37 protein-coding genes, 2 pseudogenes and 1 riboswitch are annotated in these 52,918 nt (G+C 54.8%); of the genes and pseudogenes, 4 read left to right on the top strand and 35 right to left on the bottom strand.

Translation table 11 applies throughout. The features are described from left to right. Window positions 1-18 precede the first annotated feature (18 nt). The 9 genes from PEH01S_RS21970 to PEH01S_RS21930 all read right to left on the bottom strand — a co-directional run bounded on the left by PEH01S_RS21970 (window position 19) and on the right by PEH01S_RS21930 (window position 8,273). Window positions 19-867, bottom strand: coding sequence for a M56 family metallopeptidase (locus tag PEH01S_RS21970; protein ID WP_025849162.1), 849 nt, complete (start codon window positions 865-867; stop codon window positions 19-21). A gap of 3 nt (window positions 868-870) precedes the next feature. Next, window positions 871-1,284, bottom strand: a complete 414-nt coding sequence (locus tag PEH01S_RS21965; RefSeq protein ID WP_025849161.1) for a BlaI/MecI/CopY family transcriptional regulator — start codon at window positions 1,282-1,284, stop codon at window positions 871-873. A 123-nt stretch (window positions 1,285-1,407) separates the two neighbouring features. After that, window positions 1,408-3,144: a phosphoenolpyruvate--protein phosphotransferase gene (ptsP, locus tag PEH01S_RS21960; RefSeq protein WP_127488024.1), complete on the bottom strand. Its 1,737-nt coding sequence runs from the start codon at window positions 3,142-3,144 to the stop codon at window positions 1,408-1,410. Between the two features lie 2 nt (window positions 3,145-3,146). Further along, window positions 3,147-3,428 carry an HPr family phosphocarrier protein gene (locus PEH01S_RS21955; protein ID WP_127488022.1) on the bottom strand — a complete coding sequence of 94 codons (282 nt, stop codon included), beginning with the start codon at window positions 3,426-3,428 and terminating at the stop codon, window positions 3,147-3,149. 73 nt (window positions 3,429-3,501) lie between these two features. Beyond that, complete coding sequence (locus PEH01S_RS21950) at window positions 3,502-4,962, bottom strand: PTS transporter subunit EIIC (RefSeq protein WP_127488020.1); 1,461 nt, start codon at window positions 4,960-4,962, stop codon at window positions 3,502-3,504. A 29-nt stretch (window positions 4,963-4,991) separates the two neighbouring features. Continuing rightward, window positions 4,992-5,492, bottom strand: a complete 501-nt coding sequence (locus PEH01S_RS21945) for a PTS sugar transporter subunit IIA (RefSeq protein WP_127488018.1) — start codon at window positions 5,490-5,492, stop codon at window positions 4,992-4,994. Window positions 5,493-5,507: 15 nt separating this feature from the next. Beyond that, window positions 5,508-6,380 (bottom strand): PRD domain-containing protein, encoded by an 873-nt coding sequence (locus PEH01S_RS21940; RefSeq protein ID WP_127488016.1) that lies wholly within the window; start codon window positions 6,378-6,380, stop codon window positions 5,508-5,510. A 218-nt stretch (window positions 6,381-6,598) separates the two neighbouring features. Then, a complete protein-coding gene (locus PEH01S_RS21935) occupies window positions 6,599-6,874 on the bottom strand; it encodes a hypothetical protein (protein ID WP_025849155.1) in 276 nt (91 codons plus the stop codon). A gap of 76 nt (window positions 6,875-6,950) precedes the next feature. Next, the gene (locus tag PEH01S_RS21930; protein WP_025849154.1) at window positions 6,951-8,273 is read right to left on the bottom strand and encodes a globin-coupled sensor protein; all 1,323 of its coding nucleotides are present in this window, start codon (window positions 8,271-8,273) and stop codon (window positions 6,951-6,953) included. 108 nt (window positions 8,274-8,381) lie between these two features. Further along, window positions 8,382-8,473: riboswitch (cyclic di-GMP riboswitch) on the bottom strand. Window positions 8,474-8,627: 154 nt separating this feature from the next. On the opposite strand from PEH01S_RS21930, the gene PEH01S_RS21925 reads away from it, so the two are divergent. Further along, complete coding sequence (locus PEH01S_RS21925) at window positions 8,628-10,223, top strand: copper amine oxidase N-terminal domain-containing protein (RefSeq protein ID WP_127488014.1); 1,596 nt, start codon at window positions 8,628-8,630, stop codon at window positions 10,221-10,223. Between the two features lie 87 nt (window positions 10,224-10,310). Here PEH01S_RS21925 and PEH01S_RS21920 read toward each other — a convergent pair whose 3' ends face one another. The 9 genes and pseudogenes from PEH01S_RS21920 to PEH01S_RS21880 all read right to left on the bottom strand — a co-directional run bounded on the left by PEH01S_RS21920 (window position 10,311) and on the right by PEH01S_RS21880 (window position 23,927). Beyond that, the gene (locus PEH01S_RS21920) at window positions 10,311-11,186 is read right to left on the bottom strand and encodes a carbohydrate ABC transporter permease (protein ID WP_025849152.1); all 876 of its coding nucleotides are present in this window, start codon (window positions 11,184-11,186) and stop codon (window positions 10,311-10,313) included. Between the two features lie 18 nt (window positions 11,187-11,204). After that, window positions 11,205-12,113, bottom strand: a complete 909-nt coding sequence (locus tag PEH01S_RS21915; RefSeq protein WP_025849151.1) for a carbohydrate ABC transporter permease — start codon at window positions 12,111-12,113, stop codon at window positions 11,205-11,207. A 111-nt stretch (window positions 12,114-12,224) separates the two neighbouring features. After that, window positions 12,225-13,607, bottom strand: a complete 1,383-nt coding sequence (locus tag PEH01S_RS21910; protein ID WP_164827977.1) for an ABC transporter substrate-binding protein — start codon at window positions 13,605-13,607, stop codon at window positions 12,225-12,227. Window positions 13,608-13,727: 120 nt separating this feature from the next. Then, on the bottom strand, window positions 13,728-15,362 hold the full coding sequence (locus tag PEH01S_RS21905; RefSeq protein WP_164827975.1) for a response regulator: 1,635 nt from the start codon (window positions 15,360-15,362) through the stop codon (window positions 13,728-13,730). After that, window positions 15,337-17,187, bottom strand: a complete 1,851-nt coding sequence (locus PEH01S_RS21900) for a cache domain-containing sensor histidine kinase (RefSeq protein ID WP_025849148.1) — start codon at window positions 17,185-17,187, stop codon at window positions 15,337-15,339. The genes PEH01S_RS21905 and PEH01S_RS21900 overlap by 26 nt, the downstream gene beginning before the upstream one ends. 160 nt (window positions 17,188-17,347) lie before the next feature. Continuing rightward, window positions 17,348-18,073 carry a response regulator transcription factor gene (locus PEH01S_RS21895; protein ID WP_025849147.1) on the bottom strand — a complete coding sequence of 242 codons (726 nt, stop codon included), beginning with the start codon at window positions 18,071-18,073 and terminating at the stop codon, window positions 17,348-17,350. 69 nt (window positions 18,074-18,142) lie between these two features. After that, complete coding sequence (locus tag PEH01S_RS21890) at window positions 18,143-20,257, bottom strand: ATP-binding protein (RefSeq protein WP_127488008.1); 2,115 nt, start codon at window positions 20,255-20,257, stop codon at window positions 18,143-18,145. 173 nt (window positions 20,258-20,430) lie between these two features. Continuing rightward, window positions 20,431-21,797 (bottom strand): annotated as a pseudogene (locus PEH01S_RS21885) (MATE family efflux transporter). A gap of 228 nt (window positions 21,798-22,025) precedes the next feature. Next, window positions 22,026-23,927: a DUF2334 domain-containing protein gene (locus PEH01S_RS21880; RefSeq protein WP_164827973.1), complete on the bottom strand. Its 1,902-nt coding sequence runs from the start codon at window positions 23,925-23,927 to the stop codon at window positions 22,026-22,028. 220 nt (window positions 23,928-24,147) lie between these two features. Here PEH01S_RS21880 and PEH01S_RS21875 point away from each other — a divergent pair, with 220 nt between their 5' ends. Together PEH01S_RS21875 and PEH01S_RS21870 are read left to right on the top strand one after the other, a co-directional pair. Further along, entirely contained in the window at window positions 24,148-24,339 is a 192-nt protein-coding gene (locus PEH01S_RS21875; protein ID WP_127488004.1) for a hypothetical protein, read from the top strand. Between the two features lie 365 nt (window positions 24,340-24,704). Further along, complete coding sequence (locus PEH01S_RS21870; RefSeq protein WP_025849142.1) at window positions 24,705-26,249, top strand: ATP-binding protein; 1,545 nt, start codon at window positions 24,705-24,707, stop codon at window positions 26,247-26,249. A gap of 86 nt (window positions 26,250-26,335) precedes the next feature. Here PEH01S_RS21870 and PEH01S_RS21865 read toward each other — a convergent pair whose 3' ends face one another. From PEH01S_RS21865 to PEH01S_RS21825, 9 genes are all read right to left on the bottom strand, one after another. Next, window positions 26,336-28,297: a hypothetical protein gene (locus PEH01S_RS21865; RefSeq protein WP_127488002.1), complete on the bottom strand. Its 1,962-nt coding sequence runs from the start codon at window positions 28,295-28,297 to the stop codon at window positions 26,336-26,338. 27 nt (window positions 28,298-28,324) lie between these two features. Further along, on the bottom strand, window positions 28,325-29,641 hold the full coding sequence (locus PEH01S_RS21860) for an efflux RND transporter periplasmic adaptor subunit (protein ID WP_127487999.1): 1,317 nt from the start codon (window positions 29,639-29,641) through the stop codon (window positions 28,325-28,327). Window positions 29,642-29,662: 21 nt separating this feature from the next. Beyond that, the gene (locus PEH01S_RS21855) at window positions 29,663-32,773 is read right to left on the bottom strand and encodes an efflux RND transporter permease subunit (RefSeq protein WP_127487997.1); all 3,111 of its coding nucleotides are present in this window, start codon (window positions 32,771-32,773) and stop codon (window positions 29,663-29,665) included. A 124-nt stretch (window positions 32,774-32,897) separates the two neighbouring features. After that, window positions 32,898-34,283, bottom strand: a complete 1,386-nt coding sequence (locus PEH01S_RS21850) for a HAMP domain-containing sensor histidine kinase (protein ID WP_025849138.1) — start codon at window positions 34,281-34,283, stop codon at window positions 32,898-32,900. Further along, a complete protein-coding gene (locus PEH01S_RS21845; RefSeq protein ID WP_025849137.1) occupies window positions 34,280-34,957 on the bottom strand; it encodes a response regulator transcription factor in 678 nt (225 codons plus the stop codon). The genes PEH01S_RS21850 and PEH01S_RS21845 overlap by 4 nt, the downstream gene beginning before the upstream one ends. 176 nt (window positions 34,958-35,133) lie before the next feature. Beyond that, a complete protein-coding gene (locus tag PEH01S_RS21840) occupies window positions 35,134-37,029 on the bottom strand; it encodes a PrkA family serine protein kinase (RefSeq protein ID WP_025849136.1) in 1,896 nt (631 codons plus the stop codon). 347 nt (window positions 37,030-37,376) lie between these two features. Further along, window positions 37,377-37,940 carry an RNA polymerase sigma factor gene (locus PEH01S_RS21835; RefSeq protein WP_127487995.1) on the bottom strand — a complete coding sequence of 188 codons (564 nt, stop codon included), beginning with the start codon at window positions 37,938-37,940 and terminating at the stop codon, window positions 37,377-37,379. A 177-nt stretch (window positions 37,941-38,117) separates the two neighbouring features. After that, on the bottom strand, window positions 38,118-39,224 hold the full coding sequence (locus tag PEH01S_RS21830) for a sensor histidine kinase (protein ID WP_025849134.1): 1,107 nt from the start codon (window positions 39,222-39,224) through the stop codon (window positions 38,118-38,120). Further along, window positions 39,214-39,909, bottom strand: coding sequence for a response regulator transcription factor (locus PEH01S_RS21825; protein ID WP_025849133.1), 696 nt, complete (start codon window positions 39,907-39,909; stop codon window positions 39,214-39,216). Before PEH01S_RS21825 ends, PEH01S_RS21830 begins: the two co-directional genes overlap by 11 nt. A 314-nt stretch (window positions 39,910-40,223) precedes the next feature. On the opposite strand from PEH01S_RS21825, the gene PEH01S_RS21820 reads away from it, so the two are divergent. Further along, window positions 40,224-40,871: a HutD/Ves family protein gene (locus PEH01S_RS21820; protein WP_127487993.1), complete on the top strand. Its 648-nt coding sequence runs from the start codon at window positions 40,224-40,226 to the stop codon at window positions 40,869-40,871. Window positions 40,872-40,912: 41 nt separating this feature from the next. Here the strand turns inward: PEH01S_RS21820 and PEH01S_RS21815 are convergent, their stop codons facing one another. The 8 genes and pseudogenes from PEH01S_RS21815 to PEH01S_RS34710 all read right to left on the bottom strand — a co-directional run. Next, on the bottom strand, window positions 40,913-41,992 hold the full coding sequence (locus PEH01S_RS21815) for a lactonase family protein (protein ID WP_025849131.1): 1,080 nt from the start codon (window positions 41,990-41,992) through the stop codon (window positions 40,913-40,915). 408 nt (window positions 41,993-42,400) lie between these two features. Next, the gene (gene deoC / locus PEH01S_RS21810; protein WP_127487991.1) at window positions 42,401-43,078 is read right to left on the bottom strand and encodes a deoxyribose-phosphate aldolase; all 678 of its coding nucleotides are present in this window, start codon (window positions 43,076-43,078) and stop codon (window positions 42,401-42,403) included. Window positions 43,079-43,122: 44 nt separating this feature from the next. Beyond that, window positions 43,123-44,424, bottom strand: coding sequence for a pyrimidine-nucleoside phosphorylase (locus PEH01S_RS21805; protein ID WP_025849128.1), 1,302 nt, complete (start codon window positions 44,422-44,424; stop codon window positions 43,123-43,125). Between the two features lie 39 nt (window positions 44,425-44,463). Further along, a complete protein-coding gene (locus tag PEH01S_RS21800; RefSeq protein ID WP_025849127.1) occupies window positions 44,464-45,657 on the bottom strand; it encodes a NupC/NupG family nucleoside CNT transporter in 1,194 nt (397 codons plus the stop codon). A 477-nt stretch (window positions 45,658-46,134) separates the two neighbouring features. Further along, window positions 46,135-47,079, bottom strand: coding sequence for a sugar-binding transcriptional regulator (locus tag PEH01S_RS21795; protein WP_025849125.1), 945 nt, complete (start codon window positions 47,077-47,079; stop codon window positions 46,135-46,137). 149 nt (window positions 47,080-47,228) lie between these two features. Further along, window positions 47,229-50,942 (bottom strand): carboxypeptidase regulatory-like domain-containing protein, encoded by a 3,714-nt coding sequence (locus PEH01S_RS21790; protein ID WP_127487989.1) that lies wholly within the window; start codon window positions 50,940-50,942, stop codon window positions 47,229-47,231. Then, window positions 50,917-52,365: a glycosyltransferase gene (locus PEH01S_RS21785; protein WP_025849123.1), complete on the bottom strand. Its 1,449-nt coding sequence runs from the start codon at window positions 52,363-52,365 to the stop codon at window positions 50,917-50,919. The genes PEH01S_RS21790 and PEH01S_RS21785 overlap by 26 nt, the downstream gene beginning before the upstream one ends. A gap of 72 nt (window positions 52,366-52,437) precedes the next feature. Beyond that, window positions 52,438-52,918: pseudogene (locus tag PEH01S_RS34710) on the bottom strand (hypothetical protein); the annotation flags it as partial.

The following is a 52,918-nucleotide window of genomic DNA, read 5'->3' as shown; positions in this document are numbered from 1 at the left end:
CCGTCCTTGATTGCCCGATTAGAGGGTCGCGAAGAAAAACATCGCGCCAAGCAGCAGCACCGCATGGAAAGAAATCATGGTTAGCTTCAGCGGCAATTTGAACGGAATCTCGGATTGCGGGTCCAAAATTAACTGAATGCGGCAGTTGATCGAGTTGTCTGCGAACGAGACGTAGGAAAACACCATCGTTTCTGTCTTTCTGTGCTTCAGAAGCTTCAGCAAGGCGCTGCCGATCTCTACGGACGAACCCAACTGTTCGATGGCATAATTATCCGCGAGCACCTCGCGAACGGTCCGGTATTTCTGGTGCACCCACCGGAGCAGCGGGACGTACCCCATGACCGACGAGCAGAGGGACAGCACGAACGTTTTGAGCGGATCGCCATGCTTCCGGTGATACATTTCATGATGGATGACCGCCTCCAGCTCCCTCTCGTCCAGCAGCCGGATCAAGCCCGTCGATAAAACAACCTTCGGGTTCAGCAGGTTCATCGTAAACGCCCGCGGCTCATCGCACGCGACGACCAGAATCGGCTCGCCGCCGCTGCCGTACAGCCCGTTCAATTCCGCCGTCATCCGTTCGTCCCGTTTGCTTTGCAATCGCCGGAACGTGCGCCACGACGCCCATTGCTGCTGGACGATAAGTCCGACGGTCAGCAGCAGTGTATAGAACACGACGATGTCGAACGCGTATACCACGCCGTCCAAGCCGTAAATGCTCGCCGTACTGGCGCAAAATTGGATCAGGTTATGCTTGATTTCCAAGCCCAGCAGCAAATGCAGCGCGTATGCGACAATTTGGGACATGATCAGGGCCGACAACCCAAGGCCCGTAAGGAACAGGGTCCTGGAACGTTTTTCCCACATAGGCTATCTTTCCTTTTTCAGAGCTTGAATTTTTTGCTCCAGCTGCTCGAGAAGCGCCGGGTCCGCTTCTTCCAAGGCGTCCAGCATATGGTTCACGACAAGCGGTCCGAATTCTTCGAGCAAATCGTTCGTCAGCTCTTTGGATTGGGTTTCGAGAAACTGCTCCAGCGATTGGGTTGGCTGGAATAAGGAGACGCGCCCTTCCGCTCTTTTGCGCAGCACGCCTTTGTCGACCAGCCGGTTCATCACCGTCATCACCGTGTTGAAATTGATCGCCTGCTCCTTGGCCAGCCTCGCCTGTACGTCTTTGATCGCCATCTCCGGACCGTTCCACAGGATATGCATGATTTTCGCTTCCAGAGGTCCGAAAAAGCGGTTTAATCCGCTTTCGTTCGTTTTAAATGAATGTATTTTCATGAAAGCACCTCACACTACCTATTGTAATGTTCGCAAAAGGCATCGTCAAGCTTACAGTTCATTCCATAAAAAAGCACGGCAAGGGGCGCAAACGCCTCTGTACCGTGCTTTTTCCCTTACATGCTACAAATACTCGCGCAGCCAAGGAAGCTGCGATTCGACCGCGCTTCGCACCTCGTCCGGATCGTCCAGCTCAAGCACCGCTTCCGCCAGCCTGCCCATCCCGCTCCGGTCAAGCTTTGCGATCAGCGCCCGCGTACGCGCCACGTAGACGCCGCTCATGCTGAATTCGTGCAGCCCCATGCCGAGCAGAATCGGCACCGCATGCGGCTGCCCCGCCATTTCTCCGCACATGCCGACCCATTTGCCTTCCCGCGCCGCCGCGCGGATGACCTGATCGATCAAACGCAGCACCGCAGGCTGCAGCGGATCGTTCAATTGCGCCAGCTTCGGATTCATCCGGTCGGCCGCCATCGTATACTGCACGAGATCGTTCGTCCCGATGCTGAAGAAATCGACTTCCTTGGCCAACCGGTCGGCCATCAGCGCCGCTCCCGGCACTTCGATCATGACGCCCGTCTCCAGATCGTCCCGGAACGCCCGGCCTTCGGCACGCAGCTCCGTCTTAGCTTCCTCCAGAATGGCCTTGGCCCGTCTCCATTCGCGGAGCGAAGCGATCATCGGGAACATGATCTTGACGTTGGCCTCCGCGCTGGCCCGCAAAATGGCGCGCAGCTGCGTTTTGAACAGCTCCGGCCGGTCCAGGCAAATGCGGATCGCCCGGTAGCCGAGGAACGGGTTCTCTTCCTTCGGCAGCTCCAGCAGCGGCAGCTCCTTGTCCCCGCCGATATCCATCGTGCGGATCACGATCGGCGCCTCCGGTCCGAAGGCCCGGGCCGCCGCCGCATACGCTTCGTACTGCTCGTCCTCCGTCGGCAGCGAGTCGCGCCCCATGTATAGAAACTCCGTGCGGAACAGCCCTACGCCTTCGGCTCCGCCGCGCGCCGCCGCCTCCGCATCGGCCGGCGAGCCGATGTTGGCGGCGAGCTCGACGCTTGCGCCGTCCAGCGTCACGGACGGGCGGTCTATAAACGCACGGTACCGCTCGGCCAACGCCTGCTGCTCGCTTGCCTTTTGGCGGTAAGCGGCAAGCTGCTCCTCGGCCGGATTGACCAGCACGACGCCTTCGCGGCCGTCGACGACGAGCCGCTGGCCGTCCTGCACTTGGAACAGGCTCTCGCCCAAGCCGACCACCGCCGGAATGCCGAGCGAGCGGGCCAAGATGGCGGAATGCGACGTCTTGCCGCCGGAAGCGGTGACGAAGCCCGCCGTCGCTTTCGGGTCAAGCTGGGCCGTCTGCGATGGCGTCAGTTCATCCGCGATCAGAATGAAGGGCTCATCCGTCAAGCGCGCATCCAAGGGCTCCTCGGCACGGAGCAGCTTGCGGATCACACGGCGTGTCACATCGCGGATATCCGCCGCTCTCTCCCGCAAATACTCGTCGTCTAAGCTTTCCAGCAGCGAGACGGTCTCCTGCATCGCTTCGTCCAGCGCCGCTTCCGCCCGGATCTGTTCCTCACGGATGGTCGTCTGAGCCTTGCCGATCAGTTCCTCATCCTGGAGAAACAACCGGTGGCCCTCGAAAATTTCCGCTTCCTGCTCGCGGCCCCGGTCCGTCAAGTCCCGGCCGATCTCCTGCAGCTCCTCGTCCGCCCGGCGGATCGCCTCGGCCAGCCGCTCAAGCTCGGCTACCGTCTCTTCCGCTCGGATCGGAAGCCGTTCCGGCCGCTGCTCCTCCCGCATCACCTTCGCGACGCCGACCGCAATCCCCGGCGCCGCGGCAACTCCCTGAAGCCGCACGGTTACCCCTCCTTCCGGGCCGGCGCTTCGGAATATTCGGCCAGAATGCGGCCGATCTCCTCCTGCGCCGCTTCTTCCTGCTCCCCCTCGGTAATGAGTGTGACCGTGTCTCCGTGCTTGGCGCCGATGGTGAGCACGTTTACCAGACTTTTCGCGCTGACGCGTTTACCCGATTTTTCCAAAAAGATGCTGCATTCCTTGTAACGTCCGGCCGCCTCCACAATTTTTTTGGCGGGACGTACGTGAAGACCCAACAGGTTTTGAACAATATAGTTGTTTTGCATCGCTCTGCACTCCTTGTTCCGTATGGTTTTATTTCTCTGTCTAAACGGTCTGAACGTTTGCCCGAAGGCAGATCTACATGAGCTTCTTTATCTCGTCTTTCAACTGCTCGGATTGCGGTCCGAAAATGACCTGCACCGCGCCTTGACCGAGCCGCATGACGCCGGAGGCGCCCAGGCCCTTCAGCGCTTTGTCGTCAACCGCCGCTTCGTCCTTCACGACCAGCCGCAGCCGGGTAATGCACGCGTCCAGTCCTACGATGTTGTCGGCGCCGCCGATGGAAGCCAAGACTTGACCTGCCTTTTGAGCGACCGGCGTTTTGCCCGCAGGCGCCGATTCCACAGCGGCAGCCTCGACGATGTCGTCGTCCTCCCGGCCGGGCGTCTTCAGATTCAGCTTCACGATCAAGATGCGGAACATGAAGTAATAGACGACCGCGAAGGCAAGACCGATCGGGATAATCAAGAGCGGCTTTGTTGCCAGCGGATAGTTCAGCGCATAGTCGATGAAGCCCGCAGAGAACCCGAAGCCGTGCTTCACGCCAAGCACGTACGTGATGTAACCGGCTGCCCCGGCCAGCACCGCGTGTACGGCGTACAACGCCGGAGCCAGGAACATAAAGGCAAATTCCAGCGGCTCCGTAATCCCCGTCAGGAACGAGGCGAATGCCGTCCCGAACAGCATGGACCCGACGATTTTGCGTTTTTCCGGCTTCGCCGTATGCACCATCGCGAGCGCAGCCGCCGGGAGCGCGAACATCATCATCGGGAAGAACCCGGTCATAAACATCCCGGCCGACTTGTCGCCCTTAAAGAAGCGGTACAGGTCGCCGTGAATCACCTGGCCGGTCGCATCCGTAAAGTCGCCGATCTGGAACCAGGCGATCGAGTTCAATACGTGATGCAGGCCGAACGGCAGAAGCAGCCGGTTGCCGATCATGAATCCCGCGGCACCGTAGCCGCCCAAGCCCACGACAAATCGGCCGAGTTCGTCCAGCGCATGCTGAATCGGACCCCAGATAATCCCGAAGACGATCCCGATCAGCACCATCGCAAGCGAGGTAATGATCGGCACGAACCGCTTCCCGCTGAAAAAGCCCAACCAATCGGGCAGCTTGATATTATGGTATTTTTTATAAAAGTACGATGCCAGCGCTCCGGCGAGAATGCCGCCGAGCACCCCCATGTTCAGCTTCACGTCTTTATCGACAAGGGCCGGGAAAGCCGCGGGAATTTTGGCCAATACGTTGGTCAGTACCAAGTAAGCGATTACAGCAGCCAACGACGCGACGGCGTCTCCGATGAAAGCGATCGCGATGCCGACCGCGAAAATCAGCGGCAGGTTGTCGAATATGGCGGAGCCGCCGGCGTTCAGGAACGGCGCGATATATTGGTTCATAAACCCGCCGGCGCTTTCCCCCATATGAAAGTCTTTGACGTAATCGATATTCCCGAACCGCAGCAGAATGGCGGCCGCCGGAAGGACGGCGACGGGGAGCATCAGGGCTTTTCCGACTTTTTGCAAAGAAGCGAGCATGAGCACTCAACCCTTTCAAAATAGATATGTTATTTTTTTAAAACCGCGCTCAGCAGTCCGGCGTCCCCAGCACGAACCGGCCCCAATCGGTATTCCACGGCCGATACGCTTTCTTCGCCGTTGGCGATGATGACCGGAGTAATCAGCGGATAGCCCGCTTCCTGTATACGCTCGATATCGAATTCGATCAGCGTCTGGCCGGCCGTCACCCTGTCACCCGTAGATACATGGGACGTAAACCCTTCGCCGCGCAGCGCTACCGTATTGATCCCGATATGAACCAAGAGCTGAACGCCCGATTCGTGCTCCAGAATCAGCGCGTGATTCGTATCGATCCGATGCGCGACCGTGCCGTCGAACGGAGCGATCAGCTTGCCTTCCGTCGGCTCGATGGCAACCCCTTCGCCCATGTGCTTGCCAGCGAACGCTTCGTCGGGAACCTGTTCGAGCTCTACGGCCTTGCCCGTTATCGGAGCCGCGATTTCCAGCCGATTCGTCTTTGTCTTGTTGGATAGCCATTTTGAGAACATTCGTTCATTCCTCCCTTATTGTGTTGATCGCTCTCCCGGATACGTTTGAAGCAGCCTGTACAAATGCATGACCATATAGCCGATCTCATCTTCGGGAACGTCCGTTTCCAGCCGCTGCCCGATCAACGAGCCAAGCTTGGAGGCCAGCCGGTATTCCTCGGGGTATTGGGTTTTGAATTCGTTCATAAACGGATTGCGAACGACTTTGCCATGGGCAACCCGCTCGATCGCATGCCGCAAATGCGTGATAAGCCGCACATAATCCATGCTGTCGCGCGGAATGGAGGCGCCAAGCTCGCTTTCAACCAGCACGACCGCTTCGTTGACCAGGTTCGAAAACTTCACCAGCTCTCCGACCGGAACGCTGGACACCGCCGAGTGAACGTGAAAGGTCAAAAAGCCGATTTCGTCCTCGGGGACTTCGATGTCGAACGCCTCGCTGATCATCGCCGCTGCGCTTCGCGCGATTTCGTACTCCTTGGGAAACCACAGCAGCGTTTCCTGCAGGAACGGATTGACGATGTCCATTCCGTTCTTGAGCCGGTATACCGCGAACTGAATATGGCTTGGCAGCGCAAAGTACACCTTGTTGTTCAGCGGTTCGGAAAATTGCCCGTTAATGCTGTCGATGATCCGCTCGGAGATTCGGATCACCTCGGGGTCGATTCCTTCCAGCAGCGTGTGATACTCGCTCATCTGATCGCGGTCGTCCAGCCGAAATCGTTTTTCGATACGGGGGTCTGAGGCCTCGATCGTCCCGCTTCCTTTGGAGGAAAATCCGATGCCCTTGCCCAGCAGCACGTACTCCTTCCCGGATTCCGAATCCAACACCATAAGCACATTATTGCTGATGACCCGCTCGATTCGAAGCAGACGATTCGCTTGCATAGCCTAACCCACCACCTTTCTTTACGTCCCGAACGACGGCAAACAAAAAAGAGCCAAAAAAAGACCTTTGTTCCTAGTCTTTTCCTGGCTCATGCCCTTTTATCGGTAACACGCCAATTTGTATTCGGTTACAGTCACATCATACCGATTTGTAAACGTTTCGTCAATAGGATTTGCGTGGAATTTAAATGGCGAATTATTGAACAAATGACCAACGTCTATCCTTCTTGACGGGGCAAGCTTTGCAGCGCCGCGTTCACAAGCAGGTCGTAGAAATCGTCGTCTTCTTCCAGCCTTTCTTCGACCGCGAGAATGTCTTCCTCCGATCCCGATTCTTTGGAAAAAATCAGGCTGTAGCTCCAATCCTTCGCATTTTTGCTGTGCAGCGTAATTTCATACGGCGCTTCATGCCCTTCATATTGAAACTCGACATGACCCACATAGCCGTTCTCTTTGGTGTGCGTCATCCGGCTTCCGATGATGTTCACGTTCATTCGTCAGCTCATCCCTTTCTGTTTGTCTATTGACATTATCGCCTTTTTTGGCCCGTTATGCACCAGCCTTTTTTATTTATGCTTTGTCCCGCAGCGTTTCCGCCGTCGCCGCCACCCGGTTTACCGCACTGCCTATTTCTCCGATCGTGTGTGCCAGCCGGTCCATCTCGCTGCCGACCTCTTCGGTACGATCGATGTTCGTCTGCATCGAGTGCACGATTTCGCTGAACACCCTCCGCGCTTCCAGCGCTTCCGCACGGCTTGTTTCAACCACCTGACGTACCTCGTGAATGGATCGTACGACCCGGTCGTTGCACTTATCCGATTCGGTGACGATATCTGCGATGCGCGTCAGCGTCTTCTTCGTATCGTCGGACAATTTGCGCACCTCGCCGGCAACGATCGAGAACCCTCTTCCGTGTTCGCCGGCCCGTGCCGCTTCGATGGCCGCATTCAGCGAAAGCAAATTGGTCTGCGCCGCAATGTCTTGTACGATTGTGACGATATCCTTGATCTGCGACGACAGCTCGTTCAACTGCGCGGCAGACTGCTGCATATGATCGGTGCGCTCGTGAATGACGACGATTTTCGATTCCAGCGCCTGAATCTGCTCCTGCCCTGTGCCGGCCATCTCCTGGCTCGATCTCGACTGCTCCGCCATCGAGGCAAAGGCTTCTTTCACGTCGCTGCTCGTCGCGATTAACGTATCGACCGCCGCGTTATTTTCTTGCGTCAGCGCGGCGAGCTCCTCGCTTAACATGCGCAGATCGTTCCGGTATTTTTCATGCTGCAGCTCCCGCTGGCGCAAATTTTCTTTTTCGTACGCCTCCAGCACGAGCTGCTGCTCGAAGTTGAACAGCTTGGTCAACACCCGGTTAATCGCCACCATGTCGTCTTTGTGCTGAACTTGGCTGACGACAGCGTCGATAAATCCGTTCTGCAGATTTTGGAAAGCGCTTAAATACCACTTTGGCTCCAAGCCGATCCGCTCGTGAATCAGGGCGATTTTTGTCCTCTTTTCTATAAATGCCCGGTCCATTTTGCCTTCAAGCAGCTCGGTCAAATGCGTCTTCATCGTCCGGGTGAGCCGCTCGACGGTCGTATTGTCCCGTATAATCCGGTCCAGCTTGTCCACTTGCAGCACGTCTTCGTAAAACGAATCGACAATCTCTTCGACCCGCTCCTCGATCATGGGCTTAAATACGGCGAGTATGCGCAAATCCTCCTCGGACAAAGCGATCATCTTGAGCTGTGCCTCCAGCTCGGCATCGTTCACCCTGCAGGTGACCTCAACCGCGTTCAGCTTATCCTGCTGCAATAACGAAACATGTCCCTCCGGCGCAGTTCCGCCGCTTTTCCCAAACCAACGGGCAATGGTGTGAAACGGGCACTTGCTCATAAAACGGACCCCCTCCTGTTTATCTGTGTCGGTCCCGAACGCACGAAAAAACCGCAGCGTCGCGCGCGGCTTCAATGGGTTGGCGTTGAAGTGGCTGAATGTCACAACAGTGGCAACCTGGCGATCGTTCTTCCCGTTCGGGAAGGGAAGACCCATAGCTTTGCGTCCCTGCTTTTCAGACAGGTATGCCTTTTTCCTTGAATAGGTAAATACTCGATTTATTCTACTACAGTTTGTCAGCGTTTTCTAGCACGATTTATTTTTCTTTACCGAAGCGGCTTGAATTTTTTTCGACACATTCTGCGGAATATTGTAAAATGGAAAAGAATAGGACGCTTAGGAGGGAAATTCGGTATGAACAAATGGTACGCCATGCTGCCGGCCTGTATGCTTTGGACGGCGCTTGCGGCACCGGGATTTGCAGACGCAGCCGACCCGCAGGTGCGTGTGTACATGGACGGCAAGCCCGTCAAATTCGAGGTTCAGCCCATTTTGGAGGACGGGACGACGTTGGTTCAATTCCGGCCTATTTTTGAAAAAATGGGGCTCGCGATCGGCTGGGACGAGGCGACGCAAACCGTGACCGGCACGAAGGACGACCTCTCCATTAAGCTGGTCATCGACGATACGGACGCTTATATCAACGACCGGCTGAACGAGCTTGAGCTTGCGCCCCGGCTGGTCGAGGGCAATACGTTCGTCCCGCTGCGGTTCGTTAGCGAAGCAAGCGGCAAAGAAGTGACATGGGACGGCGACAGCATGTCGGTACATATAAAAAGTCCGGCAGATTCGACGGGGCCCGGGAATTCCGGCGGAACAACCGGCGGCGGCTCCAGACCCGGCGGCGGAGACTCGGGGACCAAACCGGGAGGCGGCACGGACGCCACGAAGCCCGAAAGAGGAGATTACACTTATCCGAACGGGGACAAGTATACCGGCCAATTGGTGAACGGGACTCCGGAGGGACGGGGCAAGCTCTACAACCTGAGCGGCAAGCTGTTGTTCGACGGCACGATGACGAACGGGCTTCCGGGAGACGGCCGCATCAAGAGCTACTATGAGAACGGCCAGCTGGAATTTGACGGGAATTTGAGAAACGGGGTGCGCAGCGGCTCCGGAAAGCAGTATTCTTCCACAGGCGCACTGCTCTTCGACGGTACCTTCTCGGTCGGCGAGCGGGAAAAAGGGACGCTTTACTACGATAACGGCGACAAATATACCGGTCCTTTCGATAACGACAAACCGAGCGGAGCCGGCAAGCTCGTCTACAAGAACGGCGACGTGTACGAGGGCGATTTCTTCGACGGACGGCGCGAAGGCAAAGGAACCTATACGACGACCAAGGGCGAGAAGCTGGTCGGGGATTTCAAGAACAACATGATGAACGGAATCATCTCTCATTATGACAAAAAAGGCACCTTGCTGTCCGTCAGCGAATTTTCCAACGACGTCCTAATCCGCAAAGTCGATATGGGCAGCGGCAGCACGACATTGCCGAATACGAATCCTTCGGCGCAGCCGGACCGAGTCAAGCTTGAAAACGACCGTCACGAGAAGCTCGTAAATTCGATCCGGGAGAATTACAATCAGAACAAAAAGCAACTGGAGGACCAAATCGCCCAAATCCGCAAGGATAACCCGGGAACCTACTCCAGCCAGACGGAATATAACAAAGCGCTGAAGGAAGCCGAGACGAAGCAGACGGAAATTTCGAATAGGCTGAATTCGTTGGCAGGGGATTATTCCAAGGCGGCGGAAGCGGCCAAGGCCGAGCTGAATAAGCAGCTGACGAACGTCCAGACGCTGATCACGCAAATCCATGCGAAAGGCTCGGCCCAGCAGCGGATCGAGGCGCTAAGGGATCAGCTGAGCTTCCTCAGAGACAATTACAACAACGAGTTGAAAAAAGCGAACGACCAGCACTTGGAAATCATCAAACAGCTCAAGTAGGGATGATCCGTTGTTCGTTATAACTGACAAACGAGCAAAAAGCCTGTATCAAAAACGATGCAGGCTTCTTTGCGCACGCCCTCGTGCTTACCCCTTGACGGAGCCGCTGGTCATGCCGGCGATGAACGACTTGTTCATCAGGAAGTAGACGACCAGAATCGGGAGCATCGATACCATCGAGCCGGACAGCATCAGGTGCCATTCCGCGGCAGCATTGGCGGAATATTTCAGCGAGATGACGCCGACGGTCAGCGGCCGCAGGTCGGGATTCGTCATCGTAAAAATAAGCGGCAGCACGTACTGGTTCCACGACTCGCGGAACGTAAACAGCCCCACGACGCCGAGGCCCGGCGTAAGCAGCGGCAAAATAATACGCCAGTAGATGCCGAAAAATCCGCAGCCGTCGATCGTCGCCGCCTCATCCAAGTCTTTCGGGATGGAGCGTACGAACCGCTCAAGCAGAAAAATATTAAAGGACAGGTGCGTCCCGACGAAGATCAGCACGATGCTCCACAGCGACTTGTGCAAATGCACCTCGCGCATCATGTCGTAGAGCGGACGGTACGTAATGGCCCCAATCGTAATGAACATCGTGACCGCAAGGACGCCCATGATGAGGCCGCGTCCCGGAAACATCCGCCGGCCGAGCGCATACGCGCCCATCGAGCAGACGATGATATTGATGACCGTGGACGCGATGGAGATAAACAAGCTGTTCCACGTATATTTCGCGAAGTTGGCGCGTTCCCAGGCCTCGGCGTAATTTTTCCAATGCCATTCCTTCGGCAAGATGCTCGTGCTGTTCAGCAGCTCGAAATTCGACTTAAACGAGCCGAACAACGTAAAGACGACCGGATACAAAATGGCGATGACGATGCTCAGCAGAAAGATCCAGACGACCGTCCAGGCCAGCAGCGGGCCGACGCGTACGGAAGCGCCCTTTTTGGCGGCGATTGTGCTCATGATACAGTTCCTCCTCCCTTAATGCGCCTGACTGGATTTGCGCGAAATGTATAAGTAAGCCGACGTAAGCAGACCGACAATCAGCGCAGAGACGAAGCCTACGGCAGCGCCATAGCCATACTGCTGCACGACCGCATCGCCCTCGGATACCGGGAAGAACAGCTTGTAGATGTACAAGTACATGACTTCCGTTTTCCCGCCGGGGCCTCCGGCCGTTAAGACCATGATGCTTTCGTAACTCTTCAGCGTATTGACAATCGCCAGCATGACAATGATCTGCATGACCGGCCCGAGCAGCGGAATCGTGACGTACCAGAACTGCTGAACCTTATTGGCGCCATCGATAGCCGCGCTTTCGTACAAATCGTTGGAGATGCCCTGCAGGCCTGCCAGAAACAGCACCATGTAGTTCCCGACCGCGCCCCAGATCGCGACGAGAATGGCGGTAAGCATCGAGTACTTAATGCCCAGCCATTCGATCGGTTGATCGATCAATCCAATCGACAAAAGCATTTTGTTAATAATCCCGTTGTACGAATTGAACATCAGGTAAAAGACGAGTGAGATGACGGCCGTACTGATAATCGTCGGCATGAAAATGATGGCGCGCATCGTATTTTTGCCGAACAGCTTGTTGTTCAGGATGAAAGCCAAAATCAGGGAGAGCGGCAAAGTAATGACGAGCTTCCCGGCCGTAAACACCAGCGTGTTCCACACCGAATGCCAGTACTGCGTATCGCGCGTGAACAACCGGACAAAGTTATCGAGCCCGACGAAGGTCGCATCCGAAAAGCCGTCATAGTCGTAGAACATATATTTGAAAGCCCATGCCAGAGGATAGATGGCAAACAGCAGCAGGAGAACGACCGTTGGCAGGACCATAACGTAAGGTCCCGTATATTCCTTTAATCTTTTTTTGAGCGGCACGTCAATCAGCTCCTTCCAGAGGCGGTTTTTGGCAAAAAGAGAGCAGGCGACTCCCGGATATCCATATAGGAGAGCCACCTGCTGCCCGGTCGTTTATGCAAACGATAAGTTTTATTTTTTAATTTGGCTGCGCGGGTCGAAATTCGGCTCGACGATCCGCTTCACGTTGCCGGCCTTTTCTTCGTTGTTCAAGCCGTCGTTGTACCGCTTGTTCAGATCTTCGATCGCTTTGTCAAGCGGCGTCAGGCCGAGAATCGTCTCGGAGATGACGTTCTGCCACGGCTTGCCCTCGAGTTTGTGCACGGGATATGCCGGCCACATGACATCGTCCTTCGGCGCGAATTCCTTGAAGTTTTTGAGCGTCGGCTCTTTCGCTTTGGCCAGGACGCTGGGCACAACGCTAATGCCCTTGCCCTGCTCGTAGTAAGGAACGAGCACGTCGTCGCTGTAGAGGAAGTTCAGCAGCTCCCAGGCTTCCTTTTTGTGCTTGCTTTTCCCGGACATATACAGCCAGGATGCGCCGCCGTTGATATAGTTTGCGCCCTTCGGCGTTCCGCCTTCGAGCGTCGGCACCTGCGCTACGCCCCAGTTGATTTTGGTCGGGAATTGGGTATCGTAGACGCCCGGCTCGGCGGACAGCGAGAAGTACATACCGATCTTGCCTGCCGCAAACTGGTTGCGCAGCGGATCGATGTCCAGCGATTCGTAGCCCGGCAGAATGCTTTTGTTATCGACGATTTGTTTCAGCGCTTGGACATAAGGCTTCAGCACCTCGAAATCATACTTCCCGGATTTCCAGTCGTAATAGTCTTTGCCGTCCAGACGGACCATCGGCAGAAGACCGCGCTCGAAGGCTGCTGTAGGCGTTTTCATGTTTAACGCGAAGCCGTATACGTTGTCCGCTTTACCGGCTTCGGTAATTTTCTTCGCGTAGTCCACAAGCTCCGCCATCGATTTAGGCGGCTCGCTCAAGCCGGCTTTTGCGAACAAATCTTTGTTATAGATCAGCCGCCAGGTTGTGCCGTAGTTCGGAAGGCTGTACGTTTTGCCGTCCAGCCAGTTTTGCCGGTCGACCTTCAGCAGGTTATCGCCAAAGCGGGATTTCACTTCCGGCGTCAAGTACGCGTCCAGCGGCTCAATCGCTTTCATTTTCACCAAATCTTCCAGCTTAAGCTTCATTTTCGCATTGAAAATGTCCGGCGCCTCGTCCGCTTGAATCGCCGTTTGCAGCGCTTGCTCGTAGTTTTCCGTCATGATCTGGGATTCGACTTCGATCTTGCCTTTAAACTTCTGATTGAACTCCTCGAGCTTCGTTTTCATCAAGTCGGCGTCATGCCGCGCGTTGGTCCAAAATTTCAGCTTGACCGGTTGAGCGCTTGCCCCGCCGCCGCTTTCGGAGCCGGATTTCGTTTGCTCGCCGCCGCCGCATCCTGCCAGCGCCGATGAAGCCAGTGCCATCGCCAATCCGAGCTTTACATAGCCTTTTGTATTCACGGACTTCGTCCTCCCCTGCAAGTTTCTCTGCATGTACGTGAGTTTATCTTCCTATTTCCAAGTATAGCGAACCGTGTCGAATTTCCTAGGGAGGGAATTTTCATGAGAGAGGGGGAGGATTTACTCCTCCCCCGTCGAGGTGCCGAGCCGCTGCTCGCGGTATTCGGACGGCGTGATGCCGTTCTTTTTCTTGAAAATTTCGCGGAAATACTTGCGGTCGTGGTACCCGAGCCGCTCGGCAATCTCATAGATGGGAATGGCGGCGTCCTCCAGCCAGTCTTTGGCCTGGGCCAGCTTCAGGTCGGTGACGTATTCCACAAAGGAGATTCCCGTCTCCCGTTTAAACAAGCCGCTGAAGTAATTCGGACTGACGCCGACATAATCCGCTACCGCCGACAAGCCGATCGGTTGAAGCAGGTTCTGCTCGATGAACGTCTTCGCTTCGCCGATAATCGACTTGGAGCCCGCTTGGACAAACTGCTTGACCTGCAGCGCCGCATGATGGAACCAGACCGGAATGTGCTCCTTCAGCTCGCCCAGCTTCGCGCGGTTGCACAGCTCAAACCATGTCTCGGGCAGCGGGCGGCCTTCCCCTTCCGCCATTCCCAGATCGTGCAGAAGCCGGTTCAGCGCAGTGACGAGCTGAATACAGGAGAAGCGGAAGTCAGCCGGCCGGCCTTCCTCCCCTTCGAGCGCACGGAAGAAGGAGGCCGCCGCTTCCTGGGCCGACTCCGCCTGGCCCCGCCTGACCAGCGTCAGCAGCTCCTGCTCCTGAAGAACCGGGTAACCGGTCCGCTTCATCCGGAACGGGATCAGGTCCTCCACGTGAACCACTTGGTTGTTCCCGAAAAAATACACATGCTCGATCGCCTCGCACGCTTCCCGGTACGCGCCGGGCAGCTCGCGCAGCTCCGGACATAACGAGCTGATGCCGATCGTTACCGTGAGGCCCGAATGCTTCTCCACCGAAGTGCGGCACCAGTCCGCAAATTTCAGCAGCTTTTCCTTGACTTCCTTGGCCGGCTCGGCCGGGTCGTAATTGACGAGCATCGCCAACAGGCCCCACTCGGCATAGAAAGCGATGCCTGTCCCCCACGACGACAAGCAATCGCCAATAATGTTCTCGACGATAAACCGGCTGAGCTCGACTTCCTCTACTGGCTTATGCGAAATTTCATCGAACCGGTCGATCGCGACTGCCAGCAGCGCGAAGCTTGATGGCTTGAGCGGGATTTCGGCGAAATCCCATTTGTCCCGCAAGCGTACCTGACGCTCGTCCCGAAACCGGATCATCTCGTTCAAATATTGCTGCCGCAGGGCCGGCAGGCTGCGCCGGATCATTTGCTGAAACCTCAGACGCTGCGCGTCCCGTTCCTGCTCCTTGCGCAGCTCGCTGAGCAGCTTGGCGATAATCCCGGTCATTTCTTTAATGTCGACCGGCTTCAGCACGTAGTCCGAAGCGCCGAGCGCGAGCGCCTGCTTGGCATACTCGAACTCCTCGTAGCCGCTTAGCACGACGAAACGGACGGCCCGGTCGAAGCGCGCCCTGATGTGCTCCATCAGCTCGATGCCGTTCATATTCGGCATCTTGATATCCGTCACGATGAGATCCGCCGGATCGTTTGTATAGCGGAGCAGCGCCTCCTTGCCGTCCAGGGCGATATCGACCTGCGACACGCCGAGCGTCTCCCAAGGAATATGCTTGCGGATCCCCAGCACGACGCTCTCCTTATCGTCCACCAACAGTACTTTCATGCGGCACCTCCTCCATTGCATCGCAGATGCGGATCTCGAATCGCGAGCCTTCTCCAACCCGGCTTTCGGCCCGGAACGATGCGCGTTCCCCGAAAAAGTAACGAAGCCGTTCCTTGATATTCATAATCGCGTAGCCCTCTCCGCTCCGGGAAGCTACGCCCGGCGCCGCCTCCGCGGCATGCAGCGGCGCGTTGAAGAGCGCGATCAGCTCCGGGTCGATCCCCGAGCCGTTGTCTTCCACGGTCAACACCGTCGTATCCGTTCCTTCCCGGAAGCTTTTCACCCGGATCCGGTTATTTTGGTACTCGTTGTCTTGGAATGCGTGCAGCACCGCATTTTCCGCCAGCGGCTGCAGGATGATTTTCGGTACGACGATTTCCTTCGTCCGCTCATCCACCGCCACCTCGAACGCAAACTGCCGTTTGTATTGATAATTGACGAGCTTCAAATATTGCTCGACGTGCTCCATTTCTTTCCCCACGGTCGTCGCTTCCTCGCCGCGGTTCAAACTGAGCCGGAAAAAGCGGGACAGCGACAAAATAATCTCGCTGGCCGACGAATCGTTGAATTCGAGCGACTTCCAATAAATTTCGTCGAGCGTATTGTATAGAAAATGCGGATTGATCTGCGCTTGGAGCGCGCGCATCTCCGCTCTCCGCTTCGCGAGGCTCTCCTCCACCACCTGCTTCAGAAGCCGCTGAATCTGATCCAGCAGCTCGTCGAACCGCCGCCCCAGTTCTCCGATCTCGTCCCGGCTCTCGGAAGCGAAGCGCACGTCGAGATCGCCTTTTTTGGCTTGGGACATGAGCCGCTGCAGCCTGCGCACCGGAAGCGTAACCCAGCTTGCGATAGATTTGTTCATAAAGAAAGAGAACGCCAGCAGCGCTACCGTCAGCAAAACGGTAAAATATTGGATGTAGGCGATCTTGACAAGCAGCTGCTTTTTCGGCTGAATGACCAGCGCCTGCCAACCGGCAATCGGAATCGGCCGATGATTGACCAGATACGTCTGATCTCCCAGCTTCACTTCGAAAAACGACGGTTTGCCCGAGAAATCCGGCACCTGCGCTTGCTCCAGAAACTGTTCTGTCGCCTCGTTCCGGGAAGACAGCAGAATCGGCCGGCCGTTCTCGTCCAAAATCATCGCGAACCCGTCGGGCACCAGCTGGATGCTCTGCAGGTTGCGCTCGAAATAGTCTGCCCGCAGCGTGATCACCAAATAATTGTCCAGCTCCAACGCCCCGGTGGCCGTGGCCGGCCGGCTGACCAGACCGATCACCGCCCCTTCCTCGACAAAGAGCGGATTTTGCCCGCTGTAGACCCAGCGGTTCGTCGAAGACGGCTTGATCGCCTCATAATAAACCGTTTCCTTGAAATCGGTTTCCTTTCTTGCCGCCGGAACCCCTTCGAAAAATTCTCCCTTGGGCGTATATAAATAAATCCCGCGAATCGTGGGAGAAGACAGACTCGCTTTGGAAAACAGCGAAAATACGTTATTGAAAATGACGGAATACGCTTCATCCGACCGGTTCTGGCTCCATTCGATCGCCCTTGTCAGCTCGTCGCTGGAATTGATCCAGTACAGCTTGTCGCTGACGTTCTTCAGCTCGTTGCCGACATTGGCGCTAAGCTGGCTGACCGTCCGGTCTGCGGCGTTATAGGCGTACTCTTCGATATACCGGGCCGCCTGATTGAACGAGAATGCTCCCGTCAGCGGCACGGCGATCAGAATGACGATGGACGTCATCAGAAACACCTTCCATTCGAGCCCCCAATCGCGGAAACGCTCCGCCGCCCGGCGCATGCGGACTCCGAACCACGGCATAGCCACCACCTCTTTCTAGTCTGTTGTAGCATAAAACCCCGCGTGCCGAAAAGGGATAAAAATTACAGGCTGCCCGCTTCGAGCGTAAATATACCGCCGCTCCTTTCCCGTCACCGGGACAAAAAAATAAACCGCGCCTTGAATGGCTCAAGGTTGCGGTTTACAGTTTCAGTGCATGGCTTGCGCCCCCGGCGATGAATTTATAGCCTACGCCATGGACGTTGATTATGTATTTCGGATTCGACGGATCCGGCTCGATTTTCTTTCGAAGGTTGCTGACATGGACGATAATCGTCCTCGTATCGTTGAAGCTTTCCTGCCCCCAGATTTCGCGGAACAGCTGCTCATGGCTGAAGGTCTGCTCCGGACGCGAGGCGAGAAAGCTCAGCAGGTCGAATTCCTTACGGGACAACGTTACTTCTTGCCCGTTCACTCTCACCACACGGCTTAACCGGTCGATCCGTAAATGGCCGACGACCAGCTTGTCGGGCTGTCCTCCCGCATGCCCCGACGCAGCCAAATGCGGCCTGCGCAGATGCGCGCGCACCCGGGCCATCAGCTCGTTCGGGCTGAAAGGCTTCGTAATATAATCGTCGCCGCCCAGATTCAAGCCGGCGATTTTGTCCGCTTCGTCTTTTTTGCAGCTCAAAAATAAGATCGGCACGGGCGAAACCGCCCGAAGCTCGCGGCATACTTCAAAGCCGCTTCGCCCCGGCAGGAGCACGTCCAGTATCGCCAGATCCGGCCGCTCCGCCTCCGCGATCTTAAGCGCTTCTTCACCGCTGGTTGCGAGCAGGACACGGTATTTGTTTTTTTCCAAGTAAAGACGGATCACTTCCCGAATCTCGGGATCATCTTCCACAACTAATACTGTTTGCTCCGTCATCCGTTTCACCACCGCATCGATGTAGTTCCCTGGTCCTAAGAAGAGAATAAACAATTGGACTGTTGCCGGTCAAGCTTTTTTTGGAGGGTTGGCGACGGGTATCGTGAAGCAGATCACGGTGCCCCGCCCCGGTTCGGTGTGTTCGACCCAGATGCGTCCCTCATGGTACTCTATGATTTCCCTGGATATGGAAAGCCCGAGCCCTTTGCCGCCTGCCGCGGAATTGCGCGACCTGTTGCTGGTATAGAACCGGTCGAACACGTACGGCAAGTCCCGTTCGTTAATGCCGCCACCCGTATCGCTGACCCGGCACAGGAGCCGCTCTCCGTCGTCGACCATTTCTACCTGAATGGAGCCGCCTTCCGGCGTGAACTTGATCGCATTGAAGATCAAGTTGCTGAACACTTGGTGCAGCCGCTCCAGATCGACCTCCACCGCGGAAAATTCACGCGCTTGATCGTCCCCCTCGGTCCGGAGCGTCAACGTATAATGAATGCCCGCATTGCGCGTATCCAGCTCGTAGCGGCTGAACAGCAGCTCGATTAGGCGGTCGGTGCGCATGAGCTGCTTTTTGAAGGTCACCTGCCTTGCTTCAAGCTGGGAGAGCTGGAACAGGTCCTCGATCAATCGGTCCATGCTGACGACTTTGCTGTGAATGAGCCGCAAATAACGCTCCTTCTGTTCCTCCGTATCCACGATGCCGTCCAGCACAGCCTCCAAGTAGCACTGGATCGTCGTCAGCGGCGTGCCCAAATCGTGCGATATGTTGCTGAGCAGCCGGCTCCGGGACTTCTCCATCCGCGACAGCTCGTCGTTTTTCCGCTGCAGCTCCAGATTGGCCTGCTCGAGATCGGCCGTCCGTTCCTTGATTTTGTCGTGCAATCCGCTGTTCAGCTGCGTCAAAGCGGCCGAAAGCTTCTCCTCGCTCCCGTATCCCCGCGACAGCTTGACCGACAGCAGCACCGACTGGGAGAAAATAAAGATCAGCAAACCAAAAGCCGACATCTTGTCCGTTGTCTGCACCAGCTCGTGAGCGTACAGCATGTCGTTGACGATCGTCGCCGCAAAGATCAAGCTGGCGAGCAGCAGCAGTCCCCCACCCTCTCTTCTGCGCAAAAAAGCGAGCACGATGATGCTTAAAATGTAGCAAACGCCCGCTCCCACAATCAGCTGCAGGAAGACAAGCCATTTCGTAAACAGCTCGGTCGGCAGCAGCGGAATGACAACGGCGTACGCCAGCGTTATCGCGCAGAAGAACGTCGTTATTTTCCGCGAGCTTTCCCTCGGATACATGCTGGAGAAAAACAAGACGAACAGCGGCATGCTCAAATCCGCCGTCATATATTCCAAAACCAACGCCAGCGTCCAATCAAAGCGGGGAAACGCCTGGGTTACGACCATTTCCCCGATCAGCGCCATGCGCAGGCAGAATACAAGGCAAAATAAACCGAAATAAAGCATGGCCAGCTCTTTGGTCCGTACGACGAACAGACCGAGATGGTAGAGCCCCATGATCAGCAGGCTGCCGATCAGCAGCGTATCGAAGCCGACCGACAGCTGCTTCGCCCTCGCCACCGACTCGAACAGGCCGAACTCGATCGGCTGCCGGATGCCGCCCTTCTCATGCGAATAGTTGGAGACTTGAAGAACCAGCTCCAGCTCGCTTGTATGGGTGTGGGCTACGGCCAGCTGGGTTAAAAAATGAGGCTTCGATTCCGGCTCGGATCTGCTTGTGGTTCCGGCCGACGCGATTTCCTTACCGTTTATCCACAGCTTATAAGACGTATAAATCGGGGGAAGCCGCAGGGCGAGCATCCGCTCATGATCAGACAACAAAATCTTGAGGCGGTATGTGGCATACCCTTCGCCCGTCAGCACCTTTCCGTCCGTCGTCGTGCCGTTCCATGAACCCGGAAGACTGGCGTAGCCCGCTTCTCCGAAGCGTTCCGCCGCAAAATCTTCAGGGTGCTTGAATTCGTTCCAGTAAAACTCCCACTCGCCGTTCAGCGGAAGGTGCCCTTTCCGATCCCAGTTCCATTCCCGCAGATCCAGTTCGCCCCGAACCGCCTTCGGTGCTGTGCCGTAGTTGAAAAACAGCCGTTCTCCTGCAATCAGCCCTACGATCAAAAATACGATAATGGTAAAAAATGCGGCAATCCGCCTCGATGTTCGTTCCAGCGGCATGTGCTACCTCACGCTCCTCCGGCTTCGAGATACCGGCGGATGCCGCTTGCGATTCTTTCAGCCAATTTCGTTTGGTATTCTGGTTGATATGATGATTGTTTGAAACTGATCGGTTCGATCAATTGTGTATTCGCCCCTCAAGCGTTAAATCCTGCTTTTTCCAAGCTCCGGCCTCAGGCGTGCGGAGCCGACTGCTTCGAGCGGACCGACGTCCAATCCGTACGGTAGAACCGGATGCACAAGGCCATCGCAAAGCATGCAAGGAAGGCGTAAAGCGACAGCCAGGCGCCGGTGCTGCCAAGATCCGCCACAAAGGTTAAGACGTAGGCCAGCGGCACAAAGAAGAGCCAATTGAGCATCAGAGACGCCCGCAGCAGGAAGGTCGTATCGCCCAGACCGCGCAGCGCTCCCGCGTAATAATTCAACAGCCCGTCGAACAGCTGCAGGAAGGCGGAAATCATGATGAGTTTTCCGGCCAGCCGGAATACGGCAGGCTCGCTTGAATACAGACGCGCCACCGCTTCCGAGAAGACGAACTCAACGATGCCGAGCGCCAGCAAAAACAAGCTGCCCAGCACCGCGACGTCGGTGCCCATGCGCCTCGCCCGCATCGGTTGTCCCCGCCCGATCTCCTGTCCGACCAGAATCGTCGCCGTCGCCCCGAAGGCGAACGCCGGCATAAACCCGAGTCCCATCACATTCAATGCGACTTCGTTGGCGGCCAGCGCCTCGGTGCCAAGCCGGGTAACGAACATCGTAAATACGAACATGGCCGCGCTCATGGCCAGCTCCTGCATCCCCAATTTGCCGGATTCGCCGGCAATCAGCCGCGCTTCGCTCCCATTGATCGCTACACGCCGCCGAGTGGCGTAGCGGGCATGCAGACGAACGAAGAAGACGTAGGCGCTGCCAGCAGCCCTAAGCCTTCGCCGATAAAGACCGCCATTCCCGCACCTGCCAGGCCGATCTCGGGAAATCCGAGCTTGCCGTATGTTAACGCATAGGTAAAAAAGATCATGGCCGCGTTTGCGATAATGGACATGATCATCGGCGTGCGCGTATCTCCGATCCCCCGGAAAAAACCGTGAAAAATAAAGCTTATCGTAAAACAAGCCACTGCGAACAACCGGAAGCGAAGGTAAGCCTCGCCCGTCGATACCAGCTCCTCGGAGCCTCCCATCAGCCGCAAAATCAGGTCCGGGGCCAGCCAACCGACCGAAACGGCCAGCAGCGCCACCGCGATGCCGACGTATAGCGCGATATACGTCCGGCGGATTGCTTGATCCATTTGTCCGGCCCCGTAATTTTGCGCCACCAAATAATTGATCGAATGCCCGAAGCCCGAACAAAGAGCCCATGCGTTATAAGCAACGATATTGGACACGCCGACGACCGCGATGACAAGCGCTCCCATCGGCCCGACCATAATCAGATTGATTGTACCTGTCACGGTGCCTGAAGCAAAAGAAATGACGGAAGGAAGCGCTAATCCGAGTATCCGCCTCCAGTTTTCAAAAAATCCGGCCTGCTGCTTGTTCATTTCTATGCCCTCGGTTTATATGAGAATTTTAACCTATCTCTTCCCATTGTGCCTGAATTTGCCGAACTGAACAAGGGAGAAAATACTATAGTCGTTTTTTCCTATTCCAAGGCAGATCCGCACTGCCTTCTTTCCTACGTAAAACGGCCCGCGTAATCCGCCGGGCCGGGTAGAAGTTTTAATGATACGATATAATGGCTGACACTCCGTAGTACATTCAGGGCATGCTTATTTGCTTTGGTACGATAAAGCGAAATCCAAGGTGCCGCCCGAGCGGTCGCTCAATACCAGATCGGCTTTTCCATTGCCGTCGACGTCCCGAATCATTGGTTGAACGCCGCTTCCCGGCGTTCCCCAAGGCCCGAAGCCGGAAAGCAGCTTCCACTCCCGGTCCTCGTCCTTCAAATAGACGGTGCAGCGCATCGTCTTCGGGTCCCAGCGGAGTGCGTCTTCGCGGCCGTCTCCGTTAAAGTCCCCGAGCCGGATCAAGCCGTCTTCATTCGGAAGACCAAGGTCGACACGGGTCAGCTTCCACTTCATGTCGACGGGATCCGGCTGAAGCTGAATACCGCCCGAGGCGCCGTCTTTGGAAGCAAACAGCGCAGGCCCCCCCTCCGTACGAACCTGAAGCTCCTGATTCATTTCGCTTCGGAGTTTATACGGCTTGATCGGCTTCAGCTCCTTCCCCCGGATTCGCCAGCCGTATAGCTTAAGCTTATCCTTCGTTAGCCCGGCAACAATCACTTCGCCGCTCGATAACGGGAGCGTATATAAGGAGCTCCAAGCTTTGGCCTCGATTTTCCAGCTCTGCGCCAGATGGAACTGCCGCCCGTCCGATATATAGCGATCCAAGCGCCCGTCCGGATTCGCTGTCCAGAAGCTGCACGGGCCTTCCGCATCTTTGCCGCTCACGGCGGCGGCAGTCCCGTTCGCATATTCCGCCTGCCCCCATCGCACAGGCTCGGGTTGGGCCGCATTGCGCAGTCCCTTGTACCGGCCGGGAATCACGCTGATCTCCCCGTTCGCCGCATTCCACTGCACCGTATCGGCTTGCCCGTCGCCGTCAGTATCCTCGAGAAAAACGCTCTGTTTGCCGCCCGGTAGCAGCTTGACGCTCTGAGCAGGCGTGAACGGAACATAGTCGTGGATGGAGCGGAAGGCGTACCCTTTCGCCCGAAGGCCGGCAATGAGCTTTTGCAGCACGCTCTTGTTCTCTTCGGGGTACCGGTATTCCGGAATACCGTCCCGCATAACCGGCTCGCCATCCGGGCCCAGGACGGGAGTCAGGTATTTAAACTCGAGAAAAGGATGATAAAAAAAGGAAGCCAGTTGATTCGATTGACCGACCCGGTCGAGAATCATTTTTTCGTCTTTATTGGAAGGGATGTAATCGTAAGGTGTAGGAACGTAAGCGGCGCCAAGCGTCGGACTGCCGTACCCGGAATTGCGCTGATTCCAATAAAAGACGCCTTCGGCATCGCGGTGAGACTGTACCTCCGCCTGATAGTTCAAGCCGAAGTAGGAGCGGAACACCCGATCCTGTTCGGCGGTGGTCCGGTAATGCGGCGCCTCCCAGAACTGCGGCTTCAGTCCTGCACGCTCGAATATCGCAAGCCCGTCTTTAATACGCTGCTCCGCATACGACGCCTTCGTCGTTTCCTCCACATCGGCCACTTGGAACTCGTTGCCGATCCCCGATTCGTGGTGACCGTCATCGCGGCGCACGCTGCCGACTTGGTGCGTATAGCCGTGCATGCCAATGACCGCGCCGCTGTCCGAAGCCTGCCGGAGCACCTTGCGGAAAGCGGCCGCGTACGGATCGCCTTCCTGATCGAGCGATACGTCGTACCGCGATCCGTCCGGGGGCAGATTGATCCAGCGGGGAATGACCGCGATATGGTAAGCCACCTTCCGGTCGCGCAAATATTCCAGCACGGTTCTCAGCTTTCCAAGCTCCTCAAGCGAAGCGTACTGTCCGCCGGGACCGATGTCCTCCAGCCGCATCATGACGAATTTGGGCGTACGCGCCCCGCCTTCTACGGTAAAAATGCGATACGCCGACAGCAGCAGCGTAAGCGTAATTAAGGAAATAACAAAACGTAGCCATTTCGAATGGCGCAAATAGGTCATCGGGTGTCTGGAGCTCCCTTCTGGCTGCGTAAATCTACACCAGATTGTAACAGATTTCCCGCCGGGCGAGTATGTTTTTTTGCGGCGGCAGGCGATAGGGATGAAACTATGGCTTATTAACCAATATTGCCTGGTCCTCCCTGCCGACGGACCTAAACGTCTCTGCGCCGCACGAATCATATGAAGAACGAGAAATCCGAGAGAGGGGTGCTTTCGACGCATGGAAAATCAACTGCAAGAGATCACAAAAGAGCTGACGGACCTGCATAAGCGGTATGCCGGAATTTCCTTAAGCTTTGCCGCCCTTGAGCGGAAACTGTCAGCCATGGAACACCGCATGAATACCCTTGAAACCGAATTTGCGAGGCAGGTCCCCTTTCTGCCGGAAGAAACCGGCACGCCTGCCCACTGAAGCGCTTAAAGCCGCTGTTCTCCATCCGTATCTTTATCCCGCCAAGAAGCTCTCAGCCCCTGTCGTCCGGAGGCTTGCGACTTAAGCGCAAGCTTCCATGCGCGCCTTGTCCCCCGGTTGCCCCTCCAAAAGTCCGCTCTCCGAGGCTTGTCATTTACTTCCCGATTCGGCAGGTTATATAATGAAATGGCCGCCTCTCTGCCGTCCTTGGCGGCCGGGAGACATTGTTTTAAAGCCGATTTGGCGCTGCGGCTCCAAAGTTCCTGAATCCCGCCCGGATTGCCTCTGGGCCTATTTTTAATCTGTTATGATGGGGGGAAGCGTGGTATAATGAATCGAACGCGACAGGCAGGTGATATCAAAATATGCAAAAAATCCCAGTCATTCGTGATAAAAAAAGTTCTGACATCACCATCATCCCTTCCGATGAAGTCGTTAAAATCGAATGCGTGCGGGATAAAGAATATATCATTCATACGGTTTCCGATAAATATTACTGGGCAGCGTCGCTGGAAGCTTTCGAAGAATGGCTGTACGAGGAAGGCTTTCGCCTGATCGATCAGATGAATGTGGTCAATATGAACCACGTAACGGAGTACGAGCCGCGCAAAGGCATCGTCACACTGCAGCACGGTCCTACGACCCGTTATAAAACCGCTTCCGCCGCATGGATTCACGGCGAGCATATTACAAACGTTATGAATCTTCTGGGAAAGATGAAGGATCTCGACAAAGGCATCATCGATGACGATGCCGATCGCATCTTCGAGAACGTGCTGGCCCAGGAAGAGGATCACCGGTTCGCCCGGTCCTATGCGATGATCAAAGCGCTGTACGATAAGAAAAAAACCGAGCTGCTGCTTGAAGAAAGCGAACTGCGCTATAAATCGCTGTTCGAGCACAATCCTGACCCGATCTGTTCGCTGAACCTGTCCGGCCTCATTACGAGCGTCAACCCCGCCATGTTCGACGTCACCGGCTACGCGGAAGCGGATTTGCTTCACCGAACGATCAATCCGCTGATTCTCCCGGAAGACTACACGCGGTGGCTCGATCATTTCGAGGAAACGCTCAACGGCATGACTCCTCATTATGAGATTACGTTTGTGCGCAAGGACGGCAATCCGGTCGAGCTCAGCGTATTTAACTTCCCGATCTTCGTGAACAAGCAAATCGCCGGCGTTTATATGATCGGGCAAGACATCAGCGAGCGCAAGCGGGCCGAGGAAATGATTCTCCGTTCCGAAAAGCTGTCGATCGTCGGCCAGTTGGCCGCCGGCGTCGCTCATGAAATCCGCAATCCGCTAACGTCGCTCAAAGGCTTCGTCCAACTGCTCCAGGGCAAGGTAAGCGGCTACGACAGTTACTTCGAAATCATGATCGACGAGCTGGAACGGATCAATTTTATCGTAAGCGAGTTTCTGGTCATCGCGAAGCCGCAAGTCGTCAAGTACCAGCCGAAAAACGCCTTCACCATTCTGGAAAATACGATTATGCTGCTCGGCTCCCAAGCGATGATCCATAATGTCGACATCGTCACGGAAGCGGACCCTGATCTTCCCGAAATCAATTGCGACGAGAATCAAATTAAGCAGGTATTTATCAACATTCTGAACAACTCCATCGATGCTATGCCGGAAGGTGGACAAATCCGCGCCGAATTCCGCAAAATGGAGGGCGGAAAGCTGCTGATGCGGTTTACTGATCAAGGCTGCGGCATTCCGGAAGAGCGAATCCCCAGACTGGGGGAACCGTTCTATACGACCAAGGAGAAAGGCACCGGACTCGGTCTCATGGTCACCTTTAAAATTATTGAAAATCACGGGGGCAGCATGAAAATAAGCAGTGAGCAGGGCAAAGGCACGACCGTAGACATTTATATGCAGGGCGTCCGTAAGATCCGGTCTTAGCAAGCGGCAAGGAAGCCCGATATAAGAAAACAGCCTTTCGAGTCCGGCGGGATTCGAAAGGCTGTTTGCATTTGCGGCGCCGCTTCTTATTGCTTGAGCGTAGTGATGTATCGTTTGGCCAGACCGCTTGGCGTATCGAACGCTTCGTAGACCCGGATGGTAAACGGATTTTCGAGCTGCTCGGTTTTCGCGGTAAACGTTAAAATCTGCTTGCCTGTAATCAATTTGTTCGGGCCGGTAAACGGGCCTTCAGCCGTACCGAGCATGCGTCCTTGCGAATCCACCAGCTCCATGTAAAGTCTGGAGAAGTTCTGGTCGACCACGACGTTGTCGGTCTGCTTCACATCCAGTGTAAACGACAGCTTGTAGCCGTAGGACAGGCTGGTCAACCCAGGAGCGGTTGTAGCGGACAATGTCCAATCGACGATTTTCAGATCAAACGGATACATGGCGAACGTATCCCCCGCCGTCTCTCTGCTTGCAGCCGTCTGCAGCGAAGCGATCGTGCTCGTATAAGGAGCCGCGGACTGCGTATCCAATAGCTTGATCGTCAGCTGCTTGCCGTCCTCCGTCTTCGGCACGTTGAACGAATAATTCACGACATAGCTCATGTTCGGGTTAAGTGCAGCCGTAACCCCGGATTGCCGTGCGCCCGCATAAGCGGCTCCGTCTCCTCCGACGATCTCGGTCTGGAAGGCAGGCACTGGCACCGGCTTATCGCTCTTGTTCGTGATCCGGAATTTGGCCACGACCGAATGAAAGCCGTTGTCGCTTTCATGAAGATGCATTTCCATCAGGGCTACTTCCGTGTTGGCATCGATCATCTTATTCAACGGATCGAAGACGATGGGGTTGCCGGTCCGGTAAGAAATCGCAGGAGCCGTATCCGTCTGCGCGCCGCTCGGAACCGCAATCTGCACCCGGCCGACGTCAAACCCCGTTGCCGTAGCCGGTGCGCCCTGTCCTCCCCCCGATACGAACGTTTCGGTCGTCGTCACGAATAAGGAGGTCAGCGTCACGTTGTTTTCGACCGGTACGGCAAAATGAATATATTTTTTCTCGCCGACATCGACCGTTACGGTGCCAAGCTCCGTGCGGGCGCCGGTATACGTTTTATGATCCGATTGTCCGTCGATGCGGAATTCGGGTACCGTTTCCCGTCCGAGGCCCGGGTTTTCTACCAACAAGGTGACGAGCGCCACCGGCCCCGTTGCTGCCGCTGCTCCAGTTCCTGTTGCCGCTCCAGCCGCATTCGGTGCAGCTGTCGCAGCCCCGGCGGGTGCGCCGGACGATCCGCCAGGCGCAGCTGCCGCACCGTCGGGAGCTGCCGAAGCCCCTCCCGCTCCTGGCGTGGCTGTGCTGCCGGAAGTTTCGCCGGCCCCGCCGCCGGCCGCCGCTCCCGTGGAAGCAGCGCCGGACGATCCCGCAGAAGCGCCGCCTGTCGGATATTGTACCTTGATTGCCGCAGGGGTATACCGCAGGCTGGAATTCAACCCCGGGATCGTAAACGCTTCTCCCCACCCTTTCGGCTCCGCGGCTTTATCCGTCCCTGCCGCCGAAGCATACCATACTTGCTTGGCGCCTAGTGGAATCGTCAGCAGATTCGTTTCCTTTTTCGGATATACGTATTCATCCACATTGACGAAGGACAGCTCCGACAGTTTAATTGTCGGCGTGCCCTCGATGACGGTCATATAAACCAGCTCGCCGATTTCGCCCGGCTCGAGCGCCGGCTTGTTGGCAGTGCTCGGCTTCAGCGTATATCGGATCCCGTCCGTCGTACGGACGTGCAGCTGATGATCGGGAATCCGGGTTTTCTGCGTTCCGCCGTTATACAAGCGAACGGACGCGCCTATCCGTGTGCCGCCGGCGGTCGTCTCTACCGCCAGACTTTTTACCGCGGCGCGGATCGAATCCGTTAAACCGAAGTTGCTTGGGGCGGCCGCTGTCGCTTGTGGCGCTTCGGCCGCCAGCGCCGGCAGATTTGCCGGAAGGAGTGTCGTCCCGATAATTACGAAAGTTAGCGCTGTTTTCCAAGGTTGTTTCATGGATGATTCCTCCTTATCCAGTCGATCTTATTTTTTAGCCGGCTCTTGAGCCGCCGGAGAGGGTTGGCCTTGAGGGGCCGGTTTGGCCACCTCCACCTTCTGGCCGTCCTTCAGCTGGTGCTGCCCGCTCGTTACGATTTGTTCGCCTTCCTTGACGCCCTCCAGCACCTCCTGATAAGCGTCGCTGATACGTCCCAGCTTGATTTTACGCTTCTGGACCGTATCCCCTTGAAGGACGAAGACGAACGAATTCGACTCTTCACGGACGATACTCAGCGTCGGAACGGCTGCAACCTGCTCCTCCGCCTCGGTGGTGAGCTGAACCACGGCCCGGGTTCCCGGCTTCAGCTTCTGATCCGCATTCTGAACTTCCAGCTCCAGAGAATACGATTTGGTCGCCGCGCTCATGACGTTGGATAGGAACGTAATTTTGGCCATGCCTTTATCGGCCGGGTTATCCGGGCTGTAGTATGCAAGCTCCTGCTTGTTTTTGACCAGCTCATACGACGGCTCCGACAGCTCCACCTTCAGCTTGATCGGATCGATCTGCTGAACCTGGCCTACCTTGCCGTTTGGCGAGACGGTCCCGCCAAGCTCTACTGTAAAGTCCGTCAGCACGCCGCTGACAGGCGCTTTGACGTCATAATTCTCAAGCGACCGCTGAGCCTCCTCCAAGCTTATCCGTGAGGACTCTACCTCCGTCTGCTGCTCCGCCAGCGAGTTCGATTTGTCCAAGGCCGCCAGCTTGTTGCGCTGCGCCTGCACATCCATCCGGGCGTTGTTCAGCGCCTGCTCGGCCTGTTCCACCTGTCGCTGCGTCGCTTGGCCCGCGTCAAAGTCGTTGCGCATTTTGTTGTAGTCTTTCTCCGCTTCGCTCGCCTTCTGTTCCGCCTTCGTAATCTCGTCCTGCAGATTGCGGCGGGAGTTGGCGTTGTCCTCCACCGACTTCGCAAGCGTCTGCTCCGAGCTTTTCAGCTTGATCTGACTTTTCTTCAAGGTGGACTCGGCCTCGCGATTGTCAATCCGAAACAGCACCTCGCCCGCCTGCACGACGTCCCCGCGTTTTTTCAGAACTTGAGTAATCTGGCCGCTCGCCTTCGGGATGACGTCCATGGCGGACATCCCCACCACTTCCGCCACTTGCTCGCGCGGATCGCTGATTTTGCGTTTGGCAACCGCCTCCGTCTTTACGGGGCGGTTATCCAGCTTGAGGTCAACCGTAGCTTCTCCCTTGGCGCCCGGAGCCGAGCATCCGGCCGCAAGCAGGGCGGCCGCTGCCAGTACGGCGAGAACCCGAAGCGTGAGGGCTTTCTTCATCGCCATGTCTTTACTAACCTTTTTCATCTTTCCGTGCCTCCTCCTTCGTTACATCTCGATCGTCGCCGGCTTCGAACCGTCGCCTGGTTTTTTTCGGTTAAACCATCCGGAAATCCGGTTTTTCCAGTTCTCTATCATTTCATAAACGATCGGGACTACGACCAGCGTGAGAATGGTCGAAGTCGTCAAGCCGCCGATAACGACGACCGCAAGCCCTTTGGAAATCAAGGTGCCATGCGCAAATCCCAGCGCAAGCGGCAGCAGCGCCATGATCGTAGCCGCAGCAGTCATAATAATCGGACGCAAGCGGACCTTGCCCGCTTCCATCAGCGCGTGGCGCACCGTGTACCCTTCCTCCCGGAGCTGCTGCACCCGTTCAAGCAGCACGATGGCGTTCGTTACGACGATCCCGATCAGCATCATAAAGCCGATCATCGATGTGACATTAAGCGATTCCCCTGTTATGAGCAATGCCAGCAGACCGCCGATAGCCGCAAGCGGCAGCGAGAACAGAATAGCGAACGGAGCCGAGGCGTTGCCGAAGGCCAGCACCATGACCAGATACACGATAAATACTGCGACAGCCATCGCCAAATACAATTGGCCGAAGCTTTCATCCGTGTCCTTGTTGACCCCTCCGAGCTCGCGTGTTACCCCCTCCGGGAGCTCAAGGGTCTTCAGAGCTTCGTTTACCTGGAGACTGACGCCGTTTTTGTTCGGGCTATTAATTTTCGCTGTGATGGAAACCTCTTGCTTCTGGGATTTCCGGGAAATGCTCGCCGGGGCCTCCACCTCGCGGATTTTGGCCACTTCATTCAAATAAACGGTTCCGGTCTTCGTCGAAAGCGGGAGCCGGCCAAGCTTCTCAAGCGTATCCTTATCCTTTTTAGCAAGTGAAACGGTCGTCTTGTACGTTACGTCGTCCAGCTTGATGTCGCCGAGCTGCTGCTTCTGCACCCAGCCCCGCGCCGTTTCGCGGATCGTACTGACATCCAAGCCATACGTACGCGCCTTTTTCGGGTCCACGACGATATCGACGACGGTTTTGGCGTCACTTAACGCGTCCTTCACTTCGTACAGCTCCGGGAACTCCGCAAGCTTCTTCTTGACGATTCCTGCAGCGGCAATCAGGTCCTTCTGATTGTCTCCGTACAAGGTGTATCCAAATTCAGTCGTGGACGGACCTCCTCCGCCAAGGGAAGAGGGGAGAACTTCGGAGCCTTTCGGCAGCTCGGCCAAAATCGCGTTCTTGAACTGATCCCTCACTTGATCGGGCTTCACGTTCTCGTTCGTTTCCACAAAGAGCTGGAACGCGTATGGCACCCGGTCGTTATTCACTCCGTCTCCGCCGTTATACCCGACGAGCGCCTCCACATAGCGGAACACGGGGTCGCCGTTCGAATCCTTGCTCTCCATCAGCATCGCTTCCAATTCCTTGGATTTGAGATCGGTCGCCGCATAGGAGGTCTCGTAGGGCAGCTTCACGGTAAAGTACATGTTGCGCGGCTGGGCACCGTCAGGAAAAAAGGCGATTGCCAAGTTAGGCACGGCAATGACGATCGAAAGGATAAACAGGATACCCGATATGAGCAGCGACTTGATCCGGTGCGTCAAAGACCACTCCAGAATCGATTCATACATCGAGGTAAACCGGCCGACCTTCGTTTCGTCGTGCGCTTTGAAACGTTTGCTCCGCAGCACCAGCAGCTTTGCGAGCATCGGAATGACGGTCACCGCTACCAATAACGAAGCCATCAAGGCCACGGCAATGGTAATGGCGAACGGTCGGAAGAATTCGCCGACAATTCCGCTGACCATGCCGATCGGAGCGAACACGGCGACGGTTGCAATCGTCGAGGACGTAATGGCCATCGCGACCTGCTTGGTTGCCATCAGGATGACCGATTCGTTGCGCTCCTGCGCTTTTTCCAGCGACGTATAGATATTCTCGATAACGACGATCGCATCGTCCACGACCCGTCCGACAGCGATGAACATGCCGCCTAGCGTCATCATGTTAAGCGTGATGTTTAAATAATGCAGCAGCATGAGCGTAATCAGCATGGAGAGCGGAATCGAGACGAGAACCACGAGCGTCATCCGGACGTTGCGCAGGAAGATGAGAATCATGAGCGAAGCAAGTATCGCCCCCATCACGCCTTCCCGCAGCATGCCGCTGATCGATTCCTTTACCTCGTCGGCCGTGTTAAAGATCGAGCGGAAGGTGACATTCGGCATCGTCGTCTTCCAATCGTTCATCAGCTTGTCGGCGGCATCCGAGAACTCTATGGCGTTCGCTTCGCTTGTTTTAAACAAATGAATGCCAAGCGCTGGTTTTCCGTCGAGTCTGGCCATGAATTTGGACTCCGTCACGGCGGAAACTTGGGCCACTTGAGACAAGAGGACCGTTCCGCCCGAGCTTGCGGTCAGCTCCAGCTGCTCCAGAGCATACAGGCTGTCCAAATCGCCGGATACGCGGGCCATCTTATCGTTGCCGCTCAGCTCGACGGAACCGATCGGGCCTTTGGACAGCGCGGATTCGATCGAAGCGGTCACCTGTGAGGGCGTCATGCCGAAGGTGCTCAGCGCGTCGGCATTCAGCTGGATGTCCATCGTCGTTTCCCGGTTGCCGATGGCGGTGATATGGTCAATGCCTTTAATGCCTTCGAATGCCGGCTTGATCTTGTCCTTATACAGCTTGTCGAGCTCGGTTTGACTTACGCCTTCGTTCGCCGAAACAACCAGATAATAGGCCGGCATCGACGAAAACCCGAACGTCATGGCCTTCGGCCTTTGTGCCGTAGAAGGCAAATTGACTTCCTGGATCAAGTTTTCGACTTCCCGCTTTTTCTTGTCCAGGTCCACTCCATGTTTGAACATCACCTGGACAAATGAATTGTTGTCGTTAGAGGTCGAAATCAGCTGGTCAAGATCCGGTATGTTCGCCAGCTTATCTTCGATCGGCTTCGTCACGTTGTCCATCACATCTTTGGGCGATCCCGGGTAGGTGGTGCTGATGAAGACCGCGGGGAACGAGATGTTAGGGTAGTTCTCCTTCTTCAGCTTCGTAGCCGAGTACATCCCTCCGCCAAACAGCATGGCGACGATGATGATCACTGCCGCGACATTTTTCATGGAAAATTTAATCAGTCCGTTCATTCCACTCCTCGCTCCTTTATAAATGTCCATCCGAATCTGGAAAATACTTTACCTTGCGAATATGAACGGAGCGTGAACCGGACAAAAAAAGATCAATCCGAATTGGATTGATCCTTCACGCCGGTTATTTCCTGTCCGGGGCGCCGCGTTTACCCGAGAAGCTGGGCAGCGTCACTGTAAACACGGTCCCCTGCCCGGGCTTGCTGCGCACCTCGATCGTGCCGTGATGCAGATCGACGATCTTTTTCGCGATCGCAAGTCCCAGCCCGCTCCCGCTCTTCTCCCGGTTTCTGGCGCGGTCCGCCTTATAAAACCGTTCAAAAATGCGGGCCTGATCCTCCTCGGAGATGCCGATGCCCGTATCGCCGATCCGGACCTGAATCCGGTCGGTGCCCGGAAGCAGCCGCACCCGCACCATGCCGCCCTCCGGCGTGAACTTCAAGCTGTTGGCGATCAGATTCATCCACACTTGGCTGAGCTGATCCGCATCGGCATAAATTTTCGCCGCAGGCAGCCTCAAATCGAGCTCCAGCTTTTTGGCCGACCATATTGGCTCCGTCGCTACGATGACGCTGCGAAGCTGCTCGTCCAGCGCGTACGTCGTCGGGCGAAAGGGATGATGCTCCGACTCGAGGGAAGCGAGCTTGAGCAAGTTCTCGCTGAGACGGGACAAGCGTTCCGCCTCCGTCTGAATGATCCCCAAATATTGGCGGCGCTCCTCCTCCGACATCGCCTTCTCCCGCAGCAGCTTGGAAAATCCGGCGATCGACGTAAGCGGAGACTGAATTTCGTGCGAGACGTTGGACACGAAATCCTGCCGCATCCGCTCCATCTGCTTAAGCTCTCCAGCCATCTCGGTGAAGCTTTGGGCAAGCTCGCCCAATTCGTCCTTGCGGAACTTCCAATCGAAGCCGATATTGAAATCGCCCTTCGCCATCCGTCTGGCCGCTTTGGTCATGCGCTTGATCGGTTTGACCAAGTAACGGCCGGCGACCAGGATGAACACGCTGCCGATAATCAAAGCGTTGATAAGCGAGATGTTCAAATAGCTTTCCAGAAGCCGGTCGGACTTGTTCGAGGCCGGCTGCAAAAACATGGCATACGAATGGCCGCGGATCTTCACCGGGTAACCCAGTACGCTGACATCCATGCTCGACTCGTTCCAAAGCTCTTCCCCGCGCAGCACCTGAGCGATTTCCTGCGGAGTGATGATTCTTCTCTTTTCGACATCGGTATATCCGTATAACGCTTCGTTGCCTGCCTCGTCGTATACCCTGATGAAGAAAGGCTTGGCAAGCTTGCGGTTAATCATATACAAATCGAAATCGACATTATCCGTCGCTTTATAGGTATCGATCAAATCTTGCGCCACCAGCCTCATGTCATCCCGAAGCTGCGCGTTCAGCTTCTCCGAGAAAATAAGGCCCATAATTAAAAAGGCGACGACCAATCCGAAGATGACCGCCGCCAAATAAACGAGCACCATCCGCGTGTAGAGCGTCTTGATCATCCGTTCACCTCAAGCTTGTACCCAAGCCCCCGAATGGTGCGGATCGTAAAGCTGTCCGTCTCGTCTGCAAACCGCTCTCTCAGCCGCTTGATATGAACGTCCACGGTACGGTCGTCCCCCTCGTAATCGTGCCCCCAAATTTGTTCGATCAACTGGTTCCTCGTGAAAATTTGGTTCGGGTGACTCGCCAGCTTGTAAAGCAGCTCGAATTCCTTGAGCGGCAGCGTCAGCTTCTCGTCGCCCTTCAGAACCTCATAGCTTTTCTTGTTCAGCTCGATCCGGCCGAATTGCACGGTATCTGACGCATGGATCCGGTATCGCTTCAGCAGCGCCTTCACCCGCACGACCAGCTCCAGCGGATCGAACGGCTTGACCAAATAATCGTCGGTTCCCAGCTCGAAGCCCTTGACCTTGTCTCCCGTCTCGCCCTTGGCGGTGACCATTAGAAGCGGCAGGTCCGCTTGCTGCATCCGAATATGACGGCTCAGCTCCCAGCCGTCCATAAACGGCATCATAATGTCGAGGATGACCAGCTCCACCCGGTTCTCCTGCAGCAGCTTCCAGGCGTCCTGCCCGTTCTCCGCCTCCAGCAGACGGTACCCCTCCTCGCGCAGACTAACTCGGATCAGCTCCCGGATATGCCGGTCGTCATCCACGATCAATACGGTAATCATCGACAGTCCCCCCAAAAACCGAAAAATCCGGTAAATCACAGTACCTACATGATAATGGACCCGCAGGCCGTATTTCAAGCAAACCTAATCTAAACAAACGGCTTTGGAGAGAAAAAAAGACCGTCCCCTCCGGCTGCACAAGGCGGATGAGGACGATCCTATGAGTTTATAAAAATTTACCGGTTCAGCAAGCTCCCGACATAACGCAGCAGCTCATTGGCTGAAGCGGTCGTATAACCGTGTTCTTCGACAAGACGCTTGATGACCTCGTTGATCCGCTTTAATTGGTTTTCGTCCGGCGTTTTGGTGGACGTCGTGATTTTAACGATGTCCTTCAGATCGGCGAACAGCTTTTTCTCGATCGCTTCGCGCAGCCGCTCGTGACTGCTGTAGTCGAACCGCTTCCCTTTTCGCGAATACGAGGACATCCGGATCAATATCTCCTCGCGGAACGCTTTCTTCGCATTCTCCGAAATGCCGATCTGCTCTTCGATCGAACGCATCAGTCTCTCGTCCGGGTCCATCTCTTCGCCGGTAAGCGGGTCTTTAATTTTGGTCCAGTTGCAGTACGCCTCGATATTGTCGAGGTAGTTGTTGAACAGCGTCTTCGCCGACTCGTCAAACGAGTAAACGAACGCTTTCTGCACCTCTTTCTTGGCCAGCTCGTCGTACTCCTTGCGCGCGATGGAGATGAAGTTCAAGTACCGCTCCCGCTCCTCCTTGGTGATGGAAGGGTGCTGGTCCAAACCGTCCTTGAGCGCCCGCAGCACATCCAGCGCATTGATAAATTCGAGACCTTGCCGGATAAGCGCGCTGGAAATCCGGTTGATGACATAGCGGGGATCAATCCCGCTCATGCCCTCCTCCAAATATTCGCTCTGCATCTCCTTCAAATCCGTTTCCTTATACCCTTCGACCTCTTCGCCGTCGTACATGCGCATTTTTTTGACGAGATCCATTCCCTGCTTCTTGGATTCCTTCAAGCGGGTCAGAATCGAGAAAATCGCCGCGGCCCTCAGCGCGTGAGGTGCGATGTGCACGTGCTTCATGTCGCTTTGCTTAATCAGCTTGGCGTAAATTTTCTCTTCGTCCGACACCTTCAAATTGTAAGGAATCGGCATGACGATCATCCGCGATTGGAGCGCCTCGTTCTTTTTATTGGCAATAAACGATTTATATTCGGATTCGTTCGTATGCGCGATAATAAGCTCGTCTGCCGAAATCAAAGCGAACCGGCCGGCTTTAAAGTTGCCTTCCTGCGTGAGGGAGAGCAGGTTCCACAGAAACTTCTCGTCGCATTTCAGCATTTCCTGAAACTCCATCAAGCCCCGGTTGGCCTTGTTCAACTCTCCATCAAAACGATAAGCCCGCGGATCGGATTCCGAGCCGTACTCGGTAATCGTGGAGAAATCGATGCTCCCTGTCAGGTCGGCGATATCCTGCGATTTCGGATCGGACGGACTGAACGTCCCGATGCCCACACGGTTATCTTCGGACAGCAGCACCCGTTCCACCAGCACTTCCTCGATGCGTCCCCCGTACTCGTCCCGGAGCCGGATTTGGCAGGAGGGGCACAGATTGCCCTCGATTTTCACGCCGAATTCCTGCTCAACCTCGCCTCTCAGCTCATGCGGAATTAAGTGCAAAGGCTCCTCGTGCATCGGGCAGCCTTTGATCGCATATACAGCGCCTTGATCCGTGCGGGAGAACTGCTCAAGTCCGCGCTTGAGCATGGTGACAATGGTCGACTTCCCGCCGCTGACCGGCCCCATCAAAAGCAAGATCCGCTTGCGGACGTCCAAGCGACGCGCCGCCGAATGGAAATATTCTTCCACCAGCTTCTCAATCGCCGAATCGAGCCCGAAAATCTCTTTTTCGAAAAAGTTATACTTTCGACGCCCGTTTTCCTCCAGGATGCCATGGGAGGCAATCATTTCGTACACCCGTGCATGCGCCGTCATAGCCAAATGAGGTTGCCGGCGGAGCATCTCGATGTACTCGGCGAAGGTTCCGGTCCAGGCCAGCCTTTCGGTTTCCGTGCGATAGTCGGCGATTTTCTTGAATATATTCATGATCTTTACCTCCTACGAGTTTTGCTTTAGCAAAACTGGCTTCGTAAGGATTCGCTTATGGGTTTTGCGCTAAGCAAAACCGGCTTCGAAAGGATACGCGCTTCGAAACGATGCGTAACGCCGAAAGCCGCCGCTTCCGGGCTTCGGCCCCGGCTTCTTCTTCGGATTTGAAGTGTAATAAATACCTATGCAGAAAGCAAAGGGAAGTTGACCGAAAATTTCTGGCAAAATCGGAAAGAAGCGCGCAGGCCTGTCCACACGGAAAACGAAAGGAAGGACGAAACGGAAGGAATTTTTAAACGCGGCGGAGCGGGACCGGTAGGCGGAAAGAGGGAGCCGGGGAACCGTTACGGGCGCCCCTCGACTTGGAGGCGCCGCACGGCTTCTTTCCGCGCCCGGTGCAGTCTTGTTTTTACCGTCGTCAGCGGGAGCTTTAAATAGGAGGCGATTTCGCCGGGCTTCAGTTCGTATTTTGCCTTAAGCAGCAGCACGTCCCGAAACGCCAAAGGCATCTCAAGAATCATCCCGAACATTTCACGGCTGTCCTCCCGCTTCAAATACTCCTCTTCCGCGGATGTATGGGTCTTCTCCGTCTCGATCCTGTCCGCGAGCGTGACTTTGCGAAAATAGGAGCTTCTCCGATAATCGAACACGGTATTGCGGGTGATCGTGAGCAGCCATGCCCGGACGGAGCCGTCCCCCCGAAACGAAGCGATTCGGCGGTAAGCCTTCAAAAATACATCCTGGGTAATATCGTCAGCCACATCGTGCTTGCGGGTTAATCCATAGGCATAAGTCCATACCTCGCGGCGGTGCTGCTCCATCCATGATCTAAAAAGAACCTCATCCTTGGAGGACGGGCGATTTTCCAAGTTACGGCAATTGCAGGTTTGCTCTAATTTTTGCGGCATCTCTATCCAAGCCTCCTCCGACAAACGAGCGCTTCCGGAGCGCTTTTTTTCTTTATTATGAACTTCATTGCTTAACGAGGAACTAAGAAAAGTTAACGAAATTCTTAAGATTTTCTATATAAAGACGAAAAAAACGCGCCTAACCCTGCAGGTTCGGCACGTTTCATATACACTTTCTTAAGAATTAGCCTTCTCTCCCAGGATATTCAGGCGTACCGTAAAGACGGTTCGCTCCTCGTCGCTGGATGCGGATATGGTTCCTCCATGCAGCTCGACGATGCTTTTGGCAATGGCCAAGCCGATGCCGGAACCTCCGGTATGCGTCGCACGGGATTTCTCCACGCGGTAAAACCGTTCGAAAATATGAGGCAAATCGGTTTGCGGGATCGATTCGCCGTAATTGATAATCTGGATCACGGCCTCGTCCCCTTCCTTAAAGCCCATTACCTCAAGATATTTCCCTTCGCCGCCATACTTGATCGCATTGGAGATCAAATTCTCGAATACCCGCCGGAGCTTGTTGCCGTCGGCCATGACCAGCAGCTGCGATTCAAAAAAGGTCATATGCTGCTCGATCCCGGCCTCCTGAAGCTGCAGCCGGAACTGCGCGAAAAGCTGCCGCATCATTTCGACCAGATTGATCGGAGCCTTCTGGATTGTCGCTCCCGTAATATTGCTTAAGCGGGTATATTCGAACAAATCCTGAATTAATTGAAACAGCCGCTGCGATTCCTCATACGCCATATTGACATAATAACGCAGCTCCACTTCGTCCCGGTAACGGTCCTGCTCGATCAGACCGAGATATCCGGTAATCGAGGTGAGCGGAGTACGCAGATCGTGGGACACGTTCGTAATCAGCTCGTTCTTGGTGGACTCGGCCCGCCGTTCCTCGTCGATCGACGTCTTGAGCCGCTCGACGACCTGGTTGATGTTCCCGGCCAACTGGCCAAGCTCGCCGATGGACTGCACGGGTACCTTATGGTCGAAATCGCCGTCGGCAATCCGCTGCACGTCCTCGATAATATGGATCAGGTACCTGTGGTAGCGGGCGTCTTTTTCCCGTTTGAAAAAATATAAGGCCGACAGCATAAACAAAGGCAGCGCCGTAAGATAATAAATATCCGGATAGCCGATATAATAATTAATCCAAATGAACAGCGAATTTAATGACAGCTTGGAAAAATAAATCGATTTGGCAATCGTCGTAATGACCGCAAGCACAACCGCGGTCGTTAATGCGCTCCAGAAGAGCGGCACCGCGACTCTCCAGTTAGTTCTCAATTTTGTACCCGACCCCCCACACCGTATGAATCAGCTTTTCTCCAGCCATTTCCTTCTCCAATTTCTCGCGCAGCCGGCTGATATGGACCGTGACCGAGTTGTTCGTCTCAAAGTATTTTTCTTTCCAGATCAGCTCGAAAATCTCCTCCGATCCGAAGACCCGGCCCGGGTGGCTGGCAAGCAAAAATAAAATGCCAAATTCGATCGGCGTCAGCTTGATCGGGCGGTCGTCGATCGTGACGGCATGGTTGCGTTTATCGATTTGCATCGATTTGATCTTGATGATCCCCTCTGCATCCGGCTGAGCCGTCTGCGCGCTGAAATACGACCGCCGCAGCAGCGACTTGACCCGCGCCACCAGCTCCAGCGGATTGAAGGGCTTGCCCATATAATCGTCGGCCCCCGTCATCAGGCCTAAAATTTTGTCCATATCCTCGTCCTTGGCGCTCAGCATCAAGATCGGGGTTGTCTTGTCCTCACGGATTTTGCGGCAAACCTCCATCCCGTCCAATTCGGGCATCATCACGTCCAAAATGACCAGATGGACGGTTTCCTCCTCGATCCTTCTTATGGCATCGATCCCATTATGCTCCTTAAGAACCTCGTAGCCTTCATTTTTCAAATAGATTTCCAGCAAATTCGCGATTTTATGATCGTCATCGACGATGAGGATGCGTTTGTTCATTCAAGTCTACCTTCCTTAACCGGTTAGTTTAACGGCAGATTACCACGTTCCGGGAAGGAAATCAACGACTTGGCTTTCCTCCGATGCCGTTCGGACCATACGGATGTCTCCCTTCACCATGCTGCGGGCATATGAATTCTCCTCCCCTCTCTGGTGGCAGCCACGCTTCCTTACTTTACCGCCTGCTCGTTAACCGAAACCTAAGCAAAGCTTACGAAAAGGTTACGCTTCCTTGCTAAAATCTAACAATACCGGACAAGCCTTGATTCCTGAGCCGTCCCGTTGTATGTTCATCGTAAAAACAAGAAAGCGATGTGATCGATGCGATGGGCTTTTCCGTCAAAATCATTCGGCAAGAGGATCAAAAAACGGCGAGCTGGTCGGGAGGAGCCACGACGCAAATGGCGATCTACCCGGAAGGCGCGTCCTATGAGCAGCGGAATTTCAGCTGGAGAATCAGCAGGGCGGCCATTCATGCGGAGGAGTCCGTCTTCACGAGTCTCCCCGGCTACCGGAGATTGCTGATGGCAACGCAAGGCAAATTTGTGCTGGAGCACGAGCAGCGGCATACGGCTGTGCTGAAGCCTTTTGATCAAGATCGCTTTGACGGGGCTTGGACGACCCGGTGCCGGGGGAAAGGAAGCGACCTCAACGTGATGCTGGGTTCCGGCTACTCGGCCGAAATGCGGCCGGTTCTTATCCGCGATTCTTACGCGGAAGATGTGCAGTGCTCGGCGCTGGACGAAGATTCGGTGAGCTACGAATGTATTCATCCGGTAGACGGGGATGTGGAATTTTCATCGGGCGACGATTTGTCGGTTGTGCTGCGCCGGGGAGATTTGCTCATTTATCAGTTGAACGGAAGGCCGGAAAAGCCGCCCGTGTTCCGCTATGTGAAGGTTGGAGCTCCGGTTCATGTGGTACGCATCTGCATCCGGCAAGAAGCGAGCGGTTCGAAATAAAAACAACGGAGGCCTTGTCGGACAAGGACCTCCGCCGGAAATTAACCGATTGCTGCAAATTTGATGCACACGGGCTTGGACACATCCAGTCGGTCCCCTGTAGGCTGAAGCTTCCCGGTAGCCGAGTCCCGCGCGAACGTCACGATTTGATTCGAATCCCGGTTGGCTGCGAGCAGGAAGCGTCCGTCCGGCGAAAGCGCGAAGTTCCGCGGATGTCCTCCAAGCGTCGAAGCATGCTCGACGAGCGTAAGCTTGCCGGTTGAGGAATCGATGGCATACACTGCGATGCTGTCATGTCCGCGGTTGGAGCCGTACAGAAATTTGCCGTCGGGCGAGATGTGAATGTCGGCGCATGCATTTTCCCCTTCATAAGAAGCGGGAAGCGTCGGAACGGTCTGGATCTCGCCAAGCTTGCCTTCCTCTGGATCGTAGGAAAATGCCGTGATCGTAGAACCTAGCTCGTTGATAACGTAGCCGTAAGGCAGCGACGGATGAAAAACGAAGTGCCGCGGTCCCGACCCCGGCGCTATCCGAACTTCGTCATGAGGAAGCAGTTGTCCCGCAGCGACATCGAGCTTGTAGGTAACGACGCGATCCAGCCCCAGATCGCAGACGATGGCGTAGCGGTTGGAGCGGTCGACGAATACGGAATGCGCACGCGCCTGATTTTGCACGGGCAGAACGCTGGAGCCTTCGTGCCGGCGGATGTCCGAGGTTTTGCCGATGCGTCCGTCCTCCAACAGCGGAGACAGCCCGATCATGCCGCCGTGGTAGCTTGCTACCATGATGTATGTATGGGTACGATCCAATGTAATGTGACACGTGGTTGCCGGCAGCGTCAGCTCCTTGCCGAGCAGCGACAGCTTGCCGGTTTCGGGATCGAAACCGTATGCCGCGGCAGCCCCGCAGCGCTTGCCTTCGGAATCGGTTGCCTCCGTGATGGCATAAAGCTTCAAGCCTTCCGCATTCACATCCAGAAACGTCGGATTTTGCAGTCCGGCCGTTTGATCCGTCAGCTCGAGCTTGCCGGTTTCGGGATCGAACTTGCAGGCGTACAAGCCCGGATCGGCCGCATCCGCATACGATCCCAAAAAAGCGAACACCTTCTTCTTGCTCTCCATCCTAGCACCTCTCCATCTCATTCATGTCCTATAGGCATTATCGCAAATCCGCCGTCCTCAGGCAACCGGGCCGTTTCGCGTAGAAATCCTCGGCATAGCCGGTGGGGGTATACCGTCCAGCCGCTGCCTTCCCCCAGAAAGTGAAGTAACACTTGGAAGCTTATTCCGATTACTTTCCGGGGACCCCCTATCTACCCGTGAATTGGATTAGAATTTGCGGTATTTTCACGGGTTTCAAAGCGGACGTAAACTCTTGCGGGATATCCCCCACCTCTATTGGTCTGAGATTTTTTGCGTCTAGCATTTCTTAACAGCCTAAAGGACCTCCCATAATGGAAGGTCCTTGGAGTTTAAATATATAAACGTCGCATTGCAGGGCGCTTAAAGGCGCGCTTCGTTCAACTCCGGTTAGTACGCGCTGGACGACTGCTCGCCTTTGACGATCGATACGCCGGAGCTCGAGCCGATGCGGGTAGCCCCCGCTTGCACCATCGCCTTGACATCCTCCAGGCTGCGCACGCCACCGGACGCTTTCACTCCGATGTCCGGGCCTACCGTTTTGCGCATCAGCGCGATATCCGCTACCGTAGCTCCGCCCGTCGAAAAGCCCGTCGACGTCTTCACGAAATCGGCGCCGGCTTTCACGGCCAAGCGGCATGCCCGCTCTTTCTCTTCATCGGTCAAGAGGCAGGTTTCGATGATGACCTTCGTCAGCGCCTTGCCTTTGGCCGCTTCGACGACGGCCCGAATATCGTGCTCCACCACATCGTCCTGCTTATCCTTGAGCGCTCCGATATTGATCACCATATCGACTTCCGTCGCTCCGGCAGCGATCGCTTCCCGGACTTCGAATGCCTTCACTTCCGGCATCGTCGCCCCCAGCGGAAAGCCGATGACCGTGCACACCTTCACGTCTGGCGTATCCTTCAGCACTTCATAAGCCGTCTTCACCTGTGCCGGATTGACGCACACCGAGGCGAAGCGGTATTGCTTCGCTTCCTCCGCCAAGCGGATCACCGCCTCCCGGCTGGCATCGGCTTTCAATAACGTATGGTCGATCAATCGGGCGATTTCGTTCGTTGTCATTTTCGTTACTCCTCCGCTTCGTTTTTCAACCCTCGAAACTAAGATTAATGAATTTCCGCGTGCACCAGAACCGGGCGTTCCACTTTGCCGGACGCAATGGCGTAAGATTCGTAGATGCTTTCGATAACGTCATCTACCGCTTCGCGGTTGCTGTGAATGGTGACCAGCGTATCTCCCGGCTTCACTTCGTCGCCGATTTTTTTGTGCAGCATCAAGCCGACGCTCAGATCGATCTCGGATTCCTTCGTCGCGCGTCCCGCACCCAAAATCATCGCCGCGGTGCCGATGCTGTCGGCGACGATCTCCGAGACATAACCCGCTTCCTTCGCCTTCACTTCGATACGGTAAGCCGCAGCCGGCAGCTTGGACGGGTCGTCTACGATCGAAGCGTCTCCACCCTGCGCGGCAATGAACGCTTTAAACGTCTCCAGCGCCCGGCCGCTGGAAATCGCTTCCTCCAGTTTGCTCCGCGCTTCGCTCACACTTGCAGCCTGCTTCGCCAAATATACCATATGACTACCCAGCGTCAAGCATAATTCGTGCAGATCTTCCGGGCCTTCCCCGCGCAGCGTGTCGATCGCTTCCTTCACTTCGAGCGCATTGCCGATCGCAAACCCGAGCGGCTGATTCATGTCGGAAATGACCGCCATCGTATTCCGTCCTACATTGTTGCCGATGTCCACCATAGCCTTCGCCAGCGCTTTGGCGCTCTCCAGATCTTTCATGAAGGCGCCGGCACCTACCTTAACGTCCAATACGATGGCATCGGAACCGGAGGCGATCTTTTTACTCATGATCGAGCTGGCCATCAGCGGGATCGAATTAACCGTTCCGGTCACATCGCGAAGCGCGTAAATCTTTTTGTCCGCCGGAGTCAGGTTTCCGGTCGGTCCGGTCACCGCCACCTTCACTTCGTTCACCTGCTTGATGAACTGTTCGCTGCTGATTTCGGCCTGGAACCCCGGAATTGCTTCAAATTTGTCCACCGTGCCTCCGGTATGGCCGAGTCCGCGCCCGGACAGCTTCGCTACAGGAACGCCGACCGCGGCAACGAGCGGCGCAAGCACGATCGTCGTCGTATCGCCGACGCCGCCTGTGCTGTGCTTGTCCACCTTGATGCCGTCAATCGCGGACAGATCGATCGTATCTCCCGACGCCACCATCGCCATCGTCATATTCGCCGTCTCCATCGGGGTCATGCCGCGGAAGAAGGCCGCCATCAGAAACGAGGACATCTGGTAGTCCGGGATCGTCCCGTTCGTATAGCCTTGCACGATGAAATCAATTTCCGTCTTGCTAAGCTCGTGACCGTCACGCTTGCGGGCAATTAAATCAACCATTCTCATGTTTCTCGTCTCCCCGTGTTTGGTATAGTAATCGATGTTTTATAGGAACAGCCCGATGAGCGTGGCCGACAAAATCGAGGCCAGCGTCGAGCCGAGCAGCAGCTTCAAGCCGAACTGCGCAGCCTCGTCTCCCCGTTTGTCGTTCAGCGCTTTCACCGCGCCGGTAATAATGCCAATAGAGCTGAAGTTCGCAAAGCTGACCAGGAATACCGAGACGATCCCGACCGTACGGACCGATAAGCCCGAAGCGATGTCTTTGAAGCTCAGCATCGCCACGAATTCGTTGGTCACAAGCTTCGTCGCCATGATGCCCCCCGCCTGGACGGCTTCGCTCCACGGAATGCCCATCAGGAACGCGACCGGTGCGAAAATATAGCCCAGCACGGACTGGAACGAAATGTGGAATACCAGTTCGAATACGTAGTTGATCATATTCATCAAAGCGATAAAACCGATCAGCATCGCACCCACGATAATCGCCACTTTGAATCCGTCCATAATGCTTTCGCTGATCATCTGGAAGAACGATTCCTTCGGCTGATGCTCCTCGTCGGCCACAACCGTCGCCTGCTCTTCCTCCGGATCGAGCTTGTACGGGTTAATGATGTTGGCGACAATCAGCGCCGAGAAAATGTTCAGCACGATGGCGACCACGACGTACTTCGGTTCAAGCATCGTCATGTACGCTCCGACGATCGAGATGCTGACCGCGCTCATCGCCGATGTGCAGAGCGTGTACAACCGCTGCTTCGTGACCCGGCTGAGCTGCTTCTTCGTCGTCAGGAACACTTCCGATTGACCGAGCAGCGCGGCGGAAACCGCCACATAGTTTTCCAGCCGGCCCATGCCGTTCAATTTGCTGAGCGCCAGCCCCACATATTTGATGACGAACGGCAGCACCTTCACATAGTTCAGGATGCCGATGAGGATCGAGATAAAGATGATCGGCAGCAGCACATTGATGAAAAAGGTCGAAGCGCCCTGGTTTTCCAAGCCGCCGAATACGAAGTTGACGCCGCCTACCCCGAATTCCATCAGCTTGTTGAACAATCGGGAGACGAACGTGATCAGCTCCAGGCCGATCTTCGTATTCAGGATGATAAAGCTCAGCACAATCTGCGTAACGAGCATAGCCAGAATCGGTCTGCTGCGAATTCCTTTCCGGTTGTTGCTAAACAAATACCCCACCGCAAACACCAGCAGCAATCCGGCCGCAACGAATAAAAATTTCATACGGAATTCCTCCAGCCTCGTCTATTTTGGACGTATAGGGAATGAATTGTTGTTTGTAAGCGTTAGCAATCAATGCAAAAAAGCTTCAACATCGAACACGAAAAGGGAACAACGGGTCTTGTACGATGCTGCCATTTTAGCATTTCCTTTACCATGAAGTTTTTATGTGCTTTAAATATGATGCTGTTTCGAAGCCGCTTCGATTACAATTCAACTATAACAAGCGTTTGAACAAATGTAAATATATTATTGAACTTTTGTTCTTATCAATCAAGAAATTTTGAACAATTTGTGGAATAACTTTCATTTCTTATTTGTTGGCTTCGCAATTTCGGTTCCAAAAGTCCTACTTTCAATCATTTGTATGACTTAGTATTCACATTTGTTCTTGAGTTGTGCAAAAAAAAGAAACCATCCAAGCTTACGCCCAGTCGGTTTCTTACCCCTTAATCGGGATGCCGAATCTGATGAATCTCGTTATCCTTCTTGCTCCAGCAATATTTTGGCCGTATACTGATCCGTTACCAACACATTCGCGTACTGCGCTTTCAAAGCGCCGCGGATGCCTTCGACTTTTTTCAAGCCTCCTGCGATGAGAATCGACTGTTCTTTTGTCTTGAGCTCGTGAAGCTCGATCCCGATCGTGCGGGCATTCAGCGTCTCGTTGCAAATGGCGCCGTTTTTATCGAAGAACCGGGAAGCGATATCCCCTACCGCATGGTCGGCGATCAGCTGCATATCCTGCTCCGTAAAATAGCCAAGCTGGAACAGCAGCGAATCCGTCCGGGGAACGCCTACCGTGAACAAAGCGATATTCGCCTGCTTGCCCATGTCAAGCAGCTTCCGGATGTGGCGGTCCGCCTCAATCGCCTGCTTCACTACCACATGGTCGACGATGGCCGGCAGCGGCAGCTGGTAAGGCGTCGCATCGAACGCCATCCCGAACAAATGAAGCGTTTCCGAGGCGTATGTTTTCTTCTCGGAATGGCTGACGCCGCCCTTCAGCTGGACGATTCGGACGTCCTTCAGCGCTTTGTGCTCCAGATGCGTCGCCACCTGATAGATGGTCGTCCCCCAGATAGTGCCGATGATGTCGCCGTCCTGAACGATTTCCCTTAAATAATCGGCCGTCAGCTTGCCCAAATACTGCTTGATCACATGATCCTCGAACAACGGAATGGATGCGACCAGCGCCCGCTTCAGCCCGAACTTCTCTTCCAGCTGCTCGCTCAGAATTTTGCGGTCCTCGGTCGGATCCGAGATGCGGATCTCGACGATCCCTTCCTCTTTCGCCTGCTGCAGCAGACGGGAAACGGTCGGCCGGGAAACCTCCAGCTTGTTCGCGATATCCTGTTGGCTGTAATCCAGCAAATAGTAAAGCTTGGCGGCCTCGATCATTTTTTTTAGCTTCTCTTGTTCCATAAAGCCCCCGATCTGCATCCCTGAACACTTTACCATGTATTGTGACACAAATGTCCGCCGCACTGCAAGCGTTTTAGCTTAAAAACGTCCCCAACTCCAAGTTAGGGACGCTTTACCCGAATAAATACGATCTAAATTTCCTTACACCATTAGTTGGTGAATTTTACATATTGCAAGAATCGCTTAAGCACCGTTGCGACTTGAGCCCGAGTCGAATCCAAGGCAGGCTCGAACGTCGTATCGGTCATTCCTTGGAGGATCCCCGTTCGAACGACTTGTTCAACGGAAGCCGCCGACCATTCGCTAATGGCTCCCCGGTCCTTGAATTTGTCTATCCGAATACCAGCTTCTTTAGAGGATGAATCGCTTCCTGCCGTCCTAAGCGCTCTGTTGATCATAACAGCCATCTGTTCACGGGTAATGGTGCCATTCGGTTCGAACATTCCGTTCTCAAATCCGTTCACAAGACCCGCTTTTACTGCCGCACCGACCGCTCCGGCGTACCAATCTTTTGGCTGAATGTCTTTAAATGTCGCGTAGCCCGGCTCTTCCAGCAAGCCTAACGAACGGACAAGCAGCGAAGTAAACTCCGCACGCGTTATTTTTTTATCGGGCTCATAGAGCTTGTCGGTCATCCCTTTGACAATAAATTTCGATGCGAGCTGCTGGATGTCCGATTCCGCCCAGTGTCCGGCGATGTCATCAAACGTGCGATTTGCGGCGATTACGGTATAGATGCTATTATGGGCGGAAAAAATGTTAACCGTAGAAGCCTGCTCCCCTTTTCCGATATAGGCAGGAATGAAGGTCGCTTCATAGGTAACCGGATCAACCGTAACGGCTGTAACATGATCCCTATTTGAAATGGCACCCGGAACGATTACTTTGCGCTCTACATAGACACCCCCGAAATTCACCAGCTCCTGCGATAACCCGTTGCTGCCCTCGGCCGTAATTTTAAAATCCAGCGGGTTAGTCAGCAGGGTGCCGGCCAGCTGATTCGTCTTGATAATGTTCTCGTTCATACTTGACGGCAGCTTCTCGATAGCCACAGCAATCTTGATGTTTTGCATCGTGGTCAAAGGCTGGGTCCAAGTACGTAATACGTGAACCGGCAGCTTATATTCCACCGCATCTGTGCGTATCGTGATCAAGGCCCCAGCTTGAACTTTGTCCGAATTTTGGAAAGACTCCGCCGGCAGCTCGACTTTAGTCACTACGTCGGCATGATCGATTTGGACGACTACCGAGCCGGTCGCTTGCAATGCTGCGGCTAATTTGTCCTTGTCTATTGATATTTTAGTAACCGTTTGTCCCAAGCTATTGCTCTCTTTGGCCACAATTCCGTCTTTGCCGGAATACAAAACGATTTCAGCCGCGTCCGGTTTTGCCGTTGGCTGTACCCCGCCTGTAGATCCGGCTGCGCTTGACGTACCACTATCCGGCGAATCACCGCTCGTGGTATAAAGCGTTATATCGCTGACCACGATCTTGTCCGCCATCGCCGTTACGCGAGTTTCGGCAGAAACGAATCCGGCCGATCCCGCTCTGAAGATGTAAGTTCCGGCAGGCAAAGTGACGGAATAGGTCCCGTCCTGCCCTGTTTGTATTTTCTCAAGCAGCATGCCGTCTGCAGAATCGTAGACTTTCACCCACGCCTGTGTTGCAGGATTGGACCCGTTCGTAATTGTCCCCGTCACAACACCGTTTGCTTGCAATGAAGCTTGTACGAATGCATCCTTTTCCTTGTTGACGGCTACGTTCTTCGTGATGCTCCCCAAATTGCTTTTTTCCGCAGTCAATGTATAAATTCCTTCAGGAACAAACAAACTGAACGTTCCGTCCCCGTTTGTTTTTGTGTAGTTGGAATAGGTCTCGTTGTGCGCGCGGACGATGACCCCGCCCAGCGGAGTTTTGCCATCGGAAGCGGAGATGGTACCGCCAATTTTACCGGCTTTTGTTGCCAAATTCTGACGCAGCGTTTGCTCCGCGGCAACGGTAATCGCAGTCGGTGTCTGATTGCCGTCAAACGACTTGCTATCAATGGTATATTTGCCCGCCGGAAGCATCAAGGAAAAGAAGCCTGTATCCGCGTGAGTGGCGATACGATCGACAGGCGTTTGAGCCTGATCCCGTACGATCGCCGAAGCCCCGCCTACGTTTGTTTTCCCATTGGATAGATAACCATTGAAGATGCCCGCCGCACCTAATACCGGATTTACCGTAACGCTTGAGCTTCGGGGGACGCTAACATTTTTATTTAGCGCCACTTGATGGTAATGCATCGTTTTTAATGTGAAGGTTCCGGGAGGAACCTTTAGCGAGTATGTCCCGTCTTCTTTCGATGTGGTGAAAGCATAGGAGCCGCCGTCTTGAGACAGAGCAACGATTGTCGCATATCGTGCCATCGTTCCGTCCGCTTCGGTCACTTTACCGGTGATTTCCGTCGGATTTATCGTCGGGTCATACGTGCTTGCCTGTCCTTCCAGAATGCTCAAGTTCTCTTTTACCGCGATCGAATCTCCCGCTGCCGCACGAATACGGTAACTTCCTACGGGCAAAAGAGTCTCATAGCTGCCATCATGAAGCGGGGCCAGCTTCTCGACAATTTGCCCGTTCTTATCTTGAACGGTGATTGAAATGTCCTCAAAGCTTGCTTTCAGCCGGTTATTGGGATACGATACTTTGCCCGATAACGTGCCGGCATTCCCTAGGGCAATCTCTACAGACTCATTCTTGCCCGCTGCAAGAGTTACCGACTGACTAATCGCGGCGTATGCACCTGCGCTGGCTTTCACAACGTAAGTCCCGGGTGGCAATAAAAAAGCATATGTACCGTTGGGAGACGAAGGTTCGACATCCGGAGCAAAGGCGTTTCCTAACAAATCAAACACGCGAACACGCCCAGACGAATTATCAGGCGCATTGGCCAGACTCACCTTTAACCCGGAATTCATCACCGTCAGATTTATTGTCGTTGAACCAGGCGCAATCGTCGCTTCGGAGCTGGTTTGTGTGCCGGCTTCATTCTCTGCGGCTCCAACGAGGGTAACTTGGCCCGTCGGGACCGCAAGCGCATAATGACCGTTCGCGTCTGCCCGTGTTTCGTTCAAAACCAATCCCTGCCGATTCACGGCTTTCACTTTGAAGCTCGCTTTTATTCCGGATGCGGATTGAACTGTACCGCTGACTTTGCCGGCGGGGTTCATGCTAATCGAAATGGGCGATTTTGTCGAATCCACTGTAAGTCCAGATACAGAGCCGTAAAACGGTTCGTCTTGAGACAAATACGCCGCTACGGTATAGGAACCTTCATTGATCGGAACCGTAAAAGCGCCGTCCGGCGAAACGGAAGCTTCATTATACATAAAGCCTGTATTCTCATCGATCACTCTCACTTTTATTCCTGAAGGCAGCGGGCCGTTGAAGCCGCTTCTCGTGACAACACCGCTAAACAGCACCGTATTCAACGAAAAGTTGGCTGTCGTGGTTTGATCCGAATTAACGGTAACGGAACTGCTGGAGCCCTCGGTTTCGTAAATGGCTTCAATCGTATACGTTCCAGGCGTAATGTTCAGACGGTAATTGCCGTCTGGCTTGGTGATATCCTGCGCAACCGTTTGGCCTCGGCTATCCAAAGCAACCACGGCTGCATTCGGTATCGGCTTCCCGCTGCGGTCCGTCACGCCCCCGCTTACCGTCCCCATAGCTGCACTGCTATTCGGAGCTGTATCCGCAAAAGCCGAAACGGGTAAAACCATCGCCAGGGACAAAATCAGGAGCATTTGAATAACGATCCTCTTGCTCAAAAACATGAATGCTCGCCTCCGTCTGTTTTCATCTTTCTTGGTGGTATTGATCAAGCAATCTTCGCTGAAGATCAAAGTAGGCTAGTTTATTGGACAGGACCGTGATTTTGGGATGGTTCCGCCTCACTTTTTTTAACAGAAACCCGGCTTCCGCTATTTTCCCGGAGTGAACCAATAAATCAGCCTTTAGGACATCGGCTTTCCATGCAAGAATGTCGCGGTCCGCAGTCACGGTCCCCCGGTAAGTTCCAAAGCCTTCAACAGCTGCTCCAATGTGTCCTTCGGCCTCTTGAAGCAACAACCGTGCTTTTCTCATCTGTATCTCCGCGAGCGCATAACGGGCATCGGGAAAGTCAGGATGGAGCTTCAACGCCTTGCGGCAGCATTCCTCGGCCTGTTCCCATTCGTTGCGCGATGCCAGTATTCGGGTCATCAGCATATAAACTTCAGGCATCCGGCCAAATTTGGGATTGGCACGTGCATGTTCCTCGGATTTTCTCAAAGCGTCCAAAGCGCTGTCGTAATCTCCCAGAGACATCGTCTCTCTCCCCAAAAAGTACCACCAGCCTGAATTTTCGGGTTCTTCTTGCGTCATCAGACGAAGGAGACGGATATTGCGGTTAAACTTATCTTTATCCTCTTTAACAAAGGCTTCGTAGCCGTCGTGGAACACTCTGATTTTGGTCGGTTTATGCAAAACATTGGAAGTAAATATTCCTTCTTCCTGCGTAGCGATTTGTTCATGGATTCGGCCGCTGTAATAAAGCCCCCGTCTGGCCGGGAATAAACGGGGTACGGAATAATCGCATATCTCCGTACCATTCACTTGGTTGATCAATCCGACATGCAGCACCGGAATAATATGGCCTAAACCGGAGTAAAGCGCCGCAGCCGTTCGAACATTTGCCTGATCTTCCGGATGAAGCCACTCATCCGCATCCAGCCAAAACACCCAATCGGAGGTGACGTGGGCAAGCGCCTCGTTTCGCAGTTGCGAAAAACTCTCGTTCCATACCGTTTGATGAACTTTAACGGTTGGATAATCGGTTAGGATCGACAACGTTTTGTCTGTCGAACCGGAATCTACAACAATGATCTCGTCGAACACCCCGATGATGCTATCGAGGCAGCGCTTTATGCAGCGCTCTTCATTTTTCACGATAATGGCTGCCGACACGCTAACCGGTTTTGTTTGCAGCAAATCGACGATATCCTGCCTCAGCGCCCCTGCAGGGGCTTTCTCCAGTTCTTGATACGCCATTGGCATCCAGGTGGCTTCGGGATCCAAAAGATGTGCCCTCTCAAACATAAGGCGGGCCATTTTACCGTTCTGTTGATGCAATAACGCCTCTCCCAATAGAACCCAACCTTGCCCATCTATAGGGAATAAACGGACGTGCTCGATGGCATGCGCTTCCGCTTCCGGATATCGTTGTTGTCTTAACAAATGGGTTATCATCTCATGACGCGGATGCATAGAACCGACCTTCCTATTTCAAAAAATATCGGCCAACCGTCCGATTGGCCGATTTCGTTCATTATAAAAATTTTAATGCTGAGCGTTGATCGTTACAGTATTGGTTACATATCCGCTGTATCCATCCGTTGCATGAATAACGACGTGGGTCGTTTCCGGAGCCGTCCCTGACAGCAGCAGGATCGTTCCGCTTATCGAAGCATTGAGCGTATTCGACCACGGATACGTCGAGCCGTAAACATATGTCAATACGTCCTGATTCGCATCGGTAAAGTAGTTCCTCAGGTCAATTTGCGTCAATCCGCCCGTTAAGGAAACGGCCGGCTGTGCCAATGCTTGGGGAACCATGTTCTGGCTGCTGCTCCCTATGCTCACCGTATTGGATACATACGCGCCATGACCGTCTGTCGCATGGACGATTACGTAACCCGGTTCCTGCGTCATCCCCGACAGCAGCAGCATCGTTCCGCTTACCGAAGCGCTCAGCGTGCTCGACCACGGGTACTTCCAGCCGTAATAGAACGCGAGCTCGTCCTGGTCTGCGTCATTAAAA

It is taken from the genome of Paenibacillus ehimensis NBRC 15659 (assembly GCF_004000785.1).
GTDB classification, from domain to species: Bacteria; Bacillota; Bacilli; order Paenibacillales; family NBRC-103111; genus Paenibacillus_G; species Paenibacillus_G ehimensis.
This window is presented reverse-complemented; position numbering and strand designations above follow the sequence as displayed.

What these genes read in the sequence shown, in the direction of transcription:
- PEH01S_RS21935 (WP_025849155.1), bottom strand. Translation starts at nt 6,874, where the DNA reads ATGAACGTGAACATCATCGGAAGCCGGATGACGCACACCAAAGAGAAC.
- PEH01S_RS21865 (WP_127488002.1), bottom strand. Translation starts at nt 28,297, where the DNA reads ATGAAACAACCTTGGAAAACAGCGCTAACTTTCGTAATTATCGGGACG.
- PEH01S_RS21800 (WP_025849127.1), bottom strand. Translation starts at nt 45,657, where the DNA reads ATGAAATTTTTATTCGTTGCGGCCGGATTGCTGCTGGTGTTTGCGGTG.
- PEH01S_RS21925 (WP_127488014.1), top strand. Translation starts at nt 8,628, where the DNA reads ATGAACAAATGGTACGCCATGCTGCCGGCCTGTATGCTTTGGACGGCG.
- PEH01S_RS21815 (WP_025849131.1), bottom strand. Translation starts at nt 41,992, where the DNA reads ATGGAGAGCAAGAAGAAGGTGTTCGCTTTTTTGGGATCGTATGCGGAT.
- PEH01S_RS21875 (WP_127488004.1), top strand. Translation starts at nt 24,148, where the DNA reads ATGGAAAATCAACTGCAAGAGATCACAAAAGAGCTGACGGACCTGCAT.
- deoC (WP_127487991.1), bottom strand. Translation starts at nt 43,078, where the DNA reads ATGACAACGAACGAAATCGCCCGATTGATCGACCATACGTTATTGAAA.
- PEH01S_RS21890 (WP_127488008.1), bottom strand. Translation starts at nt 20,257, where the DNA reads ATGCCGCTGGAACGAACATCGAGGCGGATTGCCGCATTTTTTACCATT.
- PEH01S_RS21945 (WP_127488018.1), bottom strand. Translation starts at nt 5,492, where the DNA reads ATGTTCTCAAAATGGCTATCCAACAAGACAAAGACGAATCGGCTGGAA.
- PEH01S_RS21880 (WP_164827973.1), bottom strand. Translation starts at nt 23,927, where the DNA reads ATGACCTATTTGCGCCATTCGAAATGGCTACGTTTTGTTATTTCCTTA.
- PEH01S_RS21895 (WP_025849147.1), bottom strand. Translation starts at nt 18,073, where the DNA reads ATGACGGAGCAAACAGTATTAGTTGTGGAAGATGATCCCGAGATTCGG.
- PEH01S_RS21850 (WP_025849138.1), bottom strand. Translation starts at nt 34,283, where the DNA reads ATGATCAAGACGCTCTACACGCGGATGGTGCTCGTTTATTTGGCGGCG.
- PEH01S_RS21930 (WP_025849154.1), bottom strand. Translation starts at nt 8,273, where the DNA reads ATGAGCAAGTGCCCGTTTCACACCATTGCCCGTTGGTTTGGGAAAAGC.
- PEH01S_RS21785 (WP_025849123.1), bottom strand. Translation starts at nt 52,365, where the DNA reads ATGCATCCGCGTCATGAGATGATAACCCATTTGTTAAGACAACAACGA.
- PEH01S_RS21940 (WP_127488016.1), bottom strand. Translation starts at nt 6,380, where the DNA reads ATGCAAGCGAATCGTCTGCTTCGAATCGAGCGGGTCATCAGCAATAAT.
- PEH01S_RS21900 (WP_025849148.1), bottom strand. Translation starts at nt 17,187, where the DNA reads ATGCCGTGGTTCGGAGTCCGCATGCGCCGGGCGGCGGAGCGTTTCCGC.
- PEH01S_RS21920 (WP_025849152.1), bottom strand. Translation starts at nt 11,186, where the DNA reads ATGAGCACAATCGCCGCCAAAAAGGGCGCTTCCGTACGCGTCGGCCCG.
- PEH01S_RS21840 (WP_025849136.1), bottom strand. Translation starts at nt 37,029, where the DNA reads ATGAATATATTCAAGAAAATCGCCGACTATCGCACGGAAACCGAAAGG.
- PEH01S_RS21795 (WP_025849125.1), bottom strand. Translation starts at nt 47,079, where the DNA reads ATGGAACAAGAGAAGCTAAAAAAAATGATCGAGGCCGCCAAGCTTTAC.
- PEH01S_RS21825 (WP_025849133.1), bottom strand. Translation starts at nt 39,909, where the DNA reads ATGAACAAACGCATCCTCATCGTCGATGACGATCATAAAATCGCGAAT.
- PEH01S_RS21950 (WP_127488020.1), bottom strand. Translation starts at nt 4,962, where the DNA reads ATGCTCGCTTCTTTGCAAAAAGTCGGAAAAGCCCTGATGCTCCCCGTC.
- PEH01S_RS21805 (WP_025849128.1), bottom strand. Translation starts at nt 44,424, where the DNA reads ATGAGAATGGTTGATTTAATTGCCCGCAAGCGTGACGGTCACGAGCTT.
- PEH01S_RS21965 (WP_025849161.1), bottom strand. Translation starts at nt 1,284, where the DNA reads ATGAAAATACATTCATTTAAAACGAACGAAAGCGGATTAAACCGCTTT.
- PEH01S_RS21845 (WP_025849137.1), bottom strand. Translation starts at nt 34,957, where the DNA reads ATGATTACCGTATTGATCGTGGATGACGACCGGCATATCCGGGAGCTG.
- PEH01S_RS21835 (WP_127487995.1), bottom strand. Translation starts at nt 37,940, where the DNA reads ATGCCGCAAAAATTAGAGCAAACCTGCAATTGCCGTAACTTGGAAAAT.
- PEH01S_RS21970 (WP_025849162.1), bottom strand. Translation starts at nt 867, where the DNA reads ATGTGGGAAAAACGTTCCAGGACCCTGTTCCTTACGGGCCTTGGGTTG.
- PEH01S_RS21855 (WP_127487997.1), bottom strand. Translation starts at nt 32,773, where the DNA reads ATGAACGGACTGATTAAATTTTCCATGAAAAATGTCGCGGCAGTGATC.
- PEH01S_RS21905 (WP_164827975.1), bottom strand. Translation starts at nt 15,362, where the DNA reads ATGAAAGTACTGTTGGTGGACGATAAGGAGAGCGTCGTGCTGGGGATC.
- PEH01S_RS21870 (WP_025849142.1), top strand. Translation starts at nt 24,705, where the DNA reads ATGCAAAAAATCCCAGTCATTCGTGATAAAAAAAGTTCTGACATCACC.
- PEH01S_RS21955 (WP_127488022.1), bottom strand. Translation starts at nt 3,428, where the DNA reads ATGCAAAACAACTATATTGTTCAAAACCTGTTGGGTCTTCACGTACGT.
- PEH01S_RS21860 (WP_127487999.1), bottom strand. Translation starts at nt 29,641, where the DNA reads ATGAAAAAGGTTAGTAAAGACATGGCGATGAAGAAAGCCCTCACGCTT.